Here is a 57,671-nt window from a genome sequence, read left to right as displayed (position 1 = left end):
TTCTGCGTCTGGCGGCTGATCCGGTGAGTCCCTTATGCAGTAACAGTGTTTCGCCGATCTGCTTTTCAACCGTATGCAGAGGGTTCAGAGAGGTCATGGGTTCCTGGAAAATGACCCCGATATCATCTCCGCGGATTCGTCTGAGTTCCCTTTCATCCAGATCAAACAGATTCTTGCCTTCCAGCAGAATACTGCCATTCGGGTGTGAGGCTGCCGGGTAAGGTAACAGGCGCAATATAGACATGGCTGTTACTGATTTACCGGAACCGCTTTCCCCCACCAGAGCCATCATTTCCCCTTTGCCAATGGAAAAAGAGACCTGGTCCACTGCAATGGAGGTGCGGCTGCCCTGGTGGAAGTGAACGCTGAGATTGTTGATGCTTAATAGCTCAGACATAGGATTAGTGTTGCTTTCTTGGGTCGAAGGCATCGCGGACGGCTTCTCCGATAAATACCAGTAGTGTGAGCATGACCGCCAGAACCACAAAGGCGGAAATCCCTAACCAGGGCGCGTGTAAATTCGATTTACCTTGGGAAATCATCTCGCCCAGGGAAGCTGAACCCGGGGGAAGGCCGAAACCGAGAAAGTCCAGAGAGGTCAGGGTGGTGATGCCTCCCGTCAGGATAAATGGCATAAAGGTTAATGTTGCGACCATGGCATTGGGAAGCATGTGCTTAAACATGATGGCGCTGTTTCTTAGTCCAAGGGCTCTGGCTGCCCGCACATATTCGAAATTCCTGGCTCTCAGGAACTCAGCCCTGACTACATCAACCAACGCCATCCAGCTGAACAGAAGCATGATTCCGATCAGCCACCAAAAATTCGGCTCGACGAAACTGGAGAGGATTAATAGAAGATAAAGAACCGGAAGACCTGACCAAATTTCAAGAAATCTCTGGCCAAACAGGTCGATTTTGCCGCCGTAATACCCTTGGATTGCGCCCGCAAGAACGCCGATCACTGAACTGAAGAGAGTGAGCACCAATCCAAAGAGCACCGAGATACGGAATCCATAAATCAAACGGGCTATCACATCACGACCCTGATCATCAGTACCGAGAAGGTTGTCTTGAGACGGTGGTGCAGGGGCCGGCTGAGATAGATCATAGTTGATTGTCTGGTAGTCGTAGCGAATTAGCGGCCATAAAATCCAGCCTTTCTCATTGATCAGATCTTTAACGAAAGGGTCTCTATAGTCCGCTTCCGTTTCAAAATCTCCCCCAAACGTGGTTTCAGGGTAGGTCTTGAATACGGGCATATAAAGACTTCCTGAATATGCCACCAGCAGAGGCTTGCTGTTGCAGAGGAACTCCGCGCCAAGACTCAGAGTGAAAAGAACCAGGAATATCCACAGAGAATAGAATCCGCGTTTATTGCGGCGGAAATTTTGCCATCGACGCTGATTGATGGAATTCCAGGAGGAGGGACTGAAGATTTTCAATTCAACCCTCCCGGCTTTCAAAGTCAATGCGTGGATCAACCCACACATAGGTGAGGTCACTGACGAGTTTGAGCAGAAGTCCCATCAGCGTAAATATAAAGAGAGTGCCGAACATCACCGGATAGTCGCGGTTGATTGTGGACTCAAATCCAAGCAGGCCAAGACCGTCGAGGGAGAAGATTACTTCAATCAACAGAGAGCCGGTAAAGAACAGGGATACCAAAGCAGAAGGCATTCCGGCAATAACGATCAGCATGGCATTGCGAAACACGTGGCCATACAGGATCTTCCTTTCTTCGAGCCCCTTGGCCCTGGCGGTAATCACGTACTGCTTATTGATTTCATCCATAAAGGAATTTTTGGTCAACATCGTAAGCGTCGCAAAACCGCCGATAACATTCGCTGTTATCGGTAATGCCAGGTGCCAGAAGTAATCGGTAACCTTTCCAAAAATGCTCAGTTCATCGAAGTTACTCGATGTCAGCCCTCTGAGTGGGAAAAAGTCCCAGTAAGAGCCGCCGGCAAACAATACGATGAGTAAAATAGCAAAGAGAAAACCGGGTATGGCGTAGCCGACAATGATGGCGGCACTGGTCCAGATATCGAATCTTGAGCCATCCTTGACCGCCTTTCGAATCCCCATGGGAATGGAGATCAGATAGATAATCAAAGTAGACCAGAGCCCAAGGGATATGGAGACGGGCATTTTATCGATGATCAGATCAAGAACGGATCTGTCCCTGAAAAAACTGTCCCCAAAATCAAAAGTGGCATAGTTTTTCAGCATGAGAAAAAAGCGTTCGTGCGCTGGCTTATCAAAACCGTAGAGTTTCTTGATCTGCTCTATCAGCTCCGGCGGCAGGCCCTGGGCTCCGCGGTAATTTGAATCGCCACCTGACTGGCTTTGTACTTCGCTGCCGCTTCCCGCAACGCGATTTTCCACTTCAGAGCCCAAGCCTTCCAGCTTGGCCAGAGTCTGTTCAACAGGGCCGCCGGGGGCGGCCTGAACAATAATGAAGTTGAGTAACAATATGCCCAGCAACGTGGGAAATATGAGTAATATTCTTCTAAGAATGTATTGCCACATAGGAATCTGCTGGCCCTGAAATTACTTAATCCACCAAGTACTCAAGTCTGATCCAACTTTAGTCTGTTTTTCAGGGTGAGCCAGTTTTTTCCAGTAAGCGATGCGCTCATAGGGCAGATGCCACTGCGGAATGACAAAGTGATTCCAAAGCAATACCCGGTCGAGAGCGTGAGTCCGGGCAACGAGGCTTTCCCGGTCGGGGGCGGTAATGACAAGGTCAATCAGTTCATCAATGACCGGGTCAGCGATTCCTATGAGATTGCGTGACCCCTTAACGTTGGCGCGGGAGCTGTGCCAGAATTCCCGTTGTTCATTGCCAGGAGAGTTCGACTGACCAATGGTGTATACGATCATGTCGAAGTCAAAATCCCTGATTCGATTAATGTACTGTGTCGTGTCGATACGTCTCAGGGAAGCGTCAACGCCGAGGCGTTTGAGGTTTTGGACAAAAGGTAGAACGATGCGCTCAAACCCTTGATCAAATATGGTGATTTCGAATGCCAGTGGCTTACCGGATTTTTTATTGACCAGTTTGCCGTTATTGATTTCCCAACCAGCTTCTTTCAGCAGTCCAGTCGCCTTTCGCAGGTTGTTGCGAATATTACCCGGTTTGGGGTTGGTGGGTGCCTGATACTCCTTGGTGAATACTTCGTTGGGAATCTTCCCTTTAAAGCGATTCAGAATCTCAAGCTCTTCTCCCTTGGGAAGCCCTTTTGCTGCCAGCTCAGAGTTATCCCAAAAGCTGTTGGTGCGGGCATATTGACCGTAGAAAAGATTGGCATTTGTCCATTCGAAATCGAAAGCAAGCCCGAGAGCCTGGCGAACTTTGGGATCCTTAAAAATATCCTTTCGAATATTGAAAATGAACGCCTGCATCCCGGATGGAGTGCTTTCAGGCAGCTGTTCTTTAACAATGTTGCCCTTATCAAACTGTGGGCCGGTGTAGGCTGTTGCCCAATTCTTGGCAGTATTTTCAATTCTCACATCGAACTCGCCGGCCTTGAATGCTTCAAGGGCAATTGTATGATCCTTGTAGTACTCGTAGGTGATCTCGTCGAAATTGTAAAAGCCATTGTTAACCGGGAGGTCAGCTGCCCAATAGTCTTTGACTCTTTCATAAGTGATTGAGCGGCCCGGTTCAAAGGATTTTAGTTTGTAGGGGCCGCTGCCGAGAGGAACGCTCAGGTCAGCCGCTGCGAAATCGTGGTTTTCGTAGTAATGCTTGGGAAGTACCGGCAGCTGGCCGAGAATAAGTGCCAGTTCTTTATTTTTATTGGATTTAAAGTTAAAGCGAACGGTCCTTTCGTCAACCGCGAGCACTTCTTTTACGTCTGCATAATAGGCTTTGTAGAATGGCTGACTTTGTTCATTCTCTGTGAGCATTTTAAACGTGAAAATCACGTCTTCTGCCGTAATGGGATGACCGTCATGAAATCGTGCCTTGGGGTTCAGGTGAAAGGTCACCCAACTTCGGTCCTCAGGTATCTCTATTTTCTCAGCAATCAATCCGTATTCGCTGAAAGCTTCATCTCCGGAAGACTTGGCCAGGGTGTCATGCATAAATCCTGCAACACCAGCCGCCGGAACGCCTTTGATAACGAAAGGATTGAAGCTGTCAAAACTGTCACCGACGACACCCAGCCTTAGGGTGCCTCCCTTGGGAGCTTTGGGATTGGCGTAGTCAAAATGAGTGAAGTCCGCCGGATACTTGGGGTCTCCATGCATGGCAAATCCATGGCTGACAGAAACCTTGGTTTCTTCGGCATTGACAGGACTGGATAGGGAGGCCCAAAGCAGGATGAATGTTGAGATAATGGCGGAGAAAATCTTCTTGTGCCCGAAAGCGGCAGTTCTGATGTCTAAAGACATGATCAACCTTAATGTTGTTGTGGATGCTGTATTATTTTTCCAGCCACCAGTTCTCGAACCCTAAAGTATAGTTCGGCTGGTTTCCGGGTTTTTGCAGCGGCTTCCAATAGGCGGCTCTGAAGCTGCCTAAATGCCAGTTCGGCACTATATAGTGCTGCCAAAGTAAAACTCGATCAAGTGCTCTCAGCGTTACGGTCAGTTCATTTTGAGAGCCGGCCTGTATGGCTTTTTCGACCAGACTGTCGATAGCCGGATGGGAGATTCCGGCATAGTTACGGCCGCCCGCCATACCTGCTGAGGACGAATGGAAGTATTCTTTGAGTTCCTGCGCGGGAACGAAACTCTGAGGCAGCACAAAAGTCGTGATATCAAAATCGTAAGTATCCAGACGGGTTTTGAACTGAGCGCTGTCCAATAGTCGGATACTGACTTCCAAACCGGCTTTTTTCAGGTTTTGGACATAGGGGAGAAACACTCTTTCAAGCCCCTTCTGGATATAGATAATTTCCAGTTCAACCGGCTGGGAACTGGAGGTATCGACCATTCTTCCATTTTTCAATTCAAAGCCGGCTTGCTTGAATAATTGAAAAGCCTGTTTGAGCTGTGGGCGAATGTTGCCTGAACCATCCGTGTCGAATGTGGGGGGATTCAGGCTGAAAAGTTCTGGTGGTAGTATTTTGCGAAAAGGCTCTAATAGCTTCAGTTCTTTGCCATCCGGAACGCCTCTGGCCTGATAGTCGGAGTTTGGAAAATAGCTTTCTGTCCTTGTATAGGCGTCGTAGAAGAGGTTCTTGTTGGCCCATTGAAAATCGAACAGCACTGCCAGGGCATGTCGGAAATCCACGTTATCCAGCGGTGGCCTTCGGGTGTTGAAGAATAACCCCTGGACACCGGCGGGTATTTTGTGGGGAATTTCCACCTTCACCACTTTTCCTTCATCTACAGCGGGGAAGTCATAGCCGGTTGCCCAGTTCTTTGAGGAATATTCCAGAAAAATATCCAGATTGCCTGCTTTAAAGGCTTCAAATGCCACAGTCTGGTCCCGGTAGAATTCTACGGTGACCTTGTCGAAGTTGTAGCGCCCCTGGTTTATGGGAAGGTCCTTGCCCCAATAGTCGTTTACCCTCTGGTAAACAATATTCTGTCCGGGCTCGACAGACGCGATTTTATAGGGGCCGCTCAGTAGTGGCGGCTCCAGGGTAGTGCGCTCAAAGTCTTTCGTCTTCCAGTAGTGCTCGGGCAGTATCGGCATTTCACCGAATCGTAGCAGGTCCTTCCGGGAGTTCGGACGTTTGAACCGTACTTTGACCTTTTTGCTTTCAAGGGCTTCTACAGATTCAATGCCTTCCAGAAGCTGTTTGAACCTGGGGTGGCCTTTAGCAAGTAGTGTGTTGTAGGAGAACACCACATCTGAGGCTTCTATGGGGTGTTTGTCGTGAAATTGTGCTTCCGGCCTGAGTGCGAATACCGCCCAGGAAAGATCTTCCGGATAGGACACCGACTCAGCGATCAGGCCGTAGGCGGTTTCGATTTCGTCACCGGAAGGAGAGCGCTCACCAGAGCCGGTTAACAGTGTCTCGTTAAGTTCGTTGATACCGTACAGATAAAATCCGGGCGTATTAAATGGGCTGGTGCCTTTTAGCGTGTACGGATTCAATGAATCGAAAGTACCGAATCCCAGCAGCTTGATCGAGCCGCCTTTGGGAGCATTTGGATTGACGTATTCCAGGTGTTGAAAATCCGCTGGGTACTTAAGGTCACCCCACAATGAAAAACCATGGGAAGTGGCCACGGTTTGTGCGGCACCCGAGAGTGCCGAAATAAATATTAAACAGAGAATCGATAGAGCCCGGGGCAATGTACGATGGGGGTTATACACCTTCATTGTGTGCTCTGAACTCAAATATCATCAAAATTTTACCTGCCTGATTCAATCCCTAAATAACCTAGCAATTTCAGCTAGATAAATGAAGCTATTTAAACTCAATAGAAAGACACTTTTTTACAAAGTATGCTTCAGTTCGCTCTAACTGGGGTCTACACTTGAGCATAGGTTATCCCTGATAAACATAAATAGAGAGGGTGAATGCTGTTGACTTCGAAGAAAGCTCCTTTCGGGTTGGATGAGTGGCTTGAGGAGCTGAGCCAGATGGATGCAGTGACCATGGGGGCCATTATCAGGGAGTTGAACAAGCTGACCGATTCCGAAGAGTCATCGGTACAGCAGTTGTCTAAGGAGATTTTAAAAGACCCGACTCTGACATCGAAGATTATCAAGGTTGCTAATAGCGTCCTTTACAATCCATCCAAGACTCCGGTGACTACGATCAGCCGGGCAATCATGCATATCGGGTTTAATACCGTCCGGGCGATTTGTGTCTCGGCTGTTGTCATTGAATCGATCATGAAGCAGCATCCCCGGGAATCTCTGATCAGACAGATGGCTCGGTCATTCCATGCCGCGATTCAGGCGCGAAATTTATGTGACAAAGCCCGGTTGGACGTTAAGGAAGAGGTGTTTGTGGCGGCACTTCTTCTTCATTTGGGCGAATTGATGATTTGGGCGTATCCGCATCAAAGCATTGATAAGGCATACCGGCTTTACCAGCAGGGGGGCACCTCAAGGGATATAGAGTCAGTCCTCGGCGTAACCTTTGAGAGACTGACGGTGGAGTTGGTTGCTCAATGGAATTTGGGGGGGACGCTTGCTGAGTCCCTGTCAGAAGACAAGAAAGACCAAAGCAGAATGTCCCAGGCTGTGTGCCTTGGGGATGAGATTGCCATAGCGATGGAGAAGGGCTGGGACAGCCTCGAAATGGAAGTGGTGTTGAAGAAGGTGTCTGTCTTTTCCAATCAACCGGTAGACGTTGCCAAAAAGCGGCTGCGGGCCAGTATGGATGAGGCAACCCAATTGTCCAAACTGTATTGTGATCCGAAACTTACCCAGTTATTGAAAGAAACCTGCCAGGTAGTCGACGAGTCGCTCGATACCCCACCGTTATTGCATCCCAACCCACAGGTTCAGCTGCAGACTCTGCAGGCTACCATGCATATGATGTCCGGTAATCTGGATACGGGGAAACTATTTCAGTTAATTATGACCGGGCTGCATGAAGGTGTTGGATTGGAGCGCGTGGCTCTTGCCATATTCAACCAATCGCGTACCCAGGTGTCAGCCAAGTACGTGGTGGGAGCTCGGACAGTGAATTGGCGTGAACGCTATCGGTTTGCGTATGAAAAGAAACCCGACAATTTGTTTTCTGCGGTGATGCAGCGCCGGGAGTCGGTATGGTTGGGAAGTTCCGCTCATTCCTCTGTGTCCAAGTTACGGGGGGCGGCATTTGATGAGCTGGTAGGCTCGGGAGATTGCCTGTTGGGCCCCATCCTTGCCGGTAATCGCGAAGTTGGGTTTTTATATGCGGATATGAGAGTCTCCGGCCGTCCGATGACGGAAACCTATTTCAGTGGTTTCAAGCATTTTCTCCAGCAGACGTCCCTGTGTCTTGGGCTGCTGGCGAATAAACGCTAGAGCACAAACAAGTGCTGGATTGCAGGATCAGTGCTGAAGACCCTAATTGATCTCCGTGACGTCGACGTAAATCGAGAGTCGCTGGCCTGGTCGCAAAATGCTGTTTTTGTTGATGGCATTCCACTTGGCCAGATCATTCACTGACACATTGAATTTATTGGCGATCAGGTAAAGTGAATCCCCCTGACGGACACGATAACCCACCTTGCGAATGATCTCTCTATTGCTGAAGGGAGAACTGCTCGGAGAGGTAGAGGTCTGTGCCAGATTGACTTTGGTCCACACCACCAGTTTTTTGCCTGGACTCAGTACATCTCCAGGAGCCATGCCGTTCCATTTGGCGAGCTTTCTGACATTAACATGGTAAGCCCGGGAGATATCCCAGAGGGTGTCGCCGGATTTGACCGTGTATTCCACTTTGGTGGTGCCTGCAGCACCGGTAACTCTGGCTTGCTTGCTCTCCAGGCGATTGTCGGCACTCAAGGCGTAGTAGTCTTCACCTTCATAGCTGCTTGGAATCAACAGTTGTTGCCCCTGGCGGATGAGTGTGCCCCGAATTCGATTAACATCTCTGACCACCTGAGGAGTGGTTTTGAATTTTTTGGCGATGGAGATCAGGCTGTCGCCGGCTTTGACCCGATAACGGGTCCAGTTTACACGCTGCTCGGTTGGTAAATCATCGTAAGCTTGCTTGAATATCTCAATTTTATCTACCGGCAGAACCAATCTATGGGGCCCCAGTGGATCAGTGGCCCATTGGTTGTAACCAGGATTGAGAATATACAGATCGTCAACATCGATCTGGGCCAGACGGGCAGCCTGGGAGAGGTCAATCTGGGAGTCCAGCTGGACCACTTCAAAATAGGGTTCGTTGGTAATCGGGAACAGCGTAACCCCGTAGTCTTTCGGGGTATTCACCAGTTTGGCTATGGCAAGGAGCTTGGGGACATAAGCCCGGGTTTCCCGGGGCAGATCAAGATGCCAGAAATCAGTGGGCTTTCCACGCGCCTTATTTTTTCGGATAGCCCGCTGAACCGTTCCCGCACCGGAATTATAGGAAGCCAGTGCGAGTAGCCAGTCGCCTTTGAAGAAGCGAGCCATATCACTGAGATAATTGAAGGCTGCTTCCGTTGAGGCAACGATATCCCGCCGACCGTCATACCACCAGGTCTGACGAAGTCCGTAGTGTTTACCTGTGCCGGGAATAAACTGCCAGATTCCAGCTGCACGGCCGTGAGAGTAGGCAAAAGGATCGAAAGCACTTTCGACAACCGGCAACAAGGCCAACTCTGCGGGGATTCCGCGTCGTTCAGCTTCAGAGACAATATGGTGAAGGTAAAGTGAGCTACGTTCGAAGGTGCGGTCGAGATATGCCTGATGGCGTGCGTACCAATCCAGCTGGGTTTCTATTCTGGGGTTGGTCTGCCCAAGATCCAGTTTGAAGCCTGATCGCATTCGATCCCAAAGGCTCTTGCTGACTGCCAGTGCGGTATCGTTGGAGGGGGGCGATTCTGAATCGTTCTCCTGGTCCCCTGTAGAAGCACCGGCATTATTCAAATATTGAACATCCGATTGAGCTTCCGCTTTGGTGACGACGTTGATGGACTGATCATTATCGGTGGTCTCCTGGGAGGTGACTCCACCGATCTCAGGGTTTCCTGACAGATCGTAGGATAAGCCCGTTTCAGCAGTCGGCGGAGATGTCGACGATCCACTGGTCTGAGACGAATCAGGTTCTTGGGAACCGCTCGATACCACCTGCTCCAGATGACTGCAGGAGGCGAGAAATACTAACTGTGTTGCGGCCAGCAGGCGCGCGAAATATTGCATAATTCAGCTTAACTATCAGCGTTTACATCAAAGGTCTTCCGCCACTTTCCAAGCGATCGGCAAGCAAAACGTCGGGAATTGTATGGGGCGGTAGTTTGATCAGCAAGTTAAAAAACCTAAAAGTTATCCTTCCACTTTCTGATGGCGCCCATGACCTCCGCTTCATTTTGAGGTTCGTGGCCGAGCTTTGTCCTGGCTTGCGCGACGACTTTGGCGTCGTTCGTTCGCAGAAAAGGATTGAATTCCATCTCCCTGGATAATAAGGAGGGCAGTGTGGGTATACCTTGTTGTCTCAGGTCTGCACATTCATTGATTCGCTGCTGGACAGCATCGGAATCCGGCATAACGGCTTTTGCAAAGGCGAGATTGGATAGCGTGTACTCGTGAGCACAGTAAACCTTGGTTTCGCCCGGCAGAGACTTCAGTTTTACAAGCGAGTCCAGCATGTTTTCCGGTGTTCCCTCGAATAGCCTCCCGCAACCGGCGGAGAAAAGCGTATCCCCGCAGAAAAGTACCGGGCCCAATTCAGGGGATGTTCCAAAATAGGCGATATGATCCATTGTGTGTCCCGGCACCGTGATAACACGAAGTGTCAAGCCTGGGAGTTCCAGAGTTTCCCCCTCGTTCAAAGGATGGTTGATCATGGGGATACTGGCTTTTTGATATCCGTAAACGGGAATGTCGCGCCGTGCAATCAGGCTGCGAATGCCGCCCACATGATCCATATGATGATGTGTTACGAGTATGCCTGCCAGTTCCAGTCCATGCTCTAGTAGGCAGGCTTCTACCGGACCGGCGTCGCCTGGATCAACAACCCAGGCCTGTTCCTGGCTTTCATAGAGCCAGATGTAATTGTCATGAAATGCAGGGATTGGAAATATCTTAGCCATGGGTTATCCCGGAGAATTCGAAGTGATACTATTTTAGCCTCGGGGAGTTCTATTATCGATGATCCTGAACCATATTTTGAGCTTAGGCTTCCGTGAGGGAAATTTCTATTTAATTCCTGTATTAGTATTGTTCGTGGCTAGTATTGTCCGTGGATAGTATAGTTCGAGAGAAATATCGTTCAGATTCTGAAATCCAGGAAAGCAATGGCAAAACAGGGTTATGAAGAATATTAGCAAGCTTAAAATGCTGGATCCTGGATCTGTCAGGGAGGATTTCCGTCAATGGTTTGGGACCGGGTTGGGGAGATCCCTGCTGGCCAGTCAAAGGCTTGCCGTAGAGCGATGCATATCCCGCTATTTCGGATACCATCAGTTGGAGTTACTGGTCGATCAGGATCACGGAATCGCTGAGAACAGTTTGCTGGGGCACCGAATTGTCGCAGTACCCAAACTGGAAGAGGAAGCGGGAGACGGTGTTCTTGTCTGTGAGCCCCATGAGTTACCGCTGGTATCGGACAGTATTGATCTGGTGGTGCTGCATCATACGCTGGACCTTTCGCCTCAGCCTCACCAAGCCTTACGTGAAGCCTGCCGGGTGCTGCGTTCGGGTGGACACATTGTCATCGTCGGTTTTAATCCGGTCAGCACTTGGGGCTTGAGCAAGTATCTTCACCGTAGTCGTAAAGCGCCCTGGTCAGGGCGATTCATTTCAGCCGTAAGGCTTGAAGACTGGCTGAATCTTCTCGATCTGCAATTACATGAAGTCAATTATAGTTTTTACACTCCGCCCGCAGCGAATCTGCGCTGGCTGAGTCGTTTGGCTTTTTTAAACCGGCTGGGCAAAAAACTCAAGCTTCCGCTGGGGGCATTCTATATCATACAGGCGCAGAAGCGCGTCGGTGGCGTGATTCCCCTCAAACCAAAATGGCAAAGAAGAGCTGTTACCGGAAACGGAGCAGCAGTCGTTCAATTCACACCTTATAGAAAGAATGAAAAAAGTTGAGATTTATACCGATGGGGCCTGCAAAGGAAACCCCGGTCCCGGTGGATGGGGCGTTGTGCTTATTTATGGCAAGCAAAGAAAAGAACTCTGGGGTGGCGAAGCAAACACCACCAACAACCGAATGGAACTCACGGCAGCCATTCAGGGATTGAATGCCTTGAAGCAACCGTGCCAGGTGGAGCTTTATACGGATTCCCAATATGTTCGCAAGGGGATTACGGAGTGGATGACCAACTGGAAGAAGAAGCAGTGGAGAACTGCTTCGGGAAGCCCTGTGAAGAACAGTGAATTATGGAAGTTGCTCGATGAGGCTTGTCAGAGGCATCAGGTGAGCTGGCATTGGGTGAAAGGGCATAGCGGCCATCCCTTGAATGAGCTGGCAGATGAGCTGGCTAACCGGGGAGTGCTGGAGCCTTCCTCCGGTGTGTGAAATAAACTACTGAAGAATTAACAAATTTATATGCGTCAAATTGTACTGGATACTGAAACAACCGGTCTGGAGCCTTCGCAAGGGCACCGGATTATTGAAATTGGTTGTGTTGAAATCATTGATCGGAAACTTACCGGAAATCATTACCACGTCTACATCCAGCCTGATCGCGAAGTGGATGTTGAAGCATTTGAAGTGCATGGCATTTCGAACGAGTTCCTGGCAGGAAAGCCCCGATTTGCGGAAATTGCTGACGAGTTCCTGAATTTTATCAAAGGGGCTGAGTTGGTCATCCATAATGCGGCGTTTGACGTCGGGTTTATCGACCATGAGTTTGCCATGTTGGGTAAACAATATGGTAGGACGCAAGATCATTGTGGTGTCGTTGATACGCTACTAATGGCGCGTAAGAAGCACCCTGGCCAGAAAAACAATCTGGATGCCTTGTGTCGACGATACGGAATCGATAACAGCCACCGTGACCTTCACGGAGCATTGCTCGACTCGGAAATTCTGGCTGACGTCTACCTCATGATGACCGGTGGGCAGACAGCGCTGATGCTGCATGGCGGTGATGGCGACGGCGACGAAAGTGCGACCGAAATCAAAAGGCTTTCGGCAGATCGTCCCAGGCTAAGAGTGGTGAAAGCCAGCGAAGAGGAGATGTCTGCTCACAATGAAAAGCTGGATTCTATAGAAAAAAGCTCCGGCGCTTGTCTTTGGAAGCAGTTGGACGGCTGAATGCTGATTTAGTCAGACTGACCCGTCCTAATATATGGACCAACAAAAAAGGCGCTGTTGAGCGCCTTTTTTGTTGCAGTAGAGTCAGCTATTTATGGTGAGCTGGTTCTATGTAATGAATCAGAAAGCTCTACAGTGTCAGGTTAACCATTAAGAGGCCGATTCCCCCCATGACGACAGTGTAAGGTGCTGCCATGATCACCATCTTCCCATAAGAAAGTCTGATCAAGGGAGCAATGGCTGAAGTCAACAGGAATAGAAAAGCAGCCTGGCCATTGGGAGTGGCAACACTAGGCAGGTTAGTTCCGGTGTTAATAGCGACGGCTAGTGCTTCATAATGCTCACGGGAGATCTGTCCGGCATCGAAGACCCTTTTGACTTCATCAATATAAACGGTCGCAACAAAGACGTTGTCGCTGATCATGGAAAGAACGCCGTTCGCGATGAAGAACATGGAAGGCTGGATCGATTCATCCATTGCCAGAACCGCGTTGATGATTCCGGAGAAAAGGTGCTGTTCATGGATGACGCCCACTATGGCGAAAAAGACAACGAGAAGCGCGGTAAAGGGTAATGCTTCTTCAAATGCTTTGCCGATCTGATGCTCTTCAATGATGCCGTTGGCAGATGTCTGGAGGATGATCACCATCAGGCCGATCAGTCCCACCGCAGCCAGATGGAAGGCGAGGGCAAATATCAAAATGGCGGCTACACATCCCTGGACCAGCAATTTGGACTTCTGCTGCAGGTTCATCTTTTTACTTTCTTCAGCGTCAAAATCTTCGAGAATCTGTCTGACGGAATCCGGAATATTTGAGCCATAGCCGAAAGTTTTGAGCTTCTCCAGGGCGCAACAGGTCAAAAGACCGGCGACCAGCACCGGAAGGGTGATGGGGGCCATGCGGATAAAGAATTCAATAAAGTCCCAGCCCATCTTGTCGGCAATCAAAAGATTCTGGGGTTCACCCACCTGGGTGCAGACACCGCCCAGCGCGGTGCCCACTGCGCCGTGCATCAGCAGGCTTCGCAGGAATGAGCGGAACTGTTCCAGGTCTTCCTTCAGGTGTTGCTGAACCTGTTGATCGTCACCATGGTCATGATCGTGACCAAAATGCTTGCCGGAGGCCACCTTGTGATATACAGAATAAAAACCGACGGCCACACTGATGATAACAGCGGTAACGGTCAAGGCGTCCAGGAAAGCGGAGAGAATGGCGGATACCAGGCTGAATAGCAGGGAGAGAGTTATCTTGGAACGAACATTCAAAAGAATCTTGGTGAAGACGAAAAGCAGCAGGTCTTTCATGAAGTAGATGCCTGCGACCATAAACACCAGAAGCAGGATGACTTCCAGGTTTCCGGAAACTTCGTGGTACACCACTTCGGGACTGACCATGCCTATAATGACGGCCTCAAGAGCCAGGAGTCCGCCGGGTTGCAGCGGGTAGCATTTCAGGGCAAGTGCGAGAGTGAAAATAAACTCAACAATCAGTAGCCATCCGGCCATATAGGGACTGATCATAAATAAGATTGGATTTATAATCAGAAACCCGATGATTGTTTTCTTGTACCAGGAAGGGGCATGTCCCAGAAAGTTGTTGTAAAACGCCTGCGGTAGGGTCGTCACCATAGCAATTTGTTCCTTAGGTTGAAAACCGAGGTTACTCCGATTGAAAAACCTGAAAGAAAAACAATAAAGCGAGAGGTTTTCTTATGGTTATTCTCAAATCAGCTAAACTGTTCGAAGCAAATTGAAGAAAAATGCCGTATGGATCACGGAACTGGGTGCGGAGTTTACCAAAATATCGTCACAATGCAGCAAATAATTGAAACATGCTATTTCTTGTTTAACTTGAATTTTGTGTTATAAGTTAGTAATAACAGGGCGTTTTTACGTTTTTTAACATTGTTAACAAATCAATTTTCACCAGCTCCGCAGGGTTTTAAGGGCAGGGTATATGGCTGACGCGACAATAGCCGCGAAAAAATCTACATCATTTGATCTGGTAGAAAAGGAAATCAGTAACACAATTGAGCAGGCTGAATTAAGTCTTGAACGTTTTCAGGAGAACCGTGAAAGTGGTGAAGATTTACAGAACTGCATCGATTTCCTAAACCAGTTGCGAGGCATTTTCACTCTGATTGAATTGCAGGGTGGGACTATTCTGTGCCAGGAATCTGTGGCGATAGCCAATGAGGTTCCGGTTGGCGCTAGTGAAGACAAGAACAGCTTGCTGGCGTCCCTCAGTCAGGCGTTATTTATTCTGCGTCGGTACGTGGAATATTTTGATCGTCGTCGTGAGGATCATCCCGAGCTGTTGCTGGACATTATCAACGGCTTGAGGCAGTCCAGAAATGCCAAGCCGCTGCCAGACAGTTATTTCTTCGACGTGGAATTTCAGCGTGTCACGCCGAAGCCACTTTCCGATACATCCATTCAGCCAGAAGTATTCGAATACCGTAGTCGTCGGCTTCGTCATATGTATCAGGTAGGGTTACTCAACCTCCTGAAGAAGAGCGAGCGTGAGGTTGGATTCAAGCTGTTGAATCGGGCTGCGGATGGTTTTGCCAAGCTCTGTAAGGGCTCTTCCATTGCTGAGCTATGGAGGCTGACAGCGCTGGCAACGAATCTGATGTTGAAGAACAGCATGACGCTGACCGGCACCCGGCAAAGGGTGTTTATGAGGCTTGAAAAGTACACCAGGGAAATGGTGAAGCTGGGCAAGGTGGCGACAGCCAAAACCATTTCGGAAACTGTTGCCAAAGATCTCGTTTATATTATTGCCCTGAGCGGTGATCACTCGGAAAAGGTCCGGGAAGTCCTGGCTGGTTTCCAGGTGTCTCCACTGGAATTTGATGAAACAAAACTGGTGGCCCACCGCAGTCTGTTGATGGGACCTGGCAGTGATGTTCTAAGTTCACTTGCCAAGGCGCTTCATGAGGAAATCAACCATATCAAGGATAAGCTCGATATTATTGAGCGCGGGATAGATTCCGACGATACCGGATTGCAGCAGATTGGCGATAGTCTGGGCAAACTGGCAGATACCCTGACGATGCTTGATCTCAAGCGGCTTAGCGATCTTGCAAAAGGCCTGCGTGCCAAACTGCAGGAGTGGAGCAAAACCGGTCGGCAGCCCAATGACAATGAACTGATGCTGATTGCCGATTCAGTATTGAACATTGAGCAGGCGGTTTCCCAATTGGAAGATGAGGGGCTGACCTTTGAGACTGATAAGATCGCTGAGCAGAAATCGGATGTGCAGTCCAGTCCATACCTGACGGAAGCGCATATCGTTGTGGTCGGTGAGTCCCAGGCAGGGTTGGCGCTGGCTAAACGGGCAATTACTGCATATCTTGAATCCAGCGGCGACAAACTGCATCTGGCCAATGTTCAGAGTGTGCTGGATGGTGTGCTAGGGGCGCTGCTGATGATAGAGCAAAGTCGTGCCGCTAAAGTCCTTAAGTCCATGGCTCGGTGCATTGAGGAGAAACTGCTTCGCAGTGAATCCAAGCCGGAGGACCACTTGCTTGAAACGCTCGCGGATGCCCTGACATCCCTGGAATATTATGTCGACAGTCTGGGACGTAACGCCGAAGGTAATGCGGAGCTTTTGTCACTGGCAGAAGACAGCGTCGGTTCGCTGGGATACTGATAGGTCAGGGAGGAAATGCTGCAGGTGGGAAGCAGCGTCATTGATCGACGTCTGATGACATCGAGGCCGGAATATCGTCATGCTCTATTCCATTGTTAGTAGTATCCTGATCGTTATCGCTCTTTTGATTGGTCTGGGAGCGATTTGGACCATCATCCGACGCTCCTGGTTTATGGCCTGGATTAAGGCGAGTGTTGCCTTGATCGTTGTGGCTGTCGCGGTCTTACTGGTTCTGGTCGCCGTTGATCTTATTCAATTCAAGAGTTTTCAGACAGATGTGCCCGTCGCTAAGGTGAAGCTGAAGCGAATGGGAGAGCAGCAATACCGCATGGTCATGGAAATTCCTGAAGAGGATGAACAGGAATTTGTGCTGTCAGGAGATTTGTGGCAACTGGATGCTAGGTTGATAACCTGGTACGGGCCTTTGGCTGCCGTGGGAATGAGACCGGGCTTTCGGTTTGAGCGAGTCAGCGGACGTTATTACTCGCTGGAACAGGAGCAGCACGCAGAGCGCACGGTTTATGCGGTTGACCATGTGGACCCTGGTATCGACTTCTGGCAGTGGTTGCTGAATTCGGACAGTTTTCCCTGGATTAAGGCGCGCTATGGAAGTGCCACATTTTTACCGATGAAGGATGGGGCTGAATTTTCCATCGCAATCGGGGTGGACGGGCTTGTTGCAAAGCCGCTGAATACTCAGGCAGTGGAAGCGTTGCAGGATTGGAAATAGATCATCCGAAAAGTAGTCCGTTAAAAAAGCAATCCAAAAAAAGCGCCGGAAGGCGCTTTTTTATTCGGTTGTGCCGGGAAATCAGCTGATGCTGAACAGCTCGCCGAGTTTCATCGCCAGCATCATGTCGCCTTCAGCGCGCAATTGACCAGCCATAAATGCCTGCATACCGTCAGTTTCGCCGCTAACAATGCCTTGCAGGGTTTCTGAGTTCATGATCAGGGTAACTGAAGGATCACCGTGGTCTCCTGCTGCCAAGTCGCAAGAGCCATCTTTAACGATCAGGTGGTAGTTGTCTGCGTCTTCGATAGCAAATTGGAAAATCAGGTCAAGACCGGACGCTGCGTCAGCGTTGAAGTTATCTTTCAGCTTCTGAAAAATTTGTGCAACAGGCATAGTGCGTTCCCTTTATTTGTTAGGACTCAATTGTTGTCATCGGACCTGGGCCCGGTGTCGCTGAAACGAGATTTCGTAAATCATTTTGTCTTTCCTGGTTTTATGGCAAAACAAGGAAAATACCTCTAACAGCATCGAGGCTTGAATTTAGGGGCTTTGAGTAGCGCTGTCAACAGTTAATCGAACGCTTGTTTGAATTTTTGTAAAAAGTCCTCATATATATGGGGGCATTGTGGGTTGTGTGGGGATGCTCAATGTGCGTTAGGTGTGAATGGTCAAAGGGCCGTGGAAGATTTCACGTTACTGTTGCCATCAAGTACTTAAGTTCCTCGCTATAGTCTGTACAATGGCGTTTTTTGGTGAGTGGAAGAAGGCTTCTTCCCGCCGTTATTGGAAAATATTCAGTCTTACTCAGGAGTAAATACGTTGGAGTTCTTAACCGACTATGGTCTGTTTCTGGCAAAGTCAGTCACCCTGGTGGTGGCGATCCTATTTGTTGTCGGTTCGTTGGTCGCCCTAGGGCAGAAACAGAAAAAACAGCACGATGGTGACATCGATATTACACATCTGAATGACCGGCTGAAGAAGTTTAAGCAGGCACTTGAGGATTCCATTCTGAGCAAAGATTTAATCAAGTCTCAGGAAAAGGCTCGCAAGAAGAAGGCAAAGGAAGAGAAAAAAGCCAGGAAGTCTAAGCCGGTTGAAGAGTTGGAGGACAAGGCGAGGGTGTTTGTTCTTGATTTTGACGGTGATATCAAAGCTTCCGAAGTCTCCAGGTTGCGTGAGGAGATCACGGCGGTTCTCACACTGGCAAAGGACAAGGACGAAGTTGTTATCCGGCTTGAAAGCCCTGGTGGCATGGTTCACGGATATGGACTCGCGGCCTCTCAGCTTGAGCGCATACGCCAGAAAAATATTCCATTGACGGTGTGCGTTGACAAAGTCGCTGCCAGTGGCGGTTATCTCATGGCCTGTCTGGCCAACAAAATTGTGGCCGCACCTTTCTCCATCATTGGTTCCATCGGTGTTGTCGCCCAGTTGCCTAACTTTCATCGACTGTTGAAAAAGCACGATATCGATTTTGAAGTGCTGACGGCGGGTGAGTACAAAAGAACGTTGACGGTTTTTGGTGAGAACACAGAAAAGGGTCGCCAGAAATTTGTTGAAGACCTGGAAGAAACGCACGTGCTCTTTAAGGAATTCGTGAACGAGCACCGCCCACAGGTAGATATTGATGAAGTCTCCAAAGGAGAGATCTGGTACGGGAGAAGGGCGCTGGACAGGCAGCTGGTAGATGAGATCATGACCAGTGATGATTACCTTGCCTCGAAGTGTGAAGAGTCTGATGTCTATCTTGTGCACTACCTGGAGAAGAAAAGCCTGGCAGAAAAAGTGGGCTTGTCTATGGCAAAAGTGGCCGAGACGCTGGCGCTAAAAGTGTCTAAACTGAGCAGTAACAAAGTTTAAATGGATAGGCTTGGCAAGAGCCCTGATGAGGTTTGAATAATGGCAGCGGAGAGCAGCTTCAGAGCGTTACGGGCAGTAGAAAAAGATGAGGGTTTCTTTGTTACTGAAATTCAGGAGATGCCGTTAGCATCTCTTCCTGATCATGATGTTTTGATCAAGGTGCGATACTCCTCACTCAATTTCAAGGACGCGCTTTCCGCCCACGGTCACCGGGGGGTTACCAGAGAGTTCCCGCATACGCCGGGTATCGACGCTGCTGGTGTTGTGGTGGAATGCGGATCCGGAGCTTTTGCTCCTGGTGATGAAGTACTGGTGACCGGTTATGACCTGGGGATGAATACTCCAGGAGGATTTGGTGAGTATATCCGGGTTCCTTCCGACTGGGTCATCAAAAAGCCTGCCCATCATGACTTGCGTTATTTCATGGTGTTGGGGACAGCGGGTCTGACAGCCGGATTATCGGTGGACAGGCTGGCGACAACGGTTAAGCCTTCGGATGGTGAGATCCTGGTAACCGGAGCGACAGGAGGGGTCGGCTCTATTGCTGTCGCTCTGTTGGCGAAGCTTGGGTATCAGGCGGTGGCACTGACGAGTAAGGTGGATCATAGCGATATGCTGGTGCGTTTGGGTGCTCACAGAATAGTTGATCGTTCCTATGTTGAAGACTTGCCGGATAAAAAAGCCCTGTATAAAGAAACCTGGGCGGGTGTTGTGGACACCGTTGGCGGTTCGCTGTTCTCAAAGGCGGTAAAAGCCATTAACCACAGTGGGGCTGCAACAACGTGCGGCATGGTCGCCGGGACTGAAGTATCAACGACAATATTCCCCTTTATCCTGAGGGGAATATCGGTATTCGGTATTGATTCAGTTGAAATCTCCAAGGCCCGTAAAGAGCGGATCTGGCAGTTATTCGACAATGAATGGGCGCTGACCAACCTTGACGGCATTTCTCACGATATTTCTCTTGAAGAGCTTCCTGCTGCGATTGAGAAAATTCATATGGGTAAAATGCTCGGCCGTATGGTGTTGAGGCACAATCCTTAAAGCTGGTGTCCTAATGCCTTGTTGAGAGTCCAGGCGGCAGGCGTATAGCTCAGAGGACTGCAGATGAAGAACTGAAAACCCCAGGCGATGATGTCGTCTGGGGTTTTTCTTTTTAGTCTCTTCTTAATTTGTCGGAAATGGCGATTGGGCTTTGGAAATTCAGGACGACGATGTAAGAGGAGAGCATGAACATCAGTATTGCCGTGCTCTGAATGAGCATGGACGCGGCTTCTCCTATCATTTTCTGTGATAGGGCAAGGAACGAAATAAGTAGTGAGAACTCGCTGATTTGGCCAAGCCTGAAGCCAATTTCCCATGAATCCTTACGATCTTCTTTCACCATTCTCAGTAAACCATAGAAAATGGTTGGCTTGGCGGCCAGTAGCACCAGAGAGAGAATCAATGCGGGAATCGCTATCTGTGGCAGCAGGGCGATATTGAGGCTGGCGCCCAGAGAAAAGAAAAATAATACAAGAAAGAAATCCCGCAGAGGCTTCAGGCTCTCGGCGATATATTGGGAAATCGGGCTGGTAGCGATGGTAACCCCGGCAATAAACGCACCTATCTCCAGAGAAAGTCCGGCTGTTTTGGCAATCTCTGCCACACCCAGACACCAGCCGATCGCCAGAAGGAAAACATATTCATGGAAGCGGTCAAACTTAGCAAACAGCTTCAGGAGTACATATTTGACGACCAGATACGCTCCCCCAATAATCATCGGTAGAGCAAGGAAGGTTAAGCTGATATTGCTGGCAGAAAGATTTTTGTCTCCGGCAGCGAGGATCAGCAGGGCAATGATCGCGATGAGATCCTGAACCAGCAGTAGTCCGACCACCAGTTCGCCCACATGACGGTGGTGCAGGACGGTCGTAGGCAGGAGCTTGATACCAATGATCGTGCTAGAAAAGGTCACGGCAATGGCTACCACACCAGCTTCGGTTTGGGTGAATCCGCTGGCAAGGGCGACTGAGTAACCCACTGCTGCAAACAGGAGAGAGCTGACAAAAGCGACAATGGTGGCTTTCCTCAGTACGTGCAGCAGCGCTGAAGGCTGCATGTCCAGCCCCAGCAGGAAAAGCAGGAAGATGATGCCAATCTCGGCAATGTCGGACAGCAGCTGCAGGTTGTCAATTAATGAAAAGCCATAAGGGCCAACCATAGCACCCAGAACAATATAGGCAAGGATCAAAGGTTGCCGAGTCAATAAGGCAATCGAGGCAAGAACAGCAGCCCCTGAAAAAATAAGGAAGAAGGAGTAGACGATATTGAGATCCATGACCAGTCCGCTAGAGAGTATCTGTTAAGGTTATAAGCAGCTCGAAATGCTGTCAAAGGCCGGTTTAGTTGATGATTGCCAATATTCTACCGAATGAGTAACGACAAATGTTAGTGGGAAATCGGATTGCGATAGTGACTGGTGTCAATCGCGCCCGGATCAGGTAAATAAATGGAAAATAAAAAAGGCAGATGATGATCTGCCTTTTTTGTGAGCAATTTTAAGCTCTGCGCCGGAAAAGCGGGAGTGGCTGGTCTGTGCCGGCCTGATAAACCTCTGTAAAGGTTGTCAGACCTGCCAGGGCCTTCTCCGCAGAGCGGTCCGGTCTCAGTGCAAAGCTGTTGAAGCCACAGCGTTTCATGTAAAACAGCTGATCCAGAAGTACGTCACCCATTGCACGCAATTCGCCCTGGTAAGAATGGCGCTCACGGATCAGGCGGGCGATGGAATAGCCACGACCGTCGGCGAACTTGGGAAAGTTGACGGCAATCAGCGCCAGCTCAGAAATATGATCAGCCAGCGCTTCTGGTTCTTCATCACTATCCAGCCAGACTCCGATGTCTGCCCTGGAAGACAGTGAATCTTTTTGTGCGAGCCAGGTAGCAAGAGGTACGACAACTTTTCCTTCAGGAACTTGCTGCTGATCCGCTGCCTCTGCTTTCTCAAGATAGACCCACTGGTCTTCAAAGATCTGGCCGTCGAGAATCAAACTAGGCATAAACGCGCTCCTTGAAAGGGGTTAATCCAATGCGCCTGAACGTGTCGATGAATAATTCTTCGCCGTTCCGCTTGTCGACATACACCTGAAGAATTTTTTCGATCACATCAGGCATTTGCTCGCGGGCAAATGAGGGGCCGAGGATCTGGCCGATAGAAGCATCCTGGCCTGAAGCGCCGCCCACAGAGATCTGGTACCATTCCTCGCCTTTCTTATCCACTCCAAGCACGCCGATGTTGCCCACGTGGTGATGACCACAGGCATTCATACAGCCGGAGATGTTCAGATCGAGCTCTCCCAGGTCATAGACATAGTCCAGGTCATCGAATTTTGCCTGCAGTGCCTCTGCTACCGGGATGGACTTGGCGTTGGCCAAGGAGCAATAATCGCCGCCAGGGCAGCAGATAATATCGGTCAGTGTGCCGAGGTTGGGGGTCGCGAACCCCAGAGGTTTGATCTTTTCCCACAGTTCAAACAGACGGCTTTGTTCCACATCACCAAGTACGACATTCTGTTCGTGGGTAACCCGTAATTCACCGAAGCTATATTCGTCTGCCAAATTTGCCAGTTGCTCGATTTGACTGTCGGTCACGTTGCCGGGTGGAACGCCAAGCTTTTTAAGCGTCAGGTTGACGATGGCGTAGCCAGGTTTTTTGTGGGGCACTACGTTGCGGTGATACCAGTTGCTGAAGTATTTGTTTTCAGCAAGTGGGGTAGCCAGTTCGGAAGGCTGGTTATCAAGCGCTTGATAATCAGGATCAACAAAATGACTCTTGATGCGTGCGATTTCGACATCTGTCAGTTTGGTTGGGCCGTCTTTCAAGTGTTCCCATTCGGCTTCCACTTTCTCAGCAAAGCCTTCCGGTGTCATGGCTTTCACCAGTATTTTAATACGTGCCTTGTACTTATTGTCCCGGCGGCCGTAGCGGTTATAAACGCGCAGAATGGCTTCCAGGTAAGTCAGCAAATCATGTTCCGGCAGGAATTCGCGGATCACGGAACCAATCATTGGAGTCCGGCCAAGGCCTCCGCCGACCAGGACCTTGTAGCCCAGCTTGCCGGATTCGTCGGTGATGATCTGTAAGCCGATGTCGTGAACATGAATCGCTGCACGGTCAGTGTCAGGGCAGGAGTTCACGGCTATCTTGAATTTCCTTGGCAGGAATGCGAATTCAGGGTGAAAGGTCGACCACTGACGAATAATTTCGCAATAGGGGCGGGGATCTACAAGCTCTTCCTGTGTAACCCCGGCATACTGATCAGTGGTGGTGTTGCGGATGCAGTTACCACTTGTCTGGACGGCGTGCATTTCAACTTCTGCAAGTTCCGCCAGAATCTTTGGAGCATCTTCCACTGTCGGCCAATTCAATTGGAGGTTCTGGCGAGTCGTGAAGTGGGCATAACCCTTGTCGTAATCCCGGGTGACTTTTGCCAGACGGCGCAGTTGAGTTGATGACAACATGCCGTATGGAATACAGATTCTCAGCATCGGTGCCAGGCGCTGAACATAAAGTCCATTTTGGAGACGTAAAGGTAAAAACTCTTCCTCGCTCAGTTCTCCGGCAAAATAGCGGTTGGTCTGATCCTGGAACTGATTTACCCGATCCCGAATAATTCGGTGATCGTAATCGTCGTATTTATACATTGAGATTACCTAATAAGTACCAGCGTGTTTAATATTCACAAACTTTTGAGTCTTCACGACGGCCTTGGCCTTGCCAGAGGCCTGCTTATTGTTACCCGCATTTTCAGGGGGCTAATTTTACAGGAACTTCTTATAATTAAAACGGCTATTTAAATATATGTTTAGAATCATTATTTATTAAAAGATGATAAACCCTAATCGTTAGTCATTGAAAATCAATATCTTCTTGATCCTGCAGGAAAGCTGTTATACAAAACAACAGGGTCGGTTGGTGTTGCTGTACCGCCAATAGATCCGGGAAGTCCCTTTCGACTATCAAACAGGAGCGTTCCATGGCTGACAATAATAATCAAAGCATTAACCAGGATTCCGATAGTAAAGTAGATGCCATCGCAGCCGTTGTACTGGTGGTGAGTATTGCCGCAATGATGATCTTGTGGGTAGCCAGCCACTAGGGTCCATTGAACCATCTAATCACTGGCAGGCTGCAAGTACATAACACCGCAGATGATGCGGTGTTTGTATGTTCAGGTGCTTAATTCATCTTCAGGTGAGCGATTCATCGCCGACCATCGCTAGTCGAGAAAGCACGGTCAGGCTCCGGCCGAACTCAATACAACCTTAACAATCATGGCAATCGCCAAGACAAATAGCACCCCGAAGATGATTCCCCCGACGATATAGACTGCAGGACTCTTTTGCTGAAAGTCCCGCTGTTGTGCCTTGCTGCTCTGAACGCCGAAAGCGGCGCCCAGAACACTGACAATCAATTGCCAGAATGATGGTTTGGTTTCTCTTGAAGTGTCTTTCTTTTTATCCATTTCCACTCCTCGGGGTTCCGGGGATTAACTGTCATAGCCGAGATTGGGTGACAGCCAACGCTCAGCCTCTTCCATGTTCCAGCCTTTACGGGCTGCGTAGTCTTCCACTTGGTCTTTCTGGATTTTACCCACCGCGAAATACTTGGAGTCCGGGTGGGAGAAATACCAGCCGCTGACAGCGGCAGCGGGATACATGGCATAGTGTTCTGTGAGTTTTACGCCAGTAGCATCTTCCGCCGCCAGTAAGTCGAACAGTTTTCTTTTTTCTGTGTGATCGGGGCAGGCCGGATATCCAGGAGCCGGTCTGATACCTTTGTATTTTTCCTTGATCAGTGCTTCGTTGTCCAATACTTCATTCGTGGCATAGCCCCAGAATTCTTTTCGGACTCTTTCGTGCATATGTTCTGCAAAGGCTTCTGCAAGGCGGTCAGCCAGTGCCTTAACCATGATGCTGCTGTAATCGTCCTGGCGTGCTTCGTATTCGGCAGCCAGTTCTTCAGCGCCGATGCCAGCTGTCACCACAAATCCACCGACATAGTCGAGCTTTCCGGATTCCCGTGGTGCCACATAATCGGCCAGACTGATATTCGGGTTTCCTGCGCCACGGTCATTCTGCTGGCGAAGATGATTGAGAGTTACCAGTTCAGACTGGGCGGTTTCGTCAGAAAAGATCGTTGTGTCTTCGTCGCCGGTTTTGTTGGCCGGCCAGAATCCGATAACGGCTCTGGCTTTGATCAATTTCTCATTGATGATTTTCTTTAGCATCACCTGGGCGTCGTTGTACAGCTGCGTGGCTGCTTCACCGATAATCTCATCGCTGAGAATTTTGGGGTATTTGCCAGCAAGATCCCAGGAAATGAAGAATGGCGTCCAGTCGATGTAGTCCACCAGGTCTTCCAGTGGATAATCATCAAATACCCTGGTTCCGGTGAATGTTGGTGCCGGGGGAGAGTATGCGGACCAGTCGGCTTTGAAAGCATTTTCTCTGGAGGCAGACAACGTCATGGCTCGATTGGCGGGCTCGCGGCCTTTGCGGCGCTCCCGAACCATGTCGTATTCTGTTCTGATTTCTTCTACATAGCCGGTCTTTTGAGTATCGCTGATCAGCTTGGTGGCCACGGCAACACTTCTGGAGGCATCAGTAACATAAACAGTGATGTCGTTCTTATACTGTGGCTCTATTTTGACCGCAGTGTGAGCTTTTGAAGTGGTGGCGCCACCGATAAGTAGCGGAATGTTGAACTCCAGCCGCTGCATTTCCTTGGCAACATGAACCATTTCGTCAAGAGATGGGGTGATCAGTCCGCTAAGACCGATGATGTCCACGTTTTCTTCTTTGGCTACCTGTAGAATTTTCTCACAGGGAACCATAACGCCCAGGTCAATGACCTCGTAGTTGTTACATTGGAGAACAACGCCGACGATATTCTTGCCGATATCGTGAACATCGCCTTTCACTGTCGCCATAAGGATTTTGCCCTTGGACTTGGTGCCTTCTCCTTTTTCGGCTTCGATAAATGGCACCAGATGGGCAACCGCCTGTTTCATGACCCTGGCGCTTTTGACCACCTGGGGAAGGAACATTTTGCCCGAGCCGAACAAATCACCGACAACATTCATGCCGGACATTAACGGCCCCTCAATAACTTCGATAGGGCGGTTGGCTTGTTGTCTGGCCTCTTCGGCATCTTCCAGGATGTAGGTGTTTATACCTTTTACCAGTGAGTGTTCCAGCCTCTTTTCTACCGGGAGAGAGCGCCACTCCAGATCTTCTGTGGATTTCTTTTCTCCAGTCGAGCGGAAGTTCTCCGCGGCTTCAAGAAGTTTCTCTGTGGCCTCAGGGTTTTTGTTGAGCACTACATCTTCGACCAGACTCTTCAGGTCCGCAGGGATTTCATCATAGATCACCAGCTGGGCGGGATTGACGATTCCCATGTTCATGCCGGCATTGATGGCGTGATAGAGAAATACTGAGTGAATGGCTTCCCGCACCGAGTCGTTGCCACGGAAGGAGAAGGAAACGTTGCTTACACCACCGGAAACACTGGCATAAGGAAGATTCTGGCGTATCCAGCGGGTGGCTTCGATGAAGTCCACTGCATAGTTGTTGTGTTCTTCGATTCCGGTCGCAATGGCGAAAATATTCGGGTCGAAAATAATATCCTGGGGTGGGAACCCAAGGCCCACCAGAACATCATAGCTGCGTTTACAAATCTCGGTTTTGCGCTGCAGAGTGTCTGCCTGGCCCTGTTCGTCAAAGGCCATGACCACAACGGCGGCGCCATAACGCATACATGAACGGGCTTTGGTGATGAAGTCCTCTTCGCCTTCTTTCAGGCTGATAGAGTTCACAACGGCTTTGCCCTGAATGCAGCGAAGTCCCGCTTCGATCACTTCCCATTTGGAAGAGTCGACCATAATAGGAACACGGGAAATATCAGGCTCAGAGGCCACCAGATTCAGGAAGTTGACCATGACTTCCTTGGATTCCAGCATGCCTTCATCCATGTTGATATCGATGATCTGCGCCCCGTTTTCCACCTGGTCGCGAGCGACGTCCAAGGCTTCTTCCATGCTGCCTTCTTTTACCAGACGCAAAAAGCGACGGGAACCGGTGACGTTGGTGCGTTCACCCACATTCACAAACTTGATTTCATCATTAAGCGTGAATGGCTCAAGGCCGGATAGTCGCAGGCGCGGGGTGATGTCAGGAATCTGACGGGCCGGGTGTTTTTCTACGGCTTCCTTGATGGCTTTGATATGTGCAGGTGTTGTCCCGCAGCATCCACCGATGATATTGACGAATCCGTCTTTGGCGAAACCTTCGACAATGGCGGCCATTTCCTCTGGGGTCTGGTCGTATTCGCCAAATTCGTTTGGAAGACCCGCATTGGGGTGTGCACTAATGAAGGTTGTGGCCTTGTTGGACAGCTCTTCCACATAGGGGCGGAGAGCGTCGGCGCCCAGGGCACAGTTCAGGCCGATGGAAACAGGTTTGGCATGGGAAACTGAGTTCCAGAATGCTTCAGCGGTCTGACCGGAAAGTGTGCGGCCGGAAGCATCAGTAATCGTGCCGGAGATCATGATGGGAAGATCAATATCATGATCGATGAAATATTGTTGAACCCCATAAATACAGGCTTTGGCGTTCAGGGTATCAAAAATGGTTTCGATGAGAATGATGTCAACATCGCCGTCTACCAGGCCTCTTGTGGCATCGTAATAATTGTCCACCAGGGTTTGGAAATCCACATTCCGGTAGCCTGGGTTATTAACGTCCGGGGAAATAGAAGCGGTTCTTGAAGTAGGTCCCAGGACACCGGCAACAAAGCGGGGCCGATCAGGAGTTTCCTGAGCTTTTTCATCTGCGGCTTCACGGGCCACTCTGGCTGCAGCAACATTCAGTTCGTAGACAATATCTTCAAGACCGTATTCTGCCTGGGAGACTGCGGTAGCATTGAAACTGTTGGTCTCGATAATGTCTGCCCCGGCATCCATATAGGCTTTGTGAATATCCCTGATGATTTGAGGCTGGGTCATGCAAAGCAGGTCGTTATTGCCTTTTATATCCCGGTCGAAGTCTTTGAAACGTTCACCACGATAATCCTTTTCTTCCAGTTTATATTGCTGGATCATGGTGCCCATGGCGCCGTCGAGAATCAAAATTCTCTCTTTCAGGGCCTGGTGGAGTGCTGCGATGTTTTGGCGACGGTTTGCGCTCGTTGTCATGTTAAAACCCGTTTCAGACGTCAACTGATATAAAAAAGGGCGAAAATAGTAGCAGAAATGCCCGGGGGATGCTGCATTCAAGCCGATATTTTAGTTTTAGGACTCATTTCAGAACTTGTTTGTCGGTATATGGGCCCCATAATGTAGTGATATGCCTTACAATTTGTATCATTTAACTATAACCGAGTAAATTGGTAGGGCTTTAACCGGGAAGCGTTTTCCTCTAAAATGCCCGCAACATTAAGACTTGGATGTAGCAGGTCAGAGCTTAACAAAATAAAGTGAGAATCAATGGTTACTGTTACCGAATCCGCCCAGGATTACCTGGCGCAACTTCTTGAAAAGCAAAAGGTGGAAGGTATCGGCGTTCGTATGTTCGTTACCCAGCCAGGGACTAAATATGCGGAGACCTGTCTGGCCTATTGCAAGCCTGAGGAAGTGATTGAAGAAGACGAAAAGCTGGAACTGTCCCAGTTTGCCGTTTACCTGGATCGTAGCAGCTTGCCGTTCCTTGAAGATGCCATTGTCGACTTCAACCAGGAAAAAATGGGTGGTCAGCTCACCATCAAGGCTCCCAATGCCAAGATGCCTAAGGTGAATGAAGATTCCCCCTTGCCGGATCGTATCAACTACATCCTATACACTGAGATCAACCCAGGTCTGGCAGCACACGGTGGTGAAGTGTCGCTGGTGGAAGTGGTCGATGAAGGCGTTGCCGTACTAAAATTCGGGGGCGGTTGTCAGGGGTGTTCCGCCGTTGATATGACGCTCAAGCATGGTGTTGAAAAGACGCTTTTAGAGAGAATTCCAGAGCTGAAGGGCATCCGGGATGCGACTGATCACACCAACACGGAAAACGCTTATTATTCTTAAGTATTAAAGAAAATAAGAGTTAGAAAAAAGGTGGGTATATCCCACCTTTTTTGTACTCTGCTATAAATAGCCCTTATCTCTCTTTTGCCACATTTCCCGCGCTGAATTGAGAGACTCCTCCATCGTTTGATTCTGCAAATGTTTAAGCACAAGTGCTGCTGTGGAGATGACGGCTTCGGTGGCGTATTCATCGTCCGATTCCGCACGCCATAAAGCTTGCATGGCCGACACCTCAAGGGAATCCGGTTTCACATGGCGTCGCTCGAAGAGTGCGGGCCAGGTTTCTTCATCAATACTGCCACTATCGACAAAGCGGGCCAGGCAATCGTTATCCGGGTTGCGCTCAAACTCTCCGCCTTCACCTTTGATGACCAATGTTTTGGGATAATCCAGTAACAGCCCTGTCTGTTGGTGAATGGGGCTATAGGGAGGGTGAAAAATCCCTTGAACCACAAGTGATGCTTTTAGCGGGTTCAACAGTCTTGCCATTGAGTGAACCGGTGAGCGTAGCCCCAGAATGGATCTCATCTGGATGATATCGTGCAACCTGGGTGAGAGGGCCTCTAAAGGCAGGTAGGCAAAGTTGTTCTTGCTCAGTTGTTCCTCAACATCCGCCCAGTTTGCGGCTACCGGAAGACCGAGTGTGGTCATCACATGACGCGTATACAGTCGCCCCTGTGTATGGCCCTCTGCACCGTGCATAAAGATCCTGATACCGTTCTGAGCCAACATTAGGGCCGAGAGTAGAAACCAGGGCTGGTGGCGTTTCTTGCCGGCATAGGAGCTCCAGTCCACGTCAACGCTCAGTGAGGGAGCTTGGAAGCGTTCCTGGGCGGCTTCCACAAAGCCTGCCAGTTCTTCTGGGGATTCTTCCTTCACCCGGAGCAACATGAGAAATGCTCCTAACTGCAGATCCAGGCATTCACCATCGATAATCATGCCCATGGCGGCGCGGGCCTCTTCACGGGTCAGCGAACGGCTGCCCTTTTTCCCTTTACCCAGGATTCGTACAAAAGGGGCAAACGGATGTTCATTGCGTTCTTTGGGGAAATTTTCCTGCACAACTGGCGTGTTCATTATATCTTTCATCAGTAGGGGAATCGTCTACAGGCAGTTATTTGGTTTGGGGAGCCCTGCGATCTTGCAGACCATTTTGGCAGGCCCTTCCCGGAATAGTTTAAGGAGATACATACTGCTTCCTTTCTCATCTCCCAGTTGCTGCTTCACCGCTTTCACCAGCACACGGTTCACCGGGGAGAGTCCAAACTCCTCATAAAATTGGCGAGCGACCTGGATGACTTCGAAATGCTCTTCGCTGAGCTCGATGCCTTCATTTTCAGCAATCACATTGGCTAGCTCAGGATTCCATTGATGGATATCCTTAAGAAAGCCCTCTTTATCAAAAGTCTGTGTCGTCATATGGCGGCCTAGAACCAGGAAAGTGTATTTTGCGATTGCTCGGTCAGTTCAACAAACCCGTTATAGTCTACCACTGCGACCGATTCTGCTTTAAGCTCGCTCAGCCCTCTGGCGCCCAGATCTTCGGATAACACATAAATGCCGGCATTTTGAGGCGCTTTGCCAAGCAACTGGCTGGTAAGGGGGCTATCTGTCGCCCAGACTACGCCGTCTTCAATGAATATCAGAGCGTCTTTGTGGGACATCGTTTCGATGCACCGCTGTAGTAGAGCGGATTGAAGCGTACCCTGGTTAAAAATATGCAAAGTCGTCATGTTATCAGTAACTTAAAAGTAAAAATGGCTAAAAAGTGAAAATGGCGTCCGCCTGATGAATGGTTTCGGTGATTTTGGTCCTGTCCACCGGTTGTGCAGGGATGGCTAACTGACTCTCGGTGATTCCTCGTGCCTCCATGTCCATCGCATCAACAAGAATAGTGTCGACACCGTACATTTCCAGGGCCTTAAATCCTTTTCGGTGGTCTTTTATTCCAATGTCTGCGGTATCGCCGTCTTTCATCAGTTGATAAATGCCGTCCAACTGAAATATCAGGGTGACATCCTGATCAAATACAGAGGCAGCGAGCACAGCGTCGAGGCCTTCGGCCCCCAGAGCATTTCCGAACGGACTGTTGGAAAAGACAAATAACAATCGTTTGGCTGACATTATCTGGCTCCAAAGGTAATCACACGGTCGGATTTCAGACTTGCGTCCACCAATTGTCCCAGTCCGGAAAGTTCAAAGCGGTCATTCAGGGAGTGTTGGGTGCGTTCATATCTCGCGGCTTCCTGTTCGTTGATAACGCCGCGCTTGATACCGGCACCGATACAGACGACAAAATCTATCTCATGTTGCTGCTTCAGTTCATGCCAGGCTTTGGGTAGCAAGTCATCGTCCTGAGGGGAAACAACCAGTGACGACCCATTGGTTGCGCCGTCGTGATAGAAAAAAATACGGTAAATGCTATGGCCCCGTGACAACGCTGCCTGGATGAATTGATAAGCCGAGTAGGGCGCTTGCGAAGAGTGGGGAGCGCCATACACTACGATGCTGTATATCACTGGTCGTGTCCGTTGAATATCTTGAGTTAATACAGGTTAAGTCAGCCGGAAAAGAGCAGACGAAAAAAAGCCCGGCATAGGCCGGGCTTCTATTATAGCGTGAAGGCTACTGCCTTGTTATCAATCATCACCTGCAAAAGCCATCAGAATATTCAACAGGCTGATAAACAGGTTGTAGATTTGGGCATACAGGGAAACCGCTGCCAGGATGTAGTTAGTCTGGCCGCCATGAACGATCGCACTGGTTTCGTAAAGAATCGCAGCAGAGGCAAACAGGACAACCGCCGCCGAAATCGCCAGTGAAAACGCTGAAGACTGTACGAACAGGCTGATCACTATCGCGCCAACAATGACAAAGAAACCGACAGTCAGGAAGCTGGACAGGAAGCTGAAGTCCTTTTTGGACACCAGGGCAAAGCCGGAAAGTCCAAAGAAAGCAAACGCGGTCAGGCCAAGTGCAGTGGTAACCGTTTCAGCAGCACCCATGCTCACATAAAAGCCAATGATGGGACCAAGCGTCAGGCCAAGGAGTCCTGTAAATGCAAACGCGAGCACCAGTCCCCAGACACTATTGGCTACTTTGTGTATCACAAAGGTGATGGCCAGAGCCGCGAAAAAGGCTCCGTAGTGCATGATAGGGTTGAACGCCATACCCATCGACAAATACGCCGTCAGGGCTGAAAACGCTAGCGTCAGACCCAACAGCCAGTAGGTGTTTTTTAACACATTAGCTGCAGTCGCAGAGTCGACCTGAGTTCCGAAGCCACTCATACGGCCGGCAACTGCTGACATATTAGCGTTATGAACGCGCCGGTTTTGCATTAGATCCTCCCAGATTTGATTAATGCAGTGAATAATTGATGACAAATATCAATTTAATATCAACCTAGGACTCATAATAAGGACGCCGGAGCTAATTTCAATGTTTTAATTCCCCGTCATTCCTTAAATCGGGTTAATTTGGTGTGAGGGTGTCATCTATTAGGAATAGGAGACCGATTTCTGTACAAAAGAAAAGGAATCTAAGAAGATCTTAATCAAAGCGTTGACAGCTAATAATTTTTGAGTATCATGCACGCTCGTGTCTCGGCAGACACATCTAAACGGTGAGCTGGCTGAGTGGTTGAAAGCAGCGGTCTTGAAAACCGCCGTGGGTTAATAGCCCACCCGGGGTTCGAATCCCTGGCTCACCGCCACTTTTTTTCTTTCTTTAGTTTCCTCATAACAATTCCTCAGCGAGTCGTTGCTGTAGCGATCACCATAAAGTGTCCTAAACACACACAAAAGTTGTCCCGAAATAAAAAACTGTACGTTTATTTATAGTTTTCCCTTTATCTGAAAATTTTGTTCTAAATTCCCGGTTAGAAGTCGCCCGCAGCACAACTCACAGATATCTATACTCTGTTTACTCTCCGGAATTATTAAGCCACTACAAAAAGATAGAAGGGGCACTTGCCGGTAGTTGTTTGTCAGACAAATTTTCAGCGACCGGCAGATGCCCTGAATGTAGTGGTCAGCCAGCCTGGCCTAAATTGTCTTCACGATATCTGACCAGATCTTCAATCGTCAGCACAGGCATTTGATGCTTCTCTGCAAACGCCACAATTTCTGGCAGGCGGGACATGGTACCGTCCGGATTGGTCAGTTCACAGAGAACACCGGCTGGTTGCAAGCCTGCCAGCCGCATTAAGTCCACCGTGCCCTCGGTGTGTCCACGGCGTGACAAAACCCCGTCGGGTTGGGCCCGGAGGGGAAATACATGCCCTGGATGAGCCAAGTCTTCAGGCCGGCTATTTTCGTCGATGGCTGTGCGGATAGTGGTAATACGGTCTGCGGCTGAGACGCCAGTAGTCACGCCATGTTTGGCCTCAATGGATACGGTAAAAGCTGTGCCGTTTTTGCTGGAGTTCTGGTTGACCATCATAGGAAGCTGAAGTCTTCGTATCACATCATCAGTCAGGCAGAGGCAGACAATGCCGCTGCACTCACGAATGAGCATGGCCATTTGGGGTCTGGTTAGTGTTTCGGCGGCGAAGATCACGTCACCTTCATTTTCACGGTTTTCATCATCTACCAATAGGACACCCTGGCCGTTTCGAATTGACTTCAAGGCGTTTTCAACGCGTGTTAATGGATCTCCAAAAGGTGTTAGGAGCGATGTTGTTTGCAGATTCATGTTGTCTCCTGATTAAGTTTCCTGAATCAGGGAGTAGGGGGCCGACCCATAATGGGCTGGCCAACAGGCGTACATATGCCTGGACATGCAGTCTGGCAATAAGAAGCCTTATCCTCTCCCATCCGGACTGTCACCGTCGGCTCCGAATTCTCATCGGATCTGCTGTCCCTGTTAAAAAACAGGCGCTCGCGGGCTCACCCAAATGGGTATACCGCCGGTAGGGAATTTCACCCTGCCCTGAGAATAAGTGTTAATTGATCAGCTCATTTAGAGCCTGCGCAGATTACTTGATAACCTCCCTAATTGACGAAATTGAGTTTCAAAAAAGACCTTTTAGGCATTTGGCGTAGTGGCCTTAGAAGAACCGGTATAGGCCCTGAAGAGTTCGCAGTGAACACGGGCTCCAAGGTCTAAGAAATTCTGAGAAAGATTGTCGTGAAATACCTAACTTAGGTCGTGTCGTTCGAGGTTGATACTTTGAGTTTCTTCCTGTAATTACTTCTGTAACGTTTTGGGGAGTCTCTGAAGTATTTACCAAACACCTCATAAAATCTGCTCAAAGAAGAAAAGCCACTGGCAAATGCAATAGATGTTATATCGTCATCCGTTGTAATAAGTAACCTCTCAGCATGATGAACCCTGATACTGGTGATGCACTCCAGCAAGGACAAACCCATAACCTTCTTAAACAAACCCATTGCAAAGTTTTTATTCAATCCTATATTGCTGGTGATTTTTTCAATGGGCAGGTCATCCTGAAAATGCTCTGTGATATAGGCAACCATTCGGTAGGCTTGGTAACAAGCCTTCCGTTTTGCAATTACTGGCGTGGAAACCGTTTCAGTGTGGTTTTTGTATTGTGACAGTCTTCGAAGAATAAGCTTGAACTCTTCTAAAGCTATATCCTTCATAACACTTTCTTCCGCTCTGATGTCTTCAATCCGCTGTAGAAACTGTTGTAGATCAATCGCCCTCTTGACAGTCAGTCTAAACACCTTGCCGTACAAGAGTTCCAACTCGAAGTTCTTACACAATTGAAGGTCAATGGCCTGTAATATCGGAAATCTAATCTGGAGTAGGGATGCAGCATTGGTCATGTTCAATAATGTAGGATGATAGTCTTTGTGGCTCCATAACAATTCTCCGGCTTCTAAAGCAATGACAGATCTATCCGTTTGAAAATAGCAGCGTTCTTTGGTGACAATATCGATTTGGTGATATCTCTCCTGTTGGATATCAGTAGACGTCAAAGTGGATTCGGTAATGCTTTCCCCTAGTTTCGATAATCTGGTAATGCAATGGTCTGACTGTCCATCAGAACGTGAAGATGTTCCGTGAAGGTTTTTGATCTCCTTAATATCAAAATGTCCAGAACTTAACATTAATTACTACTCTTTTTGTTTAACGGAATTCTTGAGAGAACTTTCTGCGAGGAAGTGATATTTCATTCCCTGCTCAGTTCAACCGGTCGTTCCTGCATTCAAGTGGACTTTGTGGGTAACTGGTTTTCGATACGGTCTACTGATCACCAGAAAATAGCTCACAACTAGGCTGGTTTTATTTTTCCCGACCTTGTTTCCACGCTTGAACCAATTGGTCGTAGGGCACTGTTATGCCAGGAGGTTTTTCGTTTTTTAATTTGGGTTTGGGAGCGCCTGGTTGTTGTAGCCAGTAGCTCTCACCTTTTATTTCGTTGTCTCTTTTTAACCTGGGGCCGCATGTGGTGAGCTCTGCATTACGCTCAATGACAGCCAGGGATCGGTCTTGTCTTTCAGCGAGATGGTCCAGCGCTTCCCTAGGAGTCTTTTCTCCCGTCACGGCAGATGCAATTGTTTGCCACCAGTGCTTTGCGAGTTTTGGATAGTCCGGTACGTTCGGGCCTGTTGGTGTCCATGCTTTACGAGCAGGACTTAAATAAAACTCCAGCATTCCACCAAGTTTGGGGGCCATTTTTTGCATGATCGGTGATCGTAAATCTGACTCGCGAATTGGAGTTAAACCCACCAGAGTTTTCTTCAGGGAAACAGTTTTAGAGACGGTAAATTGGGCATACAGCCAAACGGCTTTTTGACGGGACGAGGTCATGTTTTTAGGAATGGTCCATGCTCCGACATCTTGGTAACCCAGTTTCATGCCCTCTTGCCAGTATGCGCCATGAGGTGAGGGTGCGACGCGCCATTTTGGCGTGCCGTCTTCATTGACAAAATCCAATCCCTTCTTAGTCATTTCCGGTATGTCCTGCGCATACCAGAAAATACGCTGAGCAATATTGCCCTTAATGTGAAGTGCCGCCGCCTCATCCTGATTCATCGTAATGGCGTCTGGAGGAGCGTAGTTCTTTAACCAGGATATGTATTTCTCTAACGCGTAGACTGCGGCTGGACTATTGGTAGCGCCTCCTCGTGCAACACTGGAACCTACTGGGTGGCAGCCATCTATGCGTATTCCCCATTCATCCACCGGTTTACCATTGGGGAGTCCGGAATCTCCCATCCCCGCCATAGAAAACCAGGCATCCGTGAAGCGCCATCCAAGAGATGGGTGACGTTGCCCGTAGTCGATATGCCCGTAGACTTTCTTTCCATCAATCTGTTTGACGTGATTGGTAAAGAAATCGGCAATATCCTCGTAGGCGGACCAGTTGATGGGGACACCCAGTTCATACCCATAAATCTTTTTAAACTGCTTTTTCAGTTCCGGGCGTTGAAACCAGTCATAACGAAACCAATATAGGTTGGCAAACTGTTGATCAGGCAGTTGATAAACCTTTCCATCGAGCCCGGTGACAAAGCTCATACCAATAAAGTCGTCAATATCCAATGTCGGCAGTGTGACATCCTTTCCTTCACCTTCCATGTAGTCATCTAAAGCCAGAATGTTTCCTGACCTTGAGTGATGGCCAATGTTGTCGGAGTCATTGATGAACGCATCATACCGATGCTGGTCAGAGATAAACTGTATCCATAGCTTCTGAACGACCATACCTTCAGGGTGAAGTTCATGGTTGACTTTGATTCCCGTGATTTCACCAAATGCTCTTGTCAACACATTCGATTCATATTGGTGTGTGGTAATCGGCTCGGAAATAACATTTAACTCCATCCCCCGATAGGGTTTTGAAGCAATGGCGAACCAGCTCAACTCTTCAATTTGCTCTCTTCGGCTTAAGGTCGAATCTTTAAATTCTGAGTCGACCCAGTGTTCGATGTTGGCTCGTTCCTCGGGGGTTAACTGGTCAACCAAAGCCGACTTGGCACTATAAGAGCTGACAAGAAGCAGGGCCGCGAAAATGCCTGAAACCGCATTAATTCTTATGTTCATCTATCGCACCACTGATATTTATATTTGTTTAGTGGTCGTCCTGACTAACCAAAATCCTCGAATATTGAATAGAGCGTTATCATTGATCTCTGTTCTGCAGAGGAAACAAGAGTTTTGTATCGGCTGACGCTCGTTCTAGATTCTGTAAAGTACTGGTTTTAGATTGCTGGAGAGAAAGGGAGCGCTATTCAAGCGCTCCCAGATGTGATCTATTGAGATACCATGAAAGGGGATGTATACATCCCAACGTTTTGAGCGGTTACCACCATGCAGTCAAACAGTTGTTTTTCGTTCTTTTCCTTGGTTTTACCGGTTCGAATGTAGTAATCAGCTTGCCGTACAGCGTCCTCAGAGAACACCGCGACAGGTTGGAGGACTGTGTATTCCATTTCCCCGGCTCTAATCGCGTCGATAGCATCAGGAGAACCATCAAAGCCGCCAACTTTGACTTGATTGAGCTTGCCTGCTTCCTTGAGTGCTGCTATGGCACCCAGAGCCATTTCATCATTCCCGCTGATAACTCCTGTGATGTTTGGGTTTGCTTGGAGCATAGACTGCATTTTGTTATACCCTTGGGTTCGGTCCCAGTTGGCGACCTCTTGTGCTACTTTTTTAAGGTCAGGGTATTGAGTCAGTACTGTTTCATATCCATTTGAACGGGTTGCCGCGTTGTTATCAGAAGGTGCGCCGAACAATTCAACGTAATTGCCTGAACCACCGACTTCCTGCACCCATTGTATTGCGCCCAAGGCTGCCCCCTGAGCGTTATTGGAAACCAACTGGGCTTTTGCCAATCCTTCCTGATTAATTTCAGCATTAATCAAGAAGACAGGTATACCTGCAGCAACTGCTTTTTTTACCGCACCAACGGATCCGTCAGCATTGGCTGGATCAAGAATGATCGCTTTTGCCTGGTTAGTGATTGCGGTATCGACCAAATTGCTTTCTGTATTGGTATCGCCTTTGTGTGCCGTAACAATGGCGTCGTAACCAAGTTTCACCGCAGTTTTTCGGGCGACTTCACCTTCAGTATGCCAGTATGGGTTTGAAGGGTCGTTCACGATGATTGAGATTAATCCATCCGCCCAGGCAGAGTTTGTAATAGCAGTGAATGCTATTGTTGCAGCAAGGAGACGTTTACATAGTTTCAACATGATATTACTCCGATATTTTTGTTTTAGAGAGTGTGCCGGTAACCGGCAGGTCCAATACCATCTGGAGGTTTAAGTCCAGAGTGTCATGGAAGTTCTGTGATTTTAGGTGCGTTTATTTCGCCCTCCGTATTGCAGGCTGTTCAGGAGTACTGCCAGGACTATCACCGCTCCTGTGAAGACGGTTTGCCAATAGGCTGACACACCGATGATGACTAGTCCGTCAGAGAGATAGCCGATTACAAACGCGCCAAGCAGGGTGCCTTTAACTGTCCCTCTACCACCAGTGAGGGCAGCTCCTCCGATCACGACTGCGGCAATGGCGGTCAATTCATAAGTAGTACCGGCAGTGGGACCGGCAGAGGTAAGCTGGGAGGACAGAACCAATCCTGCGATGGCAGCGCAGATCCCGGAGATGATGTAGACGGATATCTGTACTTTCATGGTGGGAACCCCGGAGAGATCAGCAGCACGTGCGTTTCCTCCAGAGGCATACAGCCAGCGGCCAAACGCGCTTCGACTCAGCACTAATCCCGTGATAATGGCGACCGTCAGCAGAATGATGACACCAATAGGAATTCCTCCAAGTCGGTTGAATCCCAGCCAATCAAATCCGGTATTCCCGAGTTCCGTTGCCCCAGCCAGCTTGTTGTATGTCAAACCGTTGGTCATCAACAACGCCACACCACGGGCGACATATAGTGTGCCGAGCGTAGCCACAAATGCCGGGACTCTGAAGCAAGCGATGAGAACTCCATTGATCGTACCAATGAAAGCTCCAAGTGCGCAGGTGAGTAGCACGACTGCCCATACAGGAGGGTAGAAAATAACGCCGAGCGTTTCGGATTCGACCCCCTGCATCAGGAAGCCGGCAAAGACACCGCAAAGACCAAGTGTTGATCCCACGGACAAGTCAATGCCGCCGTTAAGAATGACCATCAACATTCCGATTGCAAGTAAACCGAAAATCGCCACATGAGATGACATGATCAGGAAATTGTTAACTGTGAAGTAATTCGGAGATAACAACGAAAAACTGATGATGATGGCAACAAGGGCAAAGAATGCACGCCCTTCAAGAAGTATTCGTGCGAAGTTGAGTTTGGTTCGGTGTTTTTCCATTGGCTGTATGGTCATGGTTGGGGATGAAACGGACATAATCTGGGCTCCGAAATATCACTGATTCTAATGGGCAACGGACTCGCCTGAAGCTGCCATAATGGCTTCTTTGGAGGCGCTGGAATTAAATTCGCCGGCAATACGTCCTTTACTCAGGACAATAATGCGATGCGCTATGCTTAGACATTCACCTACCTCGGAAGTGGAATAGATTACAGAAAGTCCGGCCCTGGCTCGTTCGGCGAGTAGCTTGAACACCTCTGCTTTAGCGCCTATGTCAATTCCGCGACTTGGTTCATCCAGTAAAATCACCTTAGGATTAGTGGCGAGCATTTTTCCGATCACCACTTTTTGCTGGTTGCCTCCTGAGAGAGAACCTATTTCAGCTGTGTCGCTTGCCGTTTTAACGGTGACATCCTTAATCATTCGGTCAATGAGGCTTTGTTCCGCTTTTGTTGAGGTGAGCAACTTACTGGTAAATGCACTAATGCTGGCAAGGGAGAGGTTTTTTCCTACCGACATGGTCTGTACCAGGCCGTCTCGTTGACGGTCTTCTGGCACCAGGACAAGACCGGCGTCAATTCGCTGGGCAATCGTCAGCTTGGAAATATCATGCTCATGCAAGACGATAGTTCCGCAGGAAGGTTTGAGGCGTCCGGCGATGCATTCCATTAACTCGGTTCTGCCGGAACCCATCAGTCCATACAAGCAGACAACTTCTCCTTCACGTACATCCAGAGATAACTCGTCGACAACATTGAAATCGTTGCCTGACTGGTCTGGGATGCATAGAGATTTTATCGACAGAGAGGTTTTACCGAAGTCATATCCAGCAGGTGGAGATCCAAGGTCAAATCCTTCTCCCACCATATGACGAACGATCCATTCCAGATCGATATCCTGACGCTCTGCATAAGCGGTCATAGTGCCGTCCCGTAGAACTACAGCATGATCCGTAATTTGCAGGGCTTCTTCCAGGTGGTGGGAAATATAAACGATCGAAACCCCTCGAGAGGTGAGATCCCGAATGATTTTAAACAATACCTCTACTTCAGAGGCACTCAATGCCGAGGTAGGTTCATCCATAATCAGAATGCGGGCGTTAACGGATAGAGCCCGGGCTATTTCGACGATCTGCTGCTGCCCCAGGCGAAGGTCTTCGACAGGAGTGAGTGGATCGATGTCCTCTTCCAGTTCCTTCATCAACTCGCGTGTTTGTCTTTCTTCCTCCGAAAAATTGACTCCTGTAGCCGTCATGATTTCGCGCCCCATGAAAATGTTGTCGCGGACAGAAAGATTCGGAGCGAGACTCAGCTCCTGGTGAATAATGGATATTCCCAGATCGCGAGATTCAGAGGGGGAGGCAAAGTTGATTGGCTGCCCATCCAGAATGATTTTTCCTGAAGTAGGGGAAATGACGCCGGACAAAATTTTCATCAAGGTGGACTTCCCAGCGCCATTTTCGCCAAACAAGGTGGTGACACTTCCCCGATAAATATCGAAGTTAACGCCTTTTAGGGCATGGGTATTGCCATAGCTCTTGGCAATATTACGTGCCGCTAAAACCACCTCTGGTTCAACATTGATGTTAATCGCGGTATTCATTTCAGTTCCAACCTCACAGGAGTCACAAGCCAGTTTTTCGGGTTAATCAGCTTGAACACGCCAACAACTCTCACGCTCTTGCCGCTGAGGTCAGACGTGTCAATAGAATCTAGAACGGCGGATTTCATTGCCCTGTTTAGAGCGGCTCCCGCGTCTTGATATTCGATCTGGTTTGTAAACTGTCCGAACTTTATGGAGCCGGTGGCATCGCGCAGGTCAGTACCATTGATGGCTGGCCCTGTCTGAACGCGTAGTTGGTAACCTTCGGGCCAGCCTTCGACAAATATTGAATATATGCCTGATTTGCCGTTCCCAACGACGCCTCTGAATGAGACCGGTATGACGGGACCAACACCTGCGGCGACTCCATAGCGTTCAGCCGCAGCTTTCTTGTCTTGCTCTATAGCCTCAAGCACTTCTCGTGCAGGTACCGCATTCTCAAGAACAAAACTTTGAATTTCAGGAAAAGTGCGCTTTGCGAAAGCCTCGGGTGAGAATGACTGTTCCCGGACATCTTCTTCCGAGCCTATCCTGACAACTTTGGTATCCAGAGCGATCGCTGCAAAAACGAGAATGGCTGTCAGAGAGCTGATAACCATTCGACGATGTGGTTTCGGTGGTTGTCGTAACGTCATTTCATTTTGCATATTCATATCCATTAGCTTTTCGACCAAATATCAAGAGTCCATTGGCCACATCAGGAGTGGAAAGATTCCTGTGGCGGTTGATGGGGTCTGGATGGTTAGGGGGTCGAAATGAAAGTCTTGCATCAGAAACGGGAAATCGATGGTCCCCCAGTTGCGAATGCTGGTAGGGGCTTTCCATCAAGGAAAGCTGAGATAGGGCCCGTAAACGAATAACGCCTACATCAGGGCTGGTGATTATTTGTCGCATTTTTATTTTTTCTCTGCTTCAGGCCGGATAACTGGTTGCTTCTCAAAACTGCTTTCAGGAGAGGGCTTCCAGCTCCGGGTGATACACAAAGTGATAATTTCACACCAACGGGTATTTCTAAAATCTGCCAAATAAACGCCATTGTCAATGAAAAATATTGCATGAATAGAAAAAAATATCTTTCTCTTGGTTGTTAATTATCCAGAGAAGAATCGTCATTTCACTCAATGAGAGATGAGTGAGGTGTAGGAATCTGGACGCCTGAGATGCAGTGGCTTTATGAGGAGTAAAAGTATAAAAAACAAATATATATGGTTGTCTATTGGCTGCTTTTTGGAGTTTGGTCGCGTTGGTTGAAACCCCTTCTGAAGAGGGCCTCTGACAAGATATAGTGAAAGATGAAGACGGAATTTCAGGTTGACAGAATGTGTTGAAATGAAATAAGTTTCTAAACAAGAAAAAAATATCAAGATATCTGTGGGCATTATGATAACAACAAGAAAGTTCCTTCATCGCCTCATTAGAGCGACGAGAGCTACAATAGGAGAATCCATTACCGATAGTTGTGGCTTGGGCTGCAGGCCGCGAATGGAGGGCTCCTATGAGTAGTACAGACGTTCTGATTGGAATTGATGCCGGGACCTCAGTAATCAAGTCTGTTGCTTTTGATCTTAAAGGGCGGCAGATCGCTGTTGCTTCGATTCGAAACCAGTATCAGTCGGATGCTGACGGGGCGGCTACTCAGGATATGGAAAGAACCTGGCAGGACTGCGCGCGCTCATTGCGGGCTCTGGCCGAGGAGGTGCCGGGACTTGCTGAGCGCACTCTCGGAATATCGGTCACGGCCCAGGGTGACGGTACTTGGCTCGTCGGCAAAGATAATCAACCGGTCACAGACGCTTGGCTTTGGCTGGATGCTCGCTCCGCTCCCACTGTAAGAGACTTGAACAAATCAGAGAACTCCCGTGCTCGCTTCGAGTCTACCGGTACTGGACTGAACAGTTGTCAACAGGGAAGTCAATTAGCGCATATGTCCAGATATGCGCCGGAGCTATTGAAGGCAACCGACTGCGCTCTTCACTGTAAAGATTGGCTTTACCTTAATCTCACCGGTGTCCGAGCAACCGACCCGTCTGAAGCGAGTTTTACCTTTGGAGACTTTCGAACCCGCCAGTATAGCGATCTGGTAATTGATGCGCTGGAACTGTCTGCCTACCGTTCGTTGTTGCCGGATATTATTGATGGATCAGATATTACTCACCCGTTATCCGTAACAGCCAGTAGATTGACTGGCTTGAAGGCTGGAACTCCCGTTACGCTGGCTTATGTTGACATGGTTATGACAGCGCTTGGAGCTGGTGTCCATACCGGAATGGATAACGCCGCCTGTTCGGTTATAGGTTCCACCGGGGTGCATATGCGTTCAGTCGAAGCGGAAAATGTCTACCTGAATTCGGAGGGAACTGGCTATGTTATTGCGCTTCCGGTCAGAAACCGGGTGACTCAGGTACAGACGAATATGGCGGCTACATTAAATCTCGATTGGCTGCTAAATATTGCGGAAGATATTTTGTCATCTGAAGGTTTGGCCTCCTCCCACAATAGCCTGGTGTCAAATGTGGATCAGTGGCTGCAACAGTCGCAGCCGGGGCAACTTTTGTACCATCCCTACATTTCTGCCGCCGGAGAAAGAGGGCCCTTTGTTGATGCCCAGGCTCGAGCCAGTTTCATCGGGCTCTCATATAGGCACCGATTCCATGATCTGGTACGAGCCGTTGTCGAAGGCTTGGGAATGGCTGTGCGCGATTGTTATCAGGCAATGGGACCTATTCCGCAAGAGTTACGTTTAACCGGTGGAGCAGCACGCTCTGTAGAACTGAGGTCGATTCTCGCTGCTTGTGTTGGTGCTCCGGTCAGAATTTCCTCTCGCTTGGAGGCTGGTGCGGCGGGGGCTGCGATGATGAGTGCAGTTGCCAATGGGGTTTATCAGTCGATGGAAGATTGTATTGCTGACTGGGTGACTCCGTTGCTCGGCGATAAAGAGTGCGCCGATGAACACTTGGTAAACCGTTATACCCAACTGTATGAGGCTTATGTCGAAACTCGAACCTCTCTCGCCAGAATTTGGGAGAAGTTCTCTTAATTCTAATCAATCCAGCAGGTTGTTAAAACGCGTTGGCGAAGCAGCCGAAGCAAGGCAAAAGAACGAAATTGCGGAGTTGAAAAAGGGTCATTGAGCACTTTTAGGCAGTTTTTAACGACGCAGTGGCGACTCAGGTAGTTCTATACATGCCTGCTGGATGCTTATCCCACATTTAACCCTAACGGGCCAGAATCAAACCCTGGTCTTATGAAAGCAGGAGCTCAGAAATGAAAGAAGAGCCTTTGGTAGACTTATTTGTTATCGGCGGGGGGATCAATGGTGCAGGAATTGCCCGGGATGCCGCTGGGCGAGGACTCTCGGTCGTATTGTGTGAAAAGGACGACCTTGCCCAGGGAACCTCATCGAGATCAGGGAAGCTGGTTCACGGCGGACTTCGATATTTGGAGTATTACGAGTTTCGCCTCGTACGGGAGGCGTTAATTGAACGGGAGGTTCTGATGAACTCGGCCAGCCATATAATCTGGCCGATGCGCTTTGTGCTTCCTCATAGTAAGGAAGATCGACCGGCCTGGCTGGTCCGCATGGGGTTGTTCCTCTACGATCACCTTGGTGGCCGAAAGAAGCTGCCAGGTACCCGGACCCTGGATATGAAACGCGACCCTGAGGGTGCTCCCATCAAGGAGCTGTACCGGCGGGGCTTTGAGTATTCAGACTGCTGGGTGGATGACTCCCGGCTGGTGATTCTCAATGCCGTTGACGCCGCCGAGCGCGGTGCGAAGGTTTTGACCCGTACGCAATGTATTGCGGCGCGGCGGGATAAGGGGAGCTGGGTGGTCACCACACGGAATGAGCTTAACGGAAATGAGCAGGTTTATCGGGCCAAAGTGCTTGTAAACGCTGCTGGCCCCTGGGTGCGTCAGGTTATCGACGATGTTGCTGATTCAACGAGCGCTAGGAATGTGCGCCTGGTAAAGGGATCCCATATTATCGTTCCTAAATTCTGGCAGGGACAGCAGGCCTATCTGGTGCAAAACAGGGATAAGCGGGTGATCTTTATCAATCCTTATGAAGGTGACAAGGCTTTGATCGGCACCACTGATATTCCCTACGAGGGCCGGATAGAAAACGTTAAGGCGGAAGAAAGTGAAATTGAATACTTGTTAGATGCTGTGAATCGGTACTTTAAGGAACAGCTTCGTCGAAGCGATGTGATTGATAGTTTTTCCGGGGTGCGTCCGCTGTTTGATGATGGCAACGGTAACCCTTCTGCGGTCACCCGCGACTATGTATTTGACCTTGATGAGACAGAAGGGGTTCCTTTATTGAATGTCTTCGGCGGAAAGATCACAACTTTTCGCAAGCTCTCAGAACACGCTCTTCAAAGACTCATTAAACTTTTCCCTAAAATGGGACCGGACTGGACCAGCGGAACTCCGTTACCAGGAGGAGATATTCCCAATGCGGATTTTGTGCAGTTCCAGGAGCATTTACGCAAGGAGTTCAGCTGGCTACCCCGATCGTTGTTAAACCACTACGGTCGCCTATACGGAACGCGCACCCATCATATCATCGGTCAGGCGAGTTCAGTAAAAGCCCTTGGACGGCACTTTGGCTCAAACCTCTATGAAAATGAGGTTCGTTATCTGGTGGATAATGAGTGGGCTATTTCCGTAGAGGATATTCTGCAGCGGCGTACCAAAGAGGGGCTTCATCTTACCCCGGAACAAAAGGTCAATTTTACTGTTTGGTTTTCCGAGCAGTTTCCGCAAAAGGATAAGTCGCCTATTTCCGCTGTATCCTGAAGAGTAGGAGTGAGTTGATATGCCGTTGTCATTAGGCCTGAATACAAATCCCTTAGTAAACCGGTTTGCAGAACCTGACGATCTGATTGATACCGTCGCCCGGGATATCAAAATCCGGGACCTGCAGCTAACGCATGAATTTATCAATCCGGCCTGGCCCTCTTCCGTGATTGGGCGTCTTTCACGTCAGATGAAAGCTGCGCTAGCCCGTACCGGAGTCAGGATCACCTCTGGCATGACCGGCCCTTATGGGAGGCTTAATCACTTTGGTCATCCAGATCCGGAAGTGCGTCGCTACTATGTCGAGTGGTTTAAAATATTTGCGGATATTATTGCTGACCTGGGCGGGCGGGCGATAGGCACACAGTTCGCTATCATGACCTACCGGGATTATAAGGATTTGAACCGCCGGGAGTCTCTGGTAAATGTGGCTATCGATTGCTGGGGTGAAGTGGCTGAATATGCAAAGTCGGCCGGACTGGAGTATTTGTTCTGGGAACCGATGAGTGTTGGAAGGGAGTTTGGGGAAACCATTGAAGCTAGTCTCAGCTTGCAAACCAGAATCTCTGAAACTCCAATGGCGATACCTATGTGGATGATGGCGGACATCGATCACGGCGACGTGACTTCTGAAAATCCCGACGACTATGACCCTTACGCATGGGCACGAGCTGTACCTCGATATTCGCCTATCATTCACATTAAACAGAGTCTTATGGAGAAAGGTGGTCATCGACCTTTTACGTCTGAATATAACGCTGAAGGTAGAATTCAGCCCCCACCGCTACTTGAGGCGTTGAGGGCAGGTGGCGCAAGTGACAATGAAATTTGCCTTGAACTGAGCTTCAAGGAACGAGAACCTACAGATCGGCAGGTGGTTGAACAAATTGCTGAAAGTGTGGCGTTCTGGGCGCCTTATATCGATACTGGTGAGAAGTATCTCAATTATTGATCCTTTTGTAGTCTGTTGATAATCAGGTTCAGTGGGGTAATATCCGCGTCAACGCAATCGTTATGGGTCGAAACAATATGGAACGACTGGAATCTCTGGTGGACAGTGAAGAATCTACTGCACTCAGGGCGGCTTGGCTTCACTACGTTGGCGGCCTGACTCAGGCTGCTGTGGCCAAACGCCTCGGCTTAACTTCTCTGAAAACCCATCGACTGATAGCCAAGGCCGTGGCCGAAGGTGCGGTTAAGGTATCAATTGATGGGGATATTACTCAGTGTGTTTCCCTGGAGCATCAATTGGTTGGAGCCTATGGGCTAGATTACTGCCAAGTAGCTCCTGACTTGGGGGAAGAAGGTATTCCTCTGCGAACATTGGGGCAGGCTGGTGCTCGATTTTTGCGTCAACAGTTATCCGGCAAGCACGCGATGACCATCGGAATTTCACTGGGCCGCACACTTTCAGCGTCAATCGCCCAATTGCCACGAATGGAAGCTCCGAATGTTCGGTTTGTTTCATTGCTGGGTGGACTAACCCGTGACTTTGCTGTTAATCGATATGATGTGCTTCACTGGATTGCGGAAAAGACCGGTGCCCCTTCCTACACCATGCCGGTTCCGTTGTTGGCCAACTCCGTTGAGGATCGGGAAGTACTGCTTGCCCAGCGCGGGGTTAAAGAAATATTTACAATGGCAGAGCATGCCGATCTCAAGCTGTTGGGAATTGGTACGGTAGACTCAGCTGCCCAGCTGGTGGCTTCAGGCACGATCAAGCCTGAGGAAATTGGTGAGATAGCGGCTGCAGGTGGTATCGGTGAAGCTTCGGGCCATTTTTTTGACGCCAATGGCAATATACTTAAGACCTCGCTGGCTGCCAGAACACTCTCTACTTCATTCATGAAGGAAAGAATCGGACAAGTGGTCGCTGTAGCCGGGGGAGCCACAAAGGTTAGTGCCATACGGGCTGTTTTAAAAAGCGGTGTGCTAACTGGGTTAATCACTGATGAGTGTACTGCCGTCGCTCTGCTGCAATAATCTTTTTGAGTACTCCTTATCCTTTAAAAACTCAACCAATGCCAGGTTAAATACCTGGCATTGGTGCTTTAGTTGTCTATTAAAGAATGGATTGGCCTGTTGCAGCCCAGTCGCGTTCAAACTGAGCCAGTCCTTTCTCTGTTAATACATGATCTGCCAAGCTTCTGATAACCGCTGGGGGAATCGTTGCCACATCTGCGCCAGCAAGAGCAGCGGCTTTAACGTGGTTTGCTGATCGTATTGAAGCGGCCAATATTTGAGTGTCGAAACCATAGTTGTCATAAATGGTGCGTATATCCCTGATCAGGTCCATACCCTCAATATTGATATCATCCAGCCGGCCAAGAAAGGGCGATATATAAGTCGCGCCGGCTTTGGCTGCCAGCAGGGCTTGGTTGGCTGAAAAGCAGAGTGTCACGTTGGTTTTGATGCCTTTCTGGCTGAAGTATCGGCAGGCTTTAAGACCTTCCAGAGTTAGTGGCAGCTTGATCACTACGTTATTGGCAATGGAAGCCAGATGTTCGCCTTCTGCGATCATATTGTCATACTGGGTTGAGGCCACTTCCGCTGATACGGGACCCTCGAGCAGTGCGCAGATCTCGGCGACCACCTCGATAAAATTTCTTCCTGATTTTGCCACCAGGCTCGGGTTGGTGGTAACACCATCCAGTAGCCCATAGGAATTGAGTTCTTCTATGTCGCTCACAATGGCGGTGTCTGCAAAAAATTTCATGCTATATATCCTCTATCTTGGTGAATATGTGATTTACTTGAACTCCAGTAGCTCATGCGCTTTCTGGATTAATGCGTCTGTAGTGATTCCAAACTTCCGATAAAGCACATCCGCGGGAGCCGAGGCACCAAACCCATCCAGCCCTATCACATCGTCTTCGCTCTGCACATAACGGGTCCAGCCGAACTTGCCGGCAGCCTCCACAGCGATGCGAGGGGCGGTTCCCAATACTGTCGCGCGATATTCAGCGGGTTGTTGCTCAAAGAGTTCCCAGCAGGGCATGGAAACTACTGCCACACCTATTCCTTCGTTGTTTAATGCTTCGGCTGCTTCCACTGCCATCGCGACTTCCGTTCCAGTCGCTAAAATTGTTAGATCCCGTTTATCGCCAAGCTCTCGAATGATGTAAGCGCCGTGTTTACAAAGGTTATCTGGTCCGTCATCAGTTCTGAGTTGCGGGACCCCTTGTCGCGACAGCGCCAATAACGAAGGTGTGCTGCGGCTGCGTATAGCAATTTCCCAGCATTCCAGGGTTTCAACCGCATCTGCGGGACGAAATGTGTTCAGGTTTGGAATCGCGCGAAGTGAGGCGAGGTGTTCAATCGGCTGATGTGTGGGGCCGTCTTCTCCTAGACCGATGCTATCGTGTGTCATCACATAAATGGTGCCGACTCCCATTAAGGCAGAGAGTCGAATTGCGTTCCGTGCGTAATCAGAAAACACCAGAAAGGTTCCGCCATAAGGAATAACTCCGCCGTGGACGGAAAGCCCATTCATGGCCGCTGCCATACCAAATTCTCTCACGCCATAGCTGATATACCTGCCGGCCTGATGTCGAACGAACCGACTCTCAAGAGTTTCTACCCAAGTCAGGTTGGAACCGGTCAGGTCTGCTGACCCTCCTACCAGTTCTGGTATTGCTGATGCTATAACTTCCAGCGCCATTTGACTGGCCTTGCGGGTGGCGACTTTTTGGGGATGATCGAACAGCGCTTTTCGTGCCTGCTCTATTTGCTTTGTGAACTCCTGGGGAATGTCTCCTCGCATACGTCTCAAAAATTCATTCTTTACATCGGCCGGGCTGTTAGACAGGCGCTTTTCCCAGTTCAGTCGCTCACTTCGGCCTTGTTGACCGATTTCCCGCCACTGATGTAACAAATCTTCAGGGATCGCGAAGGGTTCAGAGGTCCAGCCAAGGGCGGCTTTGCTGAGAGCCGCTTCCTCAGATCCTAAAGGTGCGCCATGAGACGCACTGGAGCCAGACTTGTTTGGAGAGCCAAAACCGATCACTGTTTTCAGTGCGATCAGAGATGGGCTATCCGAATGTTGTTTAGCTTCTATCAAAGCTTGATCAATGGCGGTGGCGTCATGACCATCGCACTGTTGCACATGCCATCCGCAACTCTTGAAACGATTGGGAATATCTTCAGAGAAGGAGACAGAGGTAGGGCCGTCAATGGTAATATCATTGTCGTCATACAAAACGACCAATTTCCCCAGGCCTAAATGGCCGGCCAGACTGATGGCCTCCTGGCCGATACCTTCCTGAAGGCAACCGTCTCCCAAAAACACATAGGTATAGTGATCTACCAGTTTTTCTCCAAACTCTTGAGCAAGCAGTCGTTCCGCTAGTGCCATGCCGACTGCGCCTGCAAACCCCTGACCTAACGGACCTGTTGTGGTTTCCACTCCGGGGGTGTGGAGATACTCAGGATGACCGGCTGTAAGAGAGCCCCATTGTCTGAACTGTCGAAGCTGATCCTGCGTGACGGACTCATAGCCTGTTAAATATAACAGGCTATATAACAACATTGAGGCGTGCCCATTTGACAAAACCAGGCGATCCCTGTCGTGCCAGTTCGGATTGGCAGCATCAAACTTTAGGTGCTTTCGGTATAGGACAGTTGCGGCATCAGCCATTCCCATAGGGGCTCCTGGGTGGCCGGATTTAGCTGCCTCTACTGCATCAATAGATAAGGCACGGATGCAATTTGCCAGAGCAAAATTCTGCGGATGCAATGCGCCTTTGGTTTTCACCATATCAGATATAGACATTTTTTTATCCTTGTTAGTGATCTGGCTATTTACTGTAAATGTAACATTTAAAAATATCAATATCACACAATAAAAGTTGTTTATGATTCGTTTTGGTGTTAAAACTATACTTGAATAATTCTTATGAGATAGCCGGAGAGGCAGAGGCCAATGAAGCGAGACGAGCGCCGACAATTGATTCTTGAGTTGCTGGCAGATCAAGGGGCAGTTGAAGTTGAAGAGCTGGCGCACCGATATGCGGTGTCCAAAATGACGGTGCATCGGGACCTGGATGAGCTGGAGCAGGCGGGATTACTACGCAAAGTTCGCGGCGGTGCGACGATCGAAGCAGGAATGCAGTTTGAAAGTGACTTCAGGTTCCGTGAACGTCAGGGGCATGAGGAAAAAGAACTGATTGCACGTCGTGCCATGGAGCTTATAGAACCAGGGATGACGATCATGATTAACGATGGCTCAACAGCTGCAGCTCTTGGCGAAATGCTTCCTGAGAAACGCCCTCTAACAGTCATAACAAACAATGCCGCGATTATTGATCGGCTCCGTCAGGAAAGTGGGATTAAGTTGATTGCGTTGGGGGGAGAGTACTCCGCTAAGTTCAATGGCTACTTTGGGGTGTTGACAGAACAGAGCCTCGAAAATCTGCGGGCAGACATTGCATTCATATCCAGTCCTGCGGTTTCCGGGAGCCAGGCCTTTCACATGGATGATGACGTAATACGAAGCAAAAGGGCGATGTTGAAAGGATCGGTAAAGTCCTGCCTGTTGATCAGCCATCAGCGCTTTGGCCATGTCGCTCTGCATGTATTGGCCAACCTTGAAGAATTCGATGCTGTTATCACGGATTGTTCGCCTGGAGATGAAGTATTTAACGAACTGACTCAGTCAGGAATCCACCTGACCATTGCTGGAAAAGAGGAGTAATTGATGTCCACAGCCAATATCTGGATCGGCACCAGTTGGAAGATGAACAAAACTCTTAATGAGGCACTGCAATTCGCTGATGGGCTCAGAGAAGTTGACGCAACGGCGGATGACAGGATTCAACGATTTGTCATTCCTCCTTTTACCGCCGCCCGGGAAGTAAAGAAAGTATTGGCGGGTACCAGCGTAAAAGTCGGAGCACAAAACATGCACTGGGCTGATAGCGGTGCTTGGACCGGTGAAATCTCTCCCGTGATGCTCAAGGATTGTCAGTTGGATATTGTCGAGCTTGGCCATTCGGAGCGTCGGGAACACTTTGGTGAGACGGATTATACCGTAGGCCTTAAAACTGAAGCAGCAGTACGTCATGGCTTTATTCCCTTGATCTGTGTTGGTGAAACGTTGGAAGAACGGGACAACGGCCAAGCGTCAGCAGTTCTTCAAGCTCAGGTTCAGGGAGCGCTTCAGTTCTTGGATAAATCCCTCGTAGAGGCTCCATTGTTATTCGCTTACGAGCCGGTTTGGGCGATCGGGGATAAAGGAATACCCGCAACCGCGGAGTATGCAGAGGCCAGGCATCGCGATATCGGATACTTTTCGCAAGCGATACTAGGACGACGAGTGCCTTGCCTTTACGGAGGGTCGGTCAATCCAGACAACTGTGAAGAATTAGTCTCATGTGAACACATTGATGGGCTCTTTATAGGCCGATCAGCTTGGCAGTTAGAGGGGTATCTAGAAATACTCCAAAAGTGCGCCGCTGTGATTTGAGAACAATCAGACATAAACATTAAAGAGGTGAGCTGATATGAAAGTTGCTGTAGCAGGTGATAGTGCAGGAGAAGCGTTGGCCCAGATTCTAAGTGAGCATCTGAAAGGTCGGTATGATGTTGAAAATATCTCTCGCAGTTCGGAAGGGCAAGATATGTTTTACGCCAATCTCTCTGATCGTGTGGCATCGACTATACTGGATGGCACCTATGATCGTGCTATTCTGGTTTGTGGTACTGGGATAGGTGTTTGCATCGCCGCCAATAAAGTGCCGGGAATTCGGGCCGCGTTGACGCACGACACATATTCGGCGGTTCGAGCAGCCCTGTCAAATAACGCACAAATCATTACGATGGGGGCACGGGTCATTGGTGCTGAATTGGCGAAAGCCATCGCTGATGAGTTCCTGCAAAAGACTTTTGACGAACATGGGCGTTCTGCCGGGAACGTGAACGCGATAAACCTGGTAGATGCTAAGTATCGTCCTGTCTCGTCTGATAATAAAGGAGCTGTCTGAGTATCTTGTGAGATCTCGAGATGAAACGAATCAGGAGAACTATTCGCTATCGGCCGGGCAATTTCTGTCATAGGCAATATAGGCCCGGCTTGAAGCTGTCATTTTGGATACGATTTATTACTAATCTTCCAGGTCACCTATTACAGTGAATGGAAAGCGGGTCTGCAGCTGTAGGGTTGACCATTATAGCAAGACCACCTAGTCTCTAAATTGATATTAAAATTTAAGGATGACGCAGTATCAACGGCGAGAGGCGAGGGAAGCTAAAGGCCTGTACGTTGAGAAATTGGTAAAGAGTCTGATGCTTCAAGATTAGTGAATTGACGAACTGTTCAATTCAGGGATCATTATTTGGTTTCTGATTAAGCATGAGAGCTGAGGTGTAACCTATGAAGATTGCATCCAAAGTTATTACCAGCGTCGTGATAGTTGCAACTTTTGCAGCTTTTTGTACAGCATTAATATCAAATCGATACTCCTCGAAGGCGATGGAGGAATCTCTATTAAAAGCGCGCCAGAATCAATTGGTTTCTTTGCGTGACGTGACAAAGCAGTTACTTAATCAATACTTCAGTTCACTAGAAAATCAGCTTATCAACATGGCTCAGTCTGAGATTTTCTCTGATGCCACTCAGTTTTTTTCTTTTTCTTTTTCTTTTTCTTTTTCTTTTAAAGCGTATTCTTTTTTTGTTGGACGCAAGAATAGGGACCGTCAGAAAGCATTAGTTGGCCAGTTTCGAGTCCAGTAATCTCGGAGATAGGTTTGTAGTGGATCATACTCTTGAAAACGGCTGTGGAAGCAGTCATAGAATTTACCGTGGACACAGCCGGGCGCGCGCTCTAGGAGGGAGTATGCGCGCTAGGCTCCTTATTGCGTTTACGCTTACCCTTACCGTTTCATTTGCTTGGGGGAAGTCTGCGGAAGAGTGGATTAATGATGAATTCACCATATCGACTCTAAGTAAGAAGGAACAGCTGGAAGAGCTTGAATGGTTCCGTCGTGCAGCAGAGCCCTTCAAGGGGATGGAAATTTATGTCGTTTCGGAACCTATAGATACGCACCGGTATGAAGCCAATGTGCTCGCTAAAGCTTTTGAAGATATTACAGGAATAAAAGTCTCGCACGAAATAACAAGTGAAGATGACGTGGTCCGTAAACTTCTGTCTCAGATTGAGACCAGCCTCAATATCTATGATGCCTTTATCAGTGACTCCGACCTGATTGGTGCCCATGTACGCAGCGGAGCCATCTATCCCATTACGGATTACATTCGCGGAGAAGGGAAGGAGGTGACGCTACCTTCTCTCGATTTGAATGATTTTATTGGGCTGCCATTTACAACCGGACCGGATGGGAAAGTGTATCAGTTGCCCGACCAGCAATTTCCGAGTGTGTATTGGTATCGTCATGACTGGTTTACTCGTCCAGATTTTCAAGAACGTTTTCGTAAATTGTATGGCTATGAGTTAGGAGTTCCTCTCAACTGGACTGCCTATGAAGATATCGCGGAATTTTTCACAGTGCATGTCAGGGAAATTGATGGGGAGCGAGTATGGGGGCATATGGATTACGCCCTGAATAGTCCGGCATTGGGGTGGAGAATATCCGATGCATGGCTGTCTATGGCAGGAATGGGAGATGTTGGGTTACCCAACGGAAAGCCGGTAGACGATTGGGGGATTCGAGTCTCAGGGTGCCGGCCGGTTGGGGCGAGCATCGAAAGAGGAGGGGCCTTAGACAGCCCGGCGGCAATCTATGCGATAAAAAAATTTGTTGATTGGCTGAGATTCGCTCCGCCGGAAGCAAGACAATTGACCGATGCTGCTATGGGCCGGTGGGCTGCAAGTGGAAAGATTGCTCAGCAGATATTTTGGTATACGGCTTATATTGCGCAAGTGACAGACCCGGAGCTTCCTATTGTTAATGAGGATGGGACCCCGAAATGGCGTATAGCACCATCCCCTTTGGGAGCCTATTGGGACTCAGGAATGAAATCCGGCTATCAAGATGCAGGATCCTGGACATTGACCAAAAACACGCCTGTGGATAGGCGTAAAGCCGCATGGCTATACGCACAATTTACCGTTTCAAAAACCGTGTCTCTAAAAAAGACAATGGTCGGCTTGACCCCCATAAGACTGTCTGACATCAACTCCACTGAAATGACGGAAAGGGCTCCTTACCTGGGCGGATTTGTGGAGTTCTACCGCTCCAGAGCAAGGAATTACTGGACACCAACCGGCACAAACGTACCGAATTATGCAAAATTATCGCCTTTATGGTGGAAGCATATATCACTGGCAGTAGAAGGTAAGCAGTCAGTAGAGCAAGTTATGTCGAATTTGGCACAATCCATGGATCGGGAAATGGCGGTAATAGCACAGGAAGAGCCAGGACCCTGCAGCCCGAAACTGAATAATAAAGCAGATAAGGGGTTTTGGATTAGTCTTCCCGGGGCTCCCAAGCCTAAGCGTAACGAAAACCCTCCGGGGAGAACCATGAGTTATGAACAAGCCATCAAGGCCTGGCAGTAAGGCAGCCTTAATTGCTAGTGTCATGCTTTTAGTCATGGCATCCATAGGTAAGCCTCGGGCTGAACAACCCCTACTTCATATCCTGGCATATCACCAGCCGCCCTACATGGAGCAAAAGAATAACAAGCCTGTGGGTCTTGCGATCGACATTTTGAATTCTTTATTAATGAGGGCAAATATAAATTACGATTTAGCATTTCACCCTCCCAAAAGAGCTTATCAATATACCCGCTTCCATATCGACCATTGCGTACTTGCCATCGAAAGATCGCAGGAAAGAGAAGCGCAGTTTCTTTGGGTCAGTCCAATTCTGGTGACTCGGCATGCATTTTATTCCCGACCGAGCAGAAACGGTGTCATTCGATCAATAGATGATGCCAAGAATCTACGGATAGGCAGCTACCTGGGGAGTGGTGCGGGAGAATACCTGGAACACTACGGATTTAAAGTTGAGCTGACAACATCGAACGATCTCAATATTAAGAAACTTATACGTAAACGACTGGATCTCTGGGCGAGCGATACAATTTCAGCTGATATTTTGATTAGGGAAAATGGCTTGTCTCTGAGACGTGAGCTTGTGTTTCTGACGACCCTTAGAGCATTGGCCTGCAATAAGGGCACAAGTCCGGACTTGGTAAAACGCATGCAGTCGGAGTTGAAAGAGATGTACAGGAATGGTGTGATTAGCGAGATATATAGTTCTTATATTGATAAAAAGAACGAAAACTGGCTTTTATACAAATAGGCTCAAACCATAAGCAGCATTTACGCAATAATATACTGATGGTTTGTATGAGGGAAAGACATCCTATTGTATTTAAAAAGGAAATGTCTTGTTATTAGATTTGGACAACTTATGCTTATCGCTACACCAGCCCTCACGCCCTTTGTAGGGGCGGACCTTGTGTCCGCCCACCGGGTTTGCAGGCAATCGAGGAGATTCAGCAGGAGAAAGTGTTTTTCCTGCCCAAGGGTCGATACAATATCGTCATTGAAACATGGAACGTGGTTTCCTTAGGGAAAGCTATTATTTGCTCGCTATTGAGAAAGACGCTTTCCCTTATGGAATGGCACTTAATTTGCCTGTGTAGAGGGATTTACTATGGATTTTTACGGGGCTTGTTCTAAGCTCGACCCTAAGCGTTTTAAGGCTTTTGTCGCAGTGGTCGAAGAGGGGAGTTATTCCTGCGCTGCATCCAAGGCTGCAATGACGGTAAGCTGCATTAGTCAGCACATCACATCCATTGAAGATGCTCTGGGCACAACAATTTTCAGCAGGACTCCTACGGGCTGCCGTCTAACAAACTCCGGTAGGCGTTTTTTAGAGTTTATAAGAAGTTATAACGATCTAGTCGTGAATTTATATGAGGATATATCTGATCAGGAAAGCTGTCTTCAAGGTATAATAAAATATGCCTTGCCCCATAGTCATATATTCAGCCCCCACTTTTTTTCTCTATTGAACCTTAAGTCAACGAGTTTAGATATTGAACTCGACATTGAGTTTGCCTCGAACTCAGAGATAATAAAGCTAGTTCTAGAGTCGAATGTAGATTTCGGGCTCGTTACCGAGCCATTAGAAATGGAGTCGCTAGGTTTTAATTTAATTGGGCGGGAGGAATATGTACTCGTATGCTCTGGACGGCATAAAATACAAGTTTCAAATAAAAATAATATACTAAGCCAAGCCTTCGTAACTTACCCTGAAATAGATCAACTTATAAACTGCTGGATGAAGCATAACTACACTCCATTATACGATGTGGATACTCGCTCTTTGAGTAATGTCTCTGCTAGAGTCAATAGCGTAGTTGGTGCTGTCGTTATGGTGTCTGAGGGAGTTGGAATATCTATATTTCCAAAACACTTAATAAAAAGCTATCTGGATAAAGAAGTATTAATAGAGTTGAATAGTGATCACTCTCTATTGAATAGGCCTATATATCTTGTTTATCGTAAGAGCTCACATCAAGCTGAGTGGGTGTTTCATATGGTTGATATCCTTTCTAATGACGCAATAAATGCGCAAGCTACCCCTAATGACTTGACCTTTCAAAAAATGTATTTATAAGAGGTGGAAGGTGTGTGAGCGAATTGCCCTCCACTTACTAATTCTATCTGGCTAGGGGCATCGCCTTAAGGCCATGTATGCGAACTAGGGAGACTCTGAATAACTCCCCAAATCAGTCATAATACGGCCAAGCTAACTCATCAGGAATACTTTCCATGGAACAGATGACCTTCTCCGAAGCCGAATACCAGAATAAGAAGCGTAAAACCCGTCGG

Annotated in this window: 50 protein-coding genes, 1 tRNA gene and 1 riboswitch (1 of these 52 running past the window's edge); of the genes, 22 read left to right on the top strand and 29 right to left on the bottom strand. The window is 48.8% G+C overall.

The window, feature by feature from the left end; translation table 11 throughout:
* The 5 genes in view from BTA51_RS07400 to BTA51_RS07380 are tightly spaced (at most 31 nt apart) and all read right to left on the bottom strand, a layout consistent with a single transcriptional unit that may run on beyond the window.
* On the bottom strand, nucleotides 1-430 hold the 5' portion of the coding sequence (locus tag BTA51_RS07400) for an ABC transporter ATP-binding protein (RefSeq protein WP_094706812.1). It extends 1,196 nt beyond the left edge of the window; the window shows 430 of its 1,626 coding nt (coding positions 1-430); the start codon lies at nucleotides 428-430; the stop codon falls past the left edge of the window.
* Nucleotides 402-1,442: an ABC transporter permease gene (locus BTA51_RS07395; RefSeq protein ID WP_094706811.1), complete on the bottom strand. Its 1,041-nt coding sequence runs from the start codon at nucleotides 1,440-1,442 to the stop codon at nucleotides 402-404. The genes BTA51_RS07400 and BTA51_RS07395 overlap by 29 nt, the downstream gene beginning before the upstream one ends.
* A 1-nt stretch (nucleotide 1,443) precedes the next feature.
* On the bottom strand, nucleotides 1,444-2,529 hold the full coding sequence (locus BTA51_RS07390) for a microcin C ABC transporter permease YejB (protein WP_094706810.1): 1,086 nt from the start codon (nucleotides 2,527-2,529) through the stop codon (nucleotides 1,444-1,446).
* A 21-nt stretch (nucleotides 2,530-2,550) separates the two neighbouring features.
* Nucleotides 2,551-4,398: an extracellular solute-binding protein gene (locus BTA51_RS07385; protein ID WP_094706809.1), complete on the bottom strand. Its 1,848-nt coding sequence runs from the start codon at nucleotides 4,396-4,398 to the stop codon at nucleotides 2,551-2,553.
* A gap of 31 nt (nucleotides 4,399-4,429) precedes the next feature.
* A complete protein-coding gene (locus BTA51_RS07380; RefSeq protein ID WP_094706808.1) occupies nucleotides 4,430-6,283 on the bottom strand; it encodes an extracellular solute-binding protein in 1,854 nt (617 codons plus the stop codon).
* Between the two features lie 201 nt (nucleotides 6,284-6,484).
* On the opposite strand from BTA51_RS07380, the gene BTA51_RS07375 reads away from it, so the two are divergent.
* Nucleotides 6,485-7,927 carry an HDOD domain-containing protein gene (locus BTA51_RS07375; RefSeq protein WP_094706807.1) on the top strand — a complete coding sequence of 481 codons (1,443 nt, stop codon included), beginning with the start codon at nucleotides 6,485-6,487 and terminating at the stop codon, nucleotides 7,925-7,927.
* Between the two features lie 42 nt (nucleotides 7,928-7,969).
* Here BTA51_RS07375 and BTA51_RS07370 read toward each other — a convergent pair whose 3' ends face one another.
* On the bottom strand, nucleotides 7,970-9,757 hold the full coding sequence (locus BTA51_RS07370) for a LysM peptidoglycan-binding domain-containing protein (protein ID WP_094706806.1): 1,788 nt from the start codon (nucleotides 9,755-9,757) through the stop codon (nucleotides 7,970-7,972).
* A 116-nt stretch (nucleotides 9,758-9,873) separates the two neighbouring features.
* A complete protein-coding gene (gene gloB, locus BTA51_RS07365; RefSeq protein ID WP_094706805.1) occupies nucleotides 9,874-10,647 on the bottom strand; it encodes a hydroxyacylglutathione hydrolase in 774 nt (257 codons plus the stop codon).
* 220 nt (nucleotides 10,648-10,867) lie between these two features.
* Here gloB and BTA51_RS07360 point away from each other — a divergent pair, with 220 nt between their 5' ends.
* The 3 genes from BTA51_RS07360 to dnaQ are packed head-to-tail and all read left to right on the top strand — an operon-like array spanning nucleotide 10,868 to nucleotide 12,821.
* Entirely contained in the window at nucleotides 10,868-11,650 is a 783-nt protein-coding gene (locus tag BTA51_RS07360; protein WP_094706804.1) for a class I SAM-dependent methyltransferase, read from the top strand.
* Complete coding sequence (gene rnhA / locus BTA51_RS07355; RefSeq protein WP_094706803.1) at nucleotides 11,637-12,080, top strand: ribonuclease HI; 444 nt, start codon at nucleotides 11,637-11,639, stop codon at nucleotides 12,078-12,080. The genes BTA51_RS07360 and rnhA overlap by 14 nt, the downstream gene beginning before the upstream one ends.
* A gap of 30 nt (nucleotides 12,081-12,110) precedes the next feature.
* Entirely contained in the window at nucleotides 12,111-12,821 is a 711-nt protein-coding gene (dnaQ, locus tag BTA51_RS07350) for a DNA polymerase III subunit epsilon (RefSeq protein WP_094706802.1), read from the top strand.
* A gap of 130 nt (nucleotides 12,822-12,951) precedes the next feature.
* On the opposite strand, the gene nhaB is transcribed toward dnaQ, so the two are convergent.
* Entirely contained in the window at nucleotides 12,952-14,451 is a 1,500-nt protein-coding gene (nhaB, locus tag BTA51_RS07345; RefSeq protein WP_094706801.1) for a sodium/proton antiporter NhaB, read from the bottom strand.
* Nucleotides 14,452-14,779: 328 nt separating this feature from the next.
* Here nhaB and BTA51_RS07340 point away from each other — a divergent pair, with 328 nt between their 5' ends.
* Nucleotides 14,780-16,477 carry a chemotaxis protein gene (locus BTA51_RS07340; RefSeq protein ID WP_094706800.1) on the top strand — a complete coding sequence of 566 codons (1,698 nt, stop codon included), beginning with the start codon at nucleotides 14,780-14,782 and terminating at the stop codon, nucleotides 16,475-16,477.
* A 79-nt stretch (nucleotides 16,478-16,556) separates the two neighbouring features.
* Entirely contained in the window at nucleotides 16,557-17,207 is a 651-nt protein-coding gene (locus BTA51_RS07335) for a multidrug transporter (RefSeq protein WP_094706799.1), read from the top strand.
* Nucleotides 17,208-17,288: 81 nt separating this feature from the next.
* Here BTA51_RS07335 and BTA51_RS07330 read toward each other — a convergent pair whose 3' ends face one another.
* Nucleotides 17,289-17,603, bottom strand: coding sequence for an SCP2 sterol-binding domain-containing protein (locus BTA51_RS07330; RefSeq protein WP_094706798.1), 315 nt, complete (start codon nucleotides 17,601-17,603; stop codon nucleotides 17,289-17,291).
* A gap of 426 nt (nucleotides 17,604-18,029) precedes the next feature.
* Between BTA51_RS07330 and sohB the strand changes: the two genes are divergently transcribed.
* Nucleotides 18,030-19,070, top strand: coding sequence for a protease SohB (gene sohB / locus BTA51_RS07325; protein ID WP_094706797.1), 1,041 nt, complete (start codon nucleotides 18,030-18,032; stop codon nucleotides 19,068-19,070).
* A 39-nt stretch (nucleotides 19,071-19,109) separates the two neighbouring features.
* Nucleotides 19,110-20,114 (top strand): YhdH/YhfP family quinone oxidoreductase, encoded by a 1,005-nt coding sequence (locus BTA51_RS07320; protein ID WP_094706796.1) that lies wholly within the window; start codon nucleotides 19,110-19,112, stop codon nucleotides 20,112-20,114.
* Nucleotides 20,115-20,226: 112 nt separating this feature from the next.
* Here the strand turns inward: BTA51_RS07320 and BTA51_RS07315 are convergent, their stop codons facing one another.
* From BTA51_RS07315 to BTA51_RS07305, 3 genes are all read right to left on the bottom strand, one after another.
* On the bottom strand, nucleotides 20,227-21,390 hold the full coding sequence (locus BTA51_RS07315; protein ID WP_094706795.1) for a cation:proton antiporter: 1,164 nt from the start codon (nucleotides 21,388-21,390) through the stop codon (nucleotides 20,227-20,229).
* A gap of 220 nt (nucleotides 21,391-21,610) precedes the next feature.
* The gene (locus BTA51_RS07310) at nucleotides 21,611-22,108 is read right to left on the bottom strand and encodes a DUF934 domain-containing protein (protein ID WP_094706794.1); all 498 of its coding nucleotides are present in this window, start codon (nucleotides 22,106-22,108) and stop codon (nucleotides 21,611-21,613) included.
* Nucleotides 22,101-23,753: a nitrite/sulfite reductase gene (locus BTA51_RS07305; RefSeq protein WP_094706793.1), complete on the bottom strand. Its 1,653-nt coding sequence runs from the start codon at nucleotides 23,751-23,753 to the stop codon at nucleotides 22,101-22,103. The genes BTA51_RS07310 and BTA51_RS07305 overlap by 8 nt, the downstream gene beginning before the upstream one ends.
* A gap of 332 nt (nucleotides 23,754-24,085) precedes the next feature.
* Between BTA51_RS07305 and BTA51_RS30765 the strand changes: the two genes are divergently transcribed.
* Entirely contained in the window at nucleotides 24,086-24,208 is a 123-nt protein-coding gene (locus BTA51_RS30765) for a hypothetical protein (RefSeq protein WP_256385707.1), read from the top strand.
* Between the two features lie 138 nt (nucleotides 24,209-24,346).
* On the opposite strand, the gene BTA51_RS07300 is transcribed toward BTA51_RS30765, so the two are convergent.
* Nucleotides 24,347-24,574, bottom strand: a complete 228-nt coding sequence (locus BTA51_RS07300) for a DUF2970 domain-containing protein (protein WP_094706792.1) — start codon at nucleotides 24,572-24,574, stop codon at nucleotides 24,347-24,349.
* Nucleotides 24,575-24,598: 24 nt separating this feature from the next.
* On the bottom strand, nucleotides 24,599-28,303 hold the full coding sequence (gene metH, locus BTA51_RS07295) for a methionine synthase (protein WP_094706791.1): 3,705 nt from the start codon (nucleotides 28,301-28,303) through the stop codon (nucleotides 24,599-24,601).
* Between the two features lie 291 nt (nucleotides 28,304-28,594).
* Here metH and nfuA point away from each other — a divergent pair, with 291 nt between their 5' ends.
* Entirely contained in the window at nucleotides 28,595-29,176 is a 582-nt protein-coding gene (gene nfuA, locus BTA51_RS07290; protein WP_094706790.1) for a Fe-S biogenesis protein NfuA, read from the top strand.
* Nucleotides 29,177-29,236: 60 nt separating this feature from the next.
* On the opposite strand, the gene BTA51_RS07285 is transcribed toward nfuA, so the two are convergent.
* The 6 genes from BTA51_RS07285 to BTA51_RS07260 form a co-directional block, all read right to left on the bottom strand.
* On the bottom strand, nucleotides 29,237-30,253 hold the full coding sequence (locus BTA51_RS07285) for a glycosyl transferase family protein (protein WP_168188095.1): 1,017 nt from the start codon (nucleotides 30,251-30,253) through the stop codon (nucleotides 29,237-29,239).
* A gap of 27 nt (nucleotides 30,254-30,280) precedes the next feature.
* Nucleotides 30,281-30,595, bottom strand: coding sequence for a TusE/DsrC/DsvC family sulfur relay protein (locus BTA51_RS07280; protein ID WP_094706788.1), 315 nt, complete (start codon nucleotides 30,593-30,595; stop codon nucleotides 30,281-30,283).
* Between the two features lie 8 nt (nucleotides 30,596-30,603).
* Nucleotides 30,604-30,909, bottom strand: coding sequence for a sulfurtransferase complex subunit TusB (gene tusB, locus BTA51_RS07275; RefSeq protein ID WP_094706787.1), 306 nt, complete (start codon nucleotides 30,907-30,909; stop codon nucleotides 30,604-30,606).
* Between the two features lie 28 nt (nucleotides 30,910-30,937).
* Complete coding sequence (tusC, locus tag BTA51_RS07270; RefSeq protein ID WP_094706786.1) at nucleotides 30,938-31,300, bottom strand: sulfurtransferase complex subunit TusC; 363 nt, start codon at nucleotides 31,298-31,300, stop codon at nucleotides 30,938-30,940.
* On the bottom strand, nucleotides 31,300-31,695 hold the full coding sequence (gene tusD / locus BTA51_RS07265; protein WP_094706785.1) for a sulfurtransferase complex subunit TusD: 396 nt from the start codon (nucleotides 31,693-31,695) through the stop codon (nucleotides 31,300-31,302). The genes tusC and tusD overlap by 1 nt, the downstream gene beginning before the upstream one ends.
* A 120-nt stretch (nucleotides 31,696-31,815) precedes the next feature.
* Nucleotides 31,816-32,517, bottom strand: coding sequence for a Bax inhibitor-1/YccA family protein (locus tag BTA51_RS07260; RefSeq protein WP_094706784.1), 702 nt, complete (start codon nucleotides 32,515-32,517; stop codon nucleotides 31,816-31,818).
* Nucleotides 32,518-32,800: 283 nt separating this feature from the next.
* Here BTA51_RS07260 and BTA51_RS07255 point away from each other — a divergent pair.
* Nucleotides 32,801-32,891, top strand: a tRNA-Ser gene (locus BTA51_RS07255).
* A gap of 317 nt (nucleotides 32,892-33,208) precedes the next feature.
* Here the strand turns inward: BTA51_RS07255 and ribB are convergent.
* The 7 genes from ribB to BTA51_RS07220 form a co-directional block, all read right to left on the bottom strand.
* The gene (gene ribB, locus BTA51_RS07250; RefSeq protein ID WP_094706783.1) at nucleotides 33,209-33,871 is read right to left on the bottom strand and encodes a 3,4-dihydroxy-2-butanone-4-phosphate synthase; all 663 of its coding nucleotides are present in this window, start codon (nucleotides 33,869-33,871) and stop codon (nucleotides 33,209-33,211) included.
* Between the two features lie 106 nt (nucleotides 33,872-33,977).
* Nucleotides 33,978-34,120, bottom strand: a riboswitch (FMN riboswitch).
* 200 nt (nucleotides 34,121-34,320) lie between these two features.
* Nucleotides 34,321-35,253 (bottom strand): helix-turn-helix domain-containing protein, encoded by a 933-nt coding sequence (locus tag BTA51_RS07245; RefSeq protein ID WP_094706782.1) that lies wholly within the window; start codon nucleotides 35,251-35,253, stop codon nucleotides 34,321-34,323.
* A 175-nt stretch (nucleotides 35,254-35,428) separates the two neighbouring features.
* The gene (locus BTA51_RS07240) at nucleotides 35,429-37,192 is read right to left on the bottom strand and encodes an extracellular solute-binding protein (RefSeq protein ID WP_094706781.1); all 1,764 of its coding nucleotides are present in this window, start codon (nucleotides 37,190-37,192) and stop codon (nucleotides 35,429-35,431) included.
* A gap of 209 nt (nucleotides 37,193-37,401) precedes the next feature.
* A complete protein-coding gene (locus BTA51_RS07235) occupies nucleotides 37,402-38,346 on the bottom strand; it encodes a D-ribose ABC transporter substrate-binding protein (protein WP_094706780.1) in 945 nt (314 codons plus the stop codon).
* Nucleotides 38,347-38,448: 102 nt separating this feature from the next.
* On the bottom strand, nucleotides 38,449-39,501 hold the full coding sequence (locus BTA51_RS07230; protein WP_094706779.1) for an ABC transporter permease: 1,053 nt from the start codon (nucleotides 39,499-39,501) through the stop codon (nucleotides 38,449-38,451).
* A 27-nt stretch (nucleotides 39,502-39,528) separates the two neighbouring features.
* Nucleotides 39,529-41,067, bottom strand: coding sequence for a sugar ABC transporter ATP-binding protein (locus tag BTA51_RS07225; protein ID WP_094706778.1), 1,539 nt, complete (start codon nucleotides 41,065-41,067; stop codon nucleotides 39,529-39,531).
* Entirely contained in the window at nucleotides 41,064-41,714 is a 651-nt protein-coding gene (locus tag BTA51_RS07220; RefSeq protein ID WP_246840961.1) for a DUF2291 family protein, read from the bottom strand. Before BTA51_RS07220 ends, BTA51_RS07225 begins: the two co-directional genes overlap by 4 nt.
* Before the next feature lie 848 nt (nucleotides 41,715-42,562).
* On the opposite strand from BTA51_RS07220, the gene BTA51_RS07215 reads away from it, so the two are divergent.
* From BTA51_RS07215 to BTA51_RS07200, 4 genes are all read left to right on the top strand, one after another.
* Nucleotides 42,563-44,104: an FGGY-family carbohydrate kinase gene (locus BTA51_RS07215; RefSeq protein ID WP_094706777.1), complete on the top strand. Its 1,542-nt coding sequence runs from the start codon at nucleotides 42,563-42,565 to the stop codon at nucleotides 44,102-44,104.
* A 227-nt stretch (nucleotides 44,105-44,331) separates the two neighbouring features.
* On the top strand, nucleotides 44,332-45,867 hold the full coding sequence (locus tag BTA51_RS07210; protein WP_094706776.1) for a glycerol-3-phosphate dehydrogenase: 1,536 nt from the start codon (nucleotides 44,332-44,334) through the stop codon (nucleotides 45,865-45,867).
* A 19-nt stretch (nucleotides 45,868-45,886) separates the two neighbouring features.
* Nucleotides 45,887-46,819: a sugar phosphate isomerase/epimerase gene (locus BTA51_RS07205; protein ID WP_094706775.1), complete on the top strand. Its 933-nt coding sequence runs from the start codon at nucleotides 45,887-45,889 to the stop codon at nucleotides 46,817-46,819.
* A 77-nt stretch (nucleotides 46,820-46,896) separates the two neighbouring features.
* Complete coding sequence (locus BTA51_RS07200; protein WP_210404783.1) at nucleotides 46,897-47,850, top strand: sugar-binding transcriptional regulator; 954 nt, start codon at nucleotides 46,897-46,899, stop codon at nucleotides 47,848-47,850.
* A gap of 79 nt (nucleotides 47,851-47,929) precedes the next feature.
* Here BTA51_RS07200 and fsa read toward each other — a convergent pair whose 3' ends face one another.
* Both fsa and tkt read right to left on the bottom strand, forming a co-directional pair.
* Nucleotides 47,930-48,583: a fructose-6-phosphate aldolase gene (gene fsa, locus BTA51_RS07195; protein ID WP_094706774.1), complete on the bottom strand. Its 654-nt coding sequence runs from the start codon at nucleotides 48,581-48,583 to the stop codon at nucleotides 47,930-47,932.
* A 33-nt stretch (nucleotides 48,584-48,616) separates the two neighbouring features.
* Nucleotides 48,617-50,638 carry a transketolase gene (tkt, locus tag BTA51_RS07190; RefSeq protein WP_246840960.1) on the bottom strand — a complete coding sequence of 674 codons (2,022 nt, stop codon included), beginning with the start codon at nucleotides 50,636-50,638 and terminating at the stop codon, nucleotides 48,617-48,619.
* A 150-nt stretch (nucleotides 50,639-50,788) separates the two neighbouring features.
* On the opposite strand from tkt, the gene BTA51_RS07185 reads away from it, so the two are divergent.
* The 7 genes from BTA51_RS07185 to BTA51_RS07155 all read left to right on the top strand — a co-directional run bounded on the left by BTA51_RS07185 (nucleotide 50,789) and on the right by BTA51_RS07155 (nucleotide 57,456).
* Entirely contained in the window at nucleotides 50,789-51,559 is a 771-nt protein-coding gene (locus BTA51_RS07185; RefSeq protein ID WP_094706773.1) for a DeoR/GlpR family DNA-binding transcription regulator, read from the top strand.
* Nucleotides 51,560-51,562: 3 nt separating this feature from the next.
* Nucleotides 51,563-52,330: a triose-phosphate isomerase gene (locus BTA51_RS07180; RefSeq protein WP_094706772.1), complete on the top strand. Its 768-nt coding sequence runs from the start codon at nucleotides 51,563-51,565 to the stop codon at nucleotides 52,328-52,330.
* Nucleotides 52,331-52,367: 37 nt separating this feature from the next.
* Nucleotides 52,368-52,847, top strand: coding sequence for an RpiB/LacA/LacB family sugar-phosphate isomerase (locus BTA51_RS07175; protein WP_094706771.1), 480 nt, complete (start codon nucleotides 52,368-52,370; stop codon nucleotides 52,845-52,847).
* A gap of 389 nt (nucleotides 52,848-53,236) precedes the next feature.
* Entirely contained in the window at nucleotides 53,237-53,596 is a 360-nt protein-coding gene (locus BTA51_RS07170; RefSeq protein WP_094706770.1) for a hypothetical protein, read from the top strand.
* Between the two features lie 103 nt (nucleotides 53,597-53,699).
* Nucleotides 53,700-55,382, top strand: coding sequence for an ABC transporter substrate-binding protein (locus BTA51_RS07165; RefSeq protein WP_094706769.1), 1,683 nt, complete (start codon nucleotides 53,700-53,702; stop codon nucleotides 55,380-55,382).
* Nucleotides 55,354-56,130, top strand: coding sequence for an ABC transporter substrate-binding protein (locus BTA51_RS07160; RefSeq protein WP_094706768.1), 777 nt, complete (start codon nucleotides 55,354-55,356; stop codon nucleotides 56,128-56,130). Before BTA51_RS07165 ends, BTA51_RS07160 begins: the two co-directional genes overlap by 29 nt.
* Before the next feature lie 357 nt (nucleotides 56,131-56,487).
* Nucleotides 56,488-57,456 carry a LysR family transcriptional regulator gene (locus BTA51_RS07155; RefSeq protein ID WP_094706767.1) on the top strand — a complete coding sequence of 323 codons (969 nt, stop codon included), beginning with the start codon at nucleotides 56,488-56,490 and terminating at the stop codon, nucleotides 57,454-57,456.
* The last annotated feature ends 215 nt before the right edge of the window (nucleotides 57,457-57,671 follow it).

This window comes from Hahella sp. CCB-MM4 (assembly GCF_002260525.1).
In the GTDB taxonomy this organism is placed as follows: domain Bacteria; phylum Pseudomonadota; class Gammaproteobacteria; order Pseudomonadales; family Oleiphilaceae; genus Hahella.
Note: the sequence above shows the minus strand (reverse complement) of the source record. Positions and strands in the feature narration are given on the sequence as shown.

Excerpts from the sequence above, each read along its gene's own strand:
- BTA51_RS07180 (WP_094706772.1), top strand. The coding sequence starts at position 51,563 with ATGTCCACAGCCAATATCTGGATCGGCACCAGTTGGAAGATGAACAAA.
- BTA51_RS07155 (WP_094706767.1), top strand. The coding sequence starts at position 56,488 with ATGGATTTTTACGGGGCTTGTTCTAAGCTCGACCCTAAGCGTTTTAAG.
- BTA51_RS07210 (WP_094706776.1), top strand. The coding sequence starts at position 44,332 with ATGAAAGAAGAGCCTTTGGTAGACTTATTTGTTATCGGCGGGGGGATC.
- BTA51_RS07360 (WP_094706804.1), top strand. The coding sequence starts at position 10,868 with ATGAAGAATATTAGCAAGCTTAAAATGCTGGATCCTGGATCTGTCAGG.
- BTA51_RS07280 (WP_094706788.1), bottom strand. The coding sequence starts at position 30,595 with ATGACGACACAGACTTTTGATAAAGAGGGCTTTCTTAAGGATATCCAT.
- BTA51_RS07315 (WP_094706795.1), bottom strand. The coding sequence starts at position 21,390 with ATGGATCTCAATATCGTCTACTCCTTCTTCCTTATTTTTTCAGGGGCT.
- tkt (WP_246840960.1), bottom strand. The coding sequence starts at position 50,638 with ATGTCTATATCTGATATGGTGAAAACCAAAGGCGCATTGCATCCGCAG.
- BTA51_RS07370 (WP_094706806.1), bottom strand. The coding sequence starts at position 9,757 with ATGCAATATTTCGCGCGCCTGCTGGCCGCAACACAGTTAGTATTTCTC.
- BTA51_RS07185 (WP_094706773.1), top strand. The coding sequence starts at position 50,789 with ATGAAGCGAGACGAGCGCCGACAATTGATTCTTGAGTTGCTGGCAGAT.
- BTA51_RS07230 (WP_094706779.1), bottom strand. The coding sequence starts at position 39,501 with ATGTCCGTTTCATCCCCAACCATGACCATACAGCCAATGGAAAAACAC.
- BTA51_RS07245 (WP_094706782.1), bottom strand. The coding sequence starts at position 35,253 with ATGTTAAGTTCTGGACATTTTGATATTAAGGAGATCAAAAACCTTCAC.
- BTA51_RS07375 (WP_094706807.1), top strand. The coding sequence starts at position 6,485 with ATGCTGTTGACTTCGAAGAAAGCTCCTTTCGGGTTGGATGAGTGGCTT.
- BTA51_RS07310 (WP_094706794.1), bottom strand. The coding sequence starts at position 22,108 with ATGCCTAGTTTGATTCTCGACGGCCAGATCTTTGAAGACCAGTGGGTC.
- nhaB (WP_094706801.1), bottom strand. The coding sequence starts at position 14,451 with ATGGTGACGACCCTACCGCAGGCGTTTTACAACAACTTTCTGGGACAT.
- BTA51_RS07330 (WP_094706798.1), bottom strand. The coding sequence starts at position 17,603 with ATGCCTGTTGCACAAATTTTTCAGAAGCTGAAAGATAACTTCAACGCT.
- BTA51_RS07240 (WP_094706781.1), bottom strand. The coding sequence starts at position 37,192 with ATGAACATAAGAATTAATGCGGTTTCAGGCATTTTCGCGGCCCTGCTT.
- fsa (WP_094706774.1), bottom strand. The coding sequence starts at position 48,583 with ATGAAATTTTTTGCAGACACCGCCATTGTGAGCGACATAGAAGAACTC.
- ribB (WP_094706783.1), bottom strand. The coding sequence starts at position 33,871 with ATGAATCTGCAAACAACATCGCTCCTAACACCTTTTGGAGATCCATTA.
- BTA51_RS07390 (WP_094706810.1), bottom strand. The coding sequence starts at position 2,529 with ATGTGGCAATACATTCTTAGAAGAATATTACTCATATTTCCCACGTTG.
- BTA51_RS07225 (WP_094706778.1), bottom strand. The coding sequence starts at position 41,067 with ATGAATACCGCGATTAACATCAATGTTGAACCAGAGGTGGTTTTAGCG.
- BTA51_RS07320 (WP_094706796.1), top strand. The coding sequence starts at position 19,110 with ATGGCAGCGGAGAGCAGCTTCAGAGCGTTACGGGCAGTAGAAAAAGAT.
- BTA51_RS07170 (WP_094706770.1), top strand. The coding sequence starts at position 53,237 with ATGAAGATTGCATCCAAAGTTATTACCAGCGTCGTGATAGTTGCAACT.
- BTA51_RS07165 (WP_094706769.1), top strand. The coding sequence starts at position 53,700 with ATGCGCGCTAGGCTCCTTATTGCGTTTACGCTTACCCTTACCGTTTCA.
- BTA51_RS07235 (WP_094706780.1), bottom strand. The coding sequence starts at position 38,346 with ATGTTGAAACTATGTAAACGTCTCCTTGCTGCAACAATAGCATTCACT.
- BTA51_RS07380 (WP_094706808.1), bottom strand. The coding sequence starts at position 6,283 with ATGAAGGTGTATAACCCCCATCGTACATTGCCCCGGGCTCTATCGATT.
- BTA51_RS07335 (WP_094706799.1), top strand. The coding sequence starts at position 16,557 with ATGCTCTATTCCATTGTTAGTAGTATCCTGATCGTTATCGCTCTTTTG.
- BTA51_RS07175 (WP_094706771.1), top strand. The coding sequence starts at position 52,368 with ATGAAAGTTGCTGTAGCAGGTGATAGTGCAGGAGAAGCGTTGGCCCAG.
- metH (WP_094706791.1), bottom strand. The coding sequence starts at position 28,303 with ATGACAACGAGCGCAAACCGTCGCCAAAACATCGCAGCACTCCACCAG.
- BTA51_RS07215 (WP_094706777.1), top strand. The coding sequence starts at position 42,563 with ATGAGTAGTACAGACGTTCTGATTGGAATTGATGCCGGGACCTCAGTA.
- BTA51_RS07160 (WP_094706768.1), top strand. The coding sequence starts at position 55,354 with ATGAACAAGCCATCAAGGCCTGGCAGTAAGGCAGCCTTAATTGCTAGT.
- BTA51_RS07340 (WP_094706800.1), top strand. The coding sequence starts at position 14,780 with ATGGCTGACGCGACAATAGCCGCGAAAAAATCTACATCATTTGATCTG.
- BTA51_RS07220 (WP_246840961.1), bottom strand. The coding sequence starts at position 41,714 with ATGCAAAATGAAATGACGTTACGACAACCACCGAAACCACATCGTCGA.
- BTA51_RS07300 (WP_094706792.1), bottom strand. The coding sequence starts at position 24,574 with ATGGATAAAAAGAAAGACACTTCAAGAGAAACCAAACCATCATTCTGG.
- BTA51_RS07285 (WP_168188095.1), bottom strand. The coding sequence starts at position 30,253 with ATGAACACGCCAGTTGTGCAGGAAAATTTCCCCAAAGAACGCAATGAA.
- BTA51_RS30765 (WP_256385707.1), top strand. The coding sequence starts at position 24,086 with ATGGCTGACAATAATAATCAAAGCATTAACCAGGATTCCGATAGTAAA.
- dnaQ (WP_094706802.1), top strand. The coding sequence starts at position 12,111 with ATGCGTCAAATTGTACTGGATACTGAAACAACCGGTCTGGAGCCTTCG.
- nfuA (WP_094706790.1), top strand. The coding sequence starts at position 28,595 with ATGGTTACTGTTACCGAATCCGCCCAGGATTACCTGGCGCAACTTCTT.
- BTA51_RS07200 (WP_210404783.1), top strand. The coding sequence starts at position 46,897 with ATGGAACGACTGGAATCTCTGGTGGACAGTGAAGAATCTACTGCACTC.
- BTA51_RS07385 (WP_094706809.1), bottom strand. The coding sequence starts at position 4,398 with ATGTCTTTAGACATCAGAACTGCCGCTTTCGGGCACAAGAAGATTTTC.
- BTA51_RS07260 (WP_094706784.1), bottom strand. The coding sequence starts at position 32,517 with ATGCAAAACCGGCGCGTTCATAACGCTAATATGTCAGCAGTTGCCGGC.
- BTA51_RS07205 (WP_094706775.1), top strand. The coding sequence starts at position 45,887 with ATGCCGTTGTCATTAGGCCTGAATACAAATCCCTTAGTAAACCGGTTT.
- BTA51_RS07305 (WP_094706793.1), bottom strand. The coding sequence starts at position 23,753 with ATGTATAAATACGACGATTACGATCACCGAATTATTCGGGATCGGGTA.
- tusB (WP_094706787.1), bottom strand. The coding sequence starts at position 30,909 with ATGACGACTTTGCATATTTTTAACCAGGGTACGCTTCAATCCGCTCTA.
- gloB (WP_094706805.1), bottom strand. The coding sequence starts at position 10,647 with ATGGCTAAGATATTTCCAATCCCTGCATTTCATGACAATTACATCTGG.
- tusC (WP_094706786.1), bottom strand. The coding sequence starts at position 31,300 with ATGTCAGCCAAACGATTGTTATTTGTCTTTTCCAACAGTCCGTTCGGA.
- rnhA (WP_094706803.1), top strand. The coding sequence starts at position 11,637 with ATGAAAAAAGTTGAGATTTATACCGATGGGGCCTGCAAAGGAAACCCC.